The 57,671-nt window shown below is 66.6% G+C and carries 50 protein-coding genes (2 of these 50 only partly in view); 12 read left to right on the top strand and 38 right to left on the bottom strand.

Annotated elements, in window-relative coordinates; all coding sequences use genetic code 11:
- Positions 1-430, top strand: partial view of a sigma-70 family RNA polymerase sigma factor gene (locus AADV74_RS12825; RefSeq protein WP_342114656.1) — the 3' portion only. 473 nt of this gene lie to the left of the window's left edge; the window shows 430 of its 903 coding nt (coding positions 474-903); its start codon lies off the left edge, out of view; the stop codon is at positions 428-430.
- 6 nt (positions 431-436) lie between these two features.
- On the opposite strand, the gene AADV74_RS12820 is transcribed toward AADV74_RS12825, so the two are convergent.
- Positions 437-1,711, bottom strand: a complete 1,275-nt coding sequence (locus tag AADV74_RS12820) for a GAF domain-containing protein (protein WP_342114654.1) — start codon at positions 1,709-1,711, stop codon at positions 437-439.
- A 262-nt stretch (positions 1,712-1,973) separates the two neighbouring features.
- Between AADV74_RS12820 and AADV74_RS12815 the strand changes: the two genes are divergently transcribed.
- The gene (locus tag AADV74_RS12815; RefSeq protein WP_342114652.1) at positions 1,974-2,534 is read left to right on the top strand and encodes a dihydrofolate reductase family protein; all 561 of its coding nucleotides are present in this window, start codon (positions 1,974-1,976) and stop codon (positions 2,532-2,534) included.
- Positions 2,535-2,579: 45 nt separating this feature from the next.
- Here AADV74_RS12815 and AADV74_RS12810 read toward each other — a convergent pair whose 3' ends face one another.
- Both AADV74_RS12810 and AADV74_RS12805 read right to left on the bottom strand, forming a co-directional pair.
- The gene (locus tag AADV74_RS12810; RefSeq protein ID WP_342114650.1) at positions 2,580-2,876 is read right to left on the bottom strand and encodes a DUF2277 domain-containing protein; all 297 of its coding nucleotides are present in this window, start codon (positions 2,874-2,876) and stop codon (positions 2,580-2,582) included.
- A gap of 91 nt (positions 2,877-2,967) precedes the next feature.
- The gene (locus tag AADV74_RS12805; RefSeq protein ID WP_342114649.1) at positions 2,968-3,570 is read right to left on the bottom strand and encodes a TetR/AcrR family transcriptional regulator; all 603 of its coding nucleotides are present in this window, start codon (positions 3,568-3,570) and stop codon (positions 2,968-2,970) included.
- 116 nt (positions 3,571-3,686) lie between these two features.
- On the opposite strand from AADV74_RS12805, the gene AADV74_RS12800 reads away from it, so the two are divergent.
- Together AADV74_RS12800 and AADV74_RS12795 are read left to right on the top strand one after the other, a co-directional pair.
- The gene (locus AADV74_RS12800; RefSeq protein ID WP_342114646.1) at positions 3,687-5,225 is read left to right on the top strand and encodes an APC family permease; all 1,539 of its coding nucleotides are present in this window, start codon (positions 3,687-3,689) and stop codon (positions 5,223-5,225) included.
- Positions 5,222-6,898: an amidohydrolase gene (locus tag AADV74_RS12795; RefSeq protein ID WP_342114644.1), complete on the top strand. Its 1,677-nt coding sequence runs from the start codon at positions 5,222-5,224 to the stop codon at positions 6,896-6,898. Before AADV74_RS12800 ends, AADV74_RS12795 begins: the two co-directional genes overlap by 4 nt.
- 13 nt (positions 6,899-6,911) lie before the next feature.
- On the opposite strand, the gene AADV74_RS12790 is transcribed toward AADV74_RS12795, so the two are convergent.
- Both AADV74_RS12790 and AADV74_RS12785 read right to left on the bottom strand, forming a co-directional pair.
- Entirely contained in the window at positions 6,912-7,358 is a 447-nt protein-coding gene (locus AADV74_RS12790; RefSeq protein ID WP_342114642.1) for a zinc-binding dehydrogenase, read from the bottom strand.
- Entirely contained in the window at positions 7,355-7,870 is a 516-nt protein-coding gene (locus tag AADV74_RS12785; protein WP_342114640.1) for an alcohol dehydrogenase catalytic domain-containing protein, read from the bottom strand. The genes AADV74_RS12790 and AADV74_RS12785 overlap by 4 nt, the downstream gene beginning before the upstream one ends.
- Before the next feature lie 365 nt (positions 7,871-8,235).
- Between AADV74_RS12785 and AADV74_RS12780 the strand changes: the two genes are divergently transcribed.
- The 4 genes from AADV74_RS12780 to AADV74_RS12765 are packed head-to-tail and all read left to right on the top strand — an operon-like array spanning position 8,236 to position 10,203.
- Complete coding sequence (locus tag AADV74_RS12780; protein ID WP_342114638.1) at positions 8,236-8,922, top strand: amidohydrolase family protein; 687 nt, start codon at positions 8,236-8,238, stop codon at positions 8,920-8,922.
- Positions 8,856-9,467 (top strand): hypothetical protein, encoded by a 612-nt coding sequence (locus AADV74_RS12775; RefSeq protein WP_342114635.1) that lies wholly within the window; start codon positions 8,856-8,858, stop codon positions 9,465-9,467. The genes AADV74_RS12780 and AADV74_RS12775 overlap by 67 nt, the downstream gene beginning before the upstream one ends.
- A 54-nt stretch (positions 9,468-9,521) precedes the next feature.
- A complete protein-coding gene (locus AADV74_RS12770; protein ID WP_342114633.1) occupies positions 9,522-9,872 on the top strand; it encodes an amidohydrolase family protein in 351 nt (116 codons plus the stop codon).
- Between the two features lie 25 nt (positions 9,873-9,897).
- Positions 9,898-10,203 carry a hypothetical protein gene (locus AADV74_RS12765; RefSeq protein WP_342114632.1) on the top strand — a complete coding sequence of 102 codons (306 nt, stop codon included), beginning with the start codon at positions 9,898-9,900 and terminating at the stop codon, positions 10,201-10,203.
- 247 nt (positions 10,204-10,450) lie between these two features.
- Here AADV74_RS12765 and AADV74_RS12760 read toward each other — a convergent pair whose 3' ends face one another.
- From AADV74_RS12760 to nrdH, 9 genes are all read right to left on the bottom strand, one after another.
- Positions 10,451-14,752, bottom strand: coding sequence for an NACHT domain-containing protein (locus AADV74_RS12760; protein WP_342114630.1), 4,302 nt, complete (start codon positions 14,750-14,752; stop codon positions 10,451-10,453).
- Positions 14,753-14,803: 51 nt separating this feature from the next.
- A complete protein-coding gene (locus AADV74_RS12755) occupies positions 14,804-15,178 on the bottom strand; it encodes a DUF6375 family protein (RefSeq protein ID WP_342114628.1) in 375 nt (124 codons plus the stop codon).
- Positions 15,179-15,210: 32 nt separating this feature from the next.
- Positions 15,211-15,993, bottom strand: a complete 783-nt coding sequence (locus AADV74_RS12750) for a radical SAM protein (RefSeq protein ID WP_342114626.1) — start codon at positions 15,991-15,993, stop codon at positions 15,211-15,213.
- Between the two features lie 404 nt (positions 15,994-16,397).
- Complete coding sequence (locus AADV74_RS12745) at positions 16,398-16,946, bottom strand: hypothetical protein (RefSeq protein ID WP_342114624.1); 549 nt, start codon at positions 16,944-16,946, stop codon at positions 16,398-16,400.
- A 5-nt stretch (positions 16,947-16,951) separates the two neighbouring features.
- A complete protein-coding gene (locus AADV74_RS12740) occupies positions 16,952-18,088 on the bottom strand; it encodes a helix-turn-helix domain-containing protein (RefSeq protein WP_342114622.1) in 1,137 nt (378 codons plus the stop codon).
- 379 nt (positions 18,089-18,467) lie between these two features.
- On the bottom strand, positions 18,468-19,445 hold the full coding sequence (gene nrdF, locus AADV74_RS12735; protein WP_055824765.1) for a class 1b ribonucleoside-diphosphate reductase subunit beta: 978 nt from the start codon (positions 19,443-19,445) through the stop codon (positions 18,468-18,470).
- A 106-nt stretch (positions 19,446-19,551) separates the two neighbouring features.
- Positions 19,552-21,657 (bottom strand): class 1b ribonucleoside-diphosphate reductase subunit alpha, encoded by a 2,106-nt coding sequence (gene nrdE / locus AADV74_RS12730; RefSeq protein WP_342115187.1) that lies wholly within the window; start codon positions 21,655-21,657, stop codon positions 19,552-19,554.
- A gap of 26 nt (positions 21,658-21,683) precedes the next feature.
- A complete protein-coding gene (gene nrdI / locus AADV74_RS12725) occupies positions 21,684-22,196 on the bottom strand; it encodes a class Ib ribonucleoside-diphosphate reductase assembly flavoprotein NrdI (protein ID WP_342115185.1) in 513 nt (170 codons plus the stop codon).
- 111 nt (positions 22,197-22,307) lie between these two features.
- Positions 22,308-22,541 (bottom strand): glutaredoxin-like protein NrdH, encoded by a 234-nt coding sequence (gene nrdH / locus AADV74_RS12720; protein WP_055824762.1) that lies wholly within the window; start codon positions 22,539-22,541, stop codon positions 22,308-22,310.
- A gap of 663 nt (positions 22,542-23,204) precedes the next feature.
- On the opposite strand from nrdH, the gene AADV74_RS12715 reads away from it, so the two are divergent.
- The 3 genes from AADV74_RS12715 (at position 23,205) to AADV74_RS12705 (ending at position 24,759) form a co-directional block, all read left to right on the top strand.
- Complete coding sequence (locus tag AADV74_RS12715) at positions 23,205-23,744, top strand: ArsR/SmtB family transcription factor (RefSeq protein WP_342114618.1); 540 nt, start codon at positions 23,205-23,207, stop codon at positions 23,742-23,744.
- 12 nt (positions 23,745-23,756) lie between these two features.
- Complete coding sequence (locus tag AADV74_RS12710; protein WP_342114617.1) at positions 23,757-24,251, top strand: SRPBCC family protein; 495 nt, start codon at positions 23,757-23,759, stop codon at positions 24,249-24,251.
- A 133-nt stretch (positions 24,252-24,384) separates the two neighbouring features.
- Positions 24,385-24,759 carry a VOC family protein gene (locus tag AADV74_RS12705; protein WP_342114616.1) on the top strand — a complete coding sequence of 125 codons (375 nt, stop codon included), beginning with the start codon at positions 24,385-24,387 and terminating at the stop codon, positions 24,757-24,759.
- 168 nt (positions 24,760-24,927) lie between these two features.
- Here the strand turns inward: AADV74_RS12705 and AADV74_RS12700 are convergent, their stop codons facing one another.
- From AADV74_RS12700 to AADV74_RS12585, 24 genes are all read right to left on the bottom strand, one after another.
- The gene (locus AADV74_RS12700) at positions 24,928-25,971 is read right to left on the bottom strand and encodes a hypothetical protein (protein WP_342114615.1); all 1,044 of its coding nucleotides are present in this window, start codon (positions 25,969-25,971) and stop codon (positions 24,928-24,930) included.
- Positions 25,972-26,250: 279 nt separating this feature from the next.
- Complete coding sequence (locus tag AADV74_RS12695; protein WP_342114613.1) at positions 26,251-27,345, bottom strand: LacI family DNA-binding transcriptional regulator; 1,095 nt, start codon at positions 27,343-27,345, stop codon at positions 26,251-26,253.
- A gap of 297 nt (positions 27,346-27,642) precedes the next feature.
- On the bottom strand, positions 27,643-28,695 hold the full coding sequence (gene yjfF, locus AADV74_RS12690) for a galactofuranose ABC transporter, permease protein YjfF (RefSeq protein ID WP_342114611.1): 1,053 nt from the start codon (positions 28,693-28,695) through the stop codon (positions 27,643-27,645).
- Positions 28,692-29,738: an ABC transporter permease gene (locus tag AADV74_RS12685; RefSeq protein ID WP_342114609.1), complete on the bottom strand. Its 1,047-nt coding sequence runs from the start codon at positions 29,736-29,738 to the stop codon at positions 28,692-28,694. Before AADV74_RS12685 ends, yjfF begins: the two co-directional genes overlap by 4 nt.
- Complete coding sequence (locus AADV74_RS12680; protein WP_342114607.1) at positions 29,735-31,480, bottom strand: sugar ABC transporter ATP-binding protein; 1,746 nt, start codon at positions 31,478-31,480, stop codon at positions 29,735-29,737. Before AADV74_RS12680 ends, AADV74_RS12685 begins: the two co-directional genes overlap by 4 nt.
- 305 nt (positions 31,481-31,785) lie before the next feature.
- Complete coding sequence (locus tag AADV74_RS12675) at positions 31,786-32,769, bottom strand: ABC transporter substrate-binding protein (protein WP_342114605.1); 984 nt, start codon at positions 32,767-32,769, stop codon at positions 31,786-31,788.
- Positions 32,770-33,318: 549 nt separating this feature from the next.
- On the bottom strand, positions 33,319-34,698 hold the full coding sequence (locus AADV74_RS12670; protein WP_342114603.1) for a LacI family DNA-binding transcriptional regulator: 1,380 nt from the start codon (positions 34,696-34,698) through the stop codon (positions 33,319-33,321).
- A 123-nt stretch (positions 34,699-34,821) separates the two neighbouring features.
- On the bottom strand, positions 34,822-36,066 hold the full coding sequence (mmsB, locus tag AADV74_RS12665) for a multiple monosaccharide ABC transporter permease (RefSeq protein ID WP_342114601.1): 1,245 nt from the start codon (positions 36,064-36,066) through the stop codon (positions 34,822-34,824).
- A gap of 53 nt (positions 36,067-36,119) precedes the next feature.
- Complete coding sequence (gene mmsA, locus AADV74_RS12660) at positions 36,120-37,646, bottom strand: multiple monosaccharide ABC transporter ATP-binding protein (RefSeq protein WP_342114598.1); 1,527 nt, start codon at positions 37,644-37,646, stop codon at positions 36,120-36,122.
- Positions 37,647-37,793: 147 nt separating this feature from the next.
- Positions 37,794-38,879 (bottom strand): multiple monosaccharide ABC transporter substrate-binding protein, encoded by a 1,086-nt coding sequence (chvE, locus tag AADV74_RS12655; RefSeq protein ID WP_342115183.1) that lies wholly within the window; start codon positions 38,877-38,879, stop codon positions 37,794-37,796.
- A gap of 202 nt (positions 38,880-39,081) precedes the next feature.
- The gene (gene araA / locus AADV74_RS12650) at positions 39,082-40,596 is read right to left on the bottom strand and encodes an L-arabinose isomerase (RefSeq protein ID WP_342114596.1); all 1,515 of its coding nucleotides are present in this window, start codon (positions 40,594-40,596) and stop codon (positions 39,082-39,084) included.
- Between the two features lie 56 nt (positions 40,597-40,652).
- Positions 40,653-42,311, bottom strand: coding sequence for a xylulokinase (locus tag AADV74_RS12645; protein WP_342114594.1), 1,659 nt, complete (start codon positions 42,309-42,311; stop codon positions 40,653-40,655).
- Complete coding sequence (locus AADV74_RS12640) at positions 42,308-43,021, bottom strand: L-ribulose-5-phosphate 4-epimerase (RefSeq protein ID WP_342115182.1); 714 nt, start codon at positions 43,019-43,021, stop codon at positions 42,308-42,310. Before AADV74_RS12640 ends, AADV74_RS12645 begins: the two co-directional genes overlap by 4 nt.
- Positions 43,022-43,384: 363 nt before the next feature.
- Positions 43,385-44,503, bottom strand: coding sequence for a substrate-binding domain-containing protein (locus AADV74_RS12635; RefSeq protein ID WP_342114592.1), 1,119 nt, complete (start codon positions 44,501-44,503; stop codon positions 43,385-43,387).
- Positions 44,504-44,562: 59 nt separating this feature from the next.
- Complete coding sequence (gene mmsB / locus AADV74_RS12630; RefSeq protein ID WP_342114590.1) at positions 44,563-45,912, bottom strand: multiple monosaccharide ABC transporter permease; 1,350 nt, start codon at positions 45,910-45,912, stop codon at positions 44,563-44,565.
- Positions 45,912-47,462, bottom strand: coding sequence for a multiple monosaccharide ABC transporter ATP-binding protein (gene mmsA, locus AADV74_RS12625; protein ID WP_342114588.1), 1,551 nt, complete (start codon positions 47,460-47,462; stop codon positions 45,912-45,914). Before mmsA (AADV74_RS12625) ends, mmsB (AADV74_RS12630) begins: the two co-directional genes overlap by 1 nt.
- A gap of 255 nt (positions 47,463-47,717) precedes the next feature.
- Positions 47,718-48,752, bottom strand: coding sequence for a LacI family DNA-binding transcriptional regulator (locus AADV74_RS12620; protein WP_342114586.1), 1,035 nt, complete (start codon positions 48,750-48,752; stop codon positions 47,718-47,720).
- Between the two features lie 168 nt (positions 48,753-48,920).
- Positions 48,921-50,375 (bottom strand): MFS transporter, encoded by a 1,455-nt coding sequence (locus tag AADV74_RS12615; RefSeq protein WP_342114584.1) that lies wholly within the window; start codon positions 50,373-50,375, stop codon positions 48,921-48,923.
- Positions 50,376-50,425: 50 nt separating this feature from the next.
- Positions 50,426-51,259, bottom strand: a complete 834-nt coding sequence (locus tag AADV74_RS12610; protein ID WP_342114582.1) for an aldo/keto reductase — start codon at positions 51,257-51,259, stop codon at positions 50,426-50,428.
- A 149-nt stretch (positions 51,260-51,408) separates the two neighbouring features.
- Positions 51,409-52,332, bottom strand: a complete 924-nt coding sequence (locus tag AADV74_RS12605; protein WP_342114580.1) for a cyclase family protein — start codon at positions 52,330-52,332, stop codon at positions 51,409-51,411.
- 8 nt (positions 52,333-52,340) lie between these two features.
- Complete coding sequence (locus AADV74_RS12600; protein WP_342114576.1) at positions 52,341-53,645, bottom strand: APC family permease; 1,305 nt, start codon at positions 53,643-53,645, stop codon at positions 52,341-52,343.
- 111 nt (positions 53,646-53,756) lie between these two features.
- A complete protein-coding gene (locus AADV74_RS12595) occupies positions 53,757-54,155 on the bottom strand; it encodes a nuclear transport factor 2 family protein (protein ID WP_342114574.1) in 399 nt (132 codons plus the stop codon).
- A gap of 133 nt (positions 54,156-54,288) precedes the next feature.
- Positions 54,289-55,443, bottom strand: a complete 1,155-nt coding sequence (locus AADV74_RS12590; protein WP_342114572.1) for a cystathionine gamma-synthase — start codon at positions 55,441-55,443, stop codon at positions 54,289-54,291.
- Positions 55,444-55,452: 9 nt separating this feature from the next.
- A complete protein-coding gene (locus AADV74_RS12585; protein ID WP_342114570.1) occupies positions 55,453-56,814 on the bottom strand; it encodes a cystathionine beta-synthase in 1,362 nt (453 codons plus the stop codon).
- A gap of 336 nt (positions 56,815-57,150) precedes the next feature.
- On the opposite strand from AADV74_RS12585, the gene AADV74_RS12580 reads away from it, so the two are divergent.
- A protein-coding gene (locus AADV74_RS12580; RefSeq protein ID WP_342114568.1) for a thioredoxin-like domain-containing protein crosses the window boundary here: on the top strand, positions 57,151-57,671 show its 5' portion. It continues 199 nt past the right edge of the window; only the first 521 of its 720 coding nucleotides appear in the window; its start codon is at positions 57,151-57,153; its stop codon lies beyond the right edge, outside the window.

The following is a 57,671-nucleotide window of genomic DNA, read 5'->3' as shown; positions in this document are numbered from 1 at the left end:
CAGGTCGCCCGACGCGGCCAAGATGCTCGCGAGCCGAGCCCGGCGCAAGGTTCGAGGGGAGCATCCGGCAGCCGACCGACGCAGGGAGCGCGACGTGGTCGATGCGTTCATGTCTGCAGCCAGGAACGGCGACTTCGAAGCCCTGCTGCGCATTCTCGATCCGGATGTGGTCTGGCGCGGTCACACGGCGCGGGGCGTCGTCGTGCAACTCGGGGCGACCGCCGTCGCGGGCAAGATCCAGAACGCCGGGCGGGCGAAGTCCACGGTGCGCCGGGTGCTGGTCAACGATCGTCCCGGCGTCATGGCGTGGAGCGCGAAGGGAGCGCCTCAGGCGGTGATGGCGTGCACTGTCGTCGACGGCCGCATCGCGCAGATCGTCTCGGTGATCAATCCGGAGCTGCTCGCGGAGATGGAGCTCCCGGAGGCCTGACGGGCGTCAGATCGGAGAGATGATGCTGGTGCTGGTGCTGGGAATGTGCACTGGGACATGGCCGGCCGCCGGCACCGCCGGCGAGGCGGGAGGCGGAACGTCGCTTTCTGCGTTCTGGTCGCTGAGCGTCCAGAGTCGCTCCTGAACCCGCTGCGCGATCTGGCGGAGCAGGGCCGAGTCGTGATCGGAGAACGCTCGCGGGTGCACGCCCATCACGCAGAGAGCGCCGATGCGATGCCCATCCGGACTCTCGATCGGATAGCCCGCATAGAAACGGATGCGCGGATCACCCTCGACCACGTCATAGGCCGAGTACCGGGGATCGCGCTGGGCATCCACGACGGTCAGGGACTGCGGTCGACGGATGGTGACGTCGCAGAACGACTCCGAACGGGGAAGGTCGCGCTTGTCCATGCCGACCACCGCGACCATCGCCTGTCGGCCATTGTCGATGAGCGTGACCGCGGCGTAGGGCACGCCGAACAGGTCTCTGGCCGAGGCCGCGAGCAGGTCGATCTCGGCATCCGCCTCCATGTTCAGGATGCCGAGCTCGTCCAACGCACGCTGGCGCGAGGCCTCCTCCACCGGCGCGTCTCGTGTGCTCGAGCTCCCGCGCGGTTGAAGCTGTTCGCTCACGGCGGGCGCGAGGTGCCTCGCCCACTGGGCGTAGGAGTGCGCGCCGTCCGCCTCGTTTCCCTCTCCGGGGGTGAACGCGAGGAAGGTCACGTTCGGGCGACCGGCGACGATCTCCTCGGTGATCGCGTTGAGCCTCGCCGCGTACCGATCCGTGGGTCCGGCGAGGAGACGCGGAAAGCGGGTGACGGCGCCGAAGTAAGGGATCGAGAGGACGATCCTCTTGGTTGCTGCCGGCGCCGACTCCTCGAGGTAGTCGAGGAGTCGTGTCGTGTCTGCGGCCCACTGGCGTGGGTTCGCGAACGAGAGCGCTTCATTGCCGCCCAGCGAGAGCAGGATCACGTCGAACCGCGACAGCTGGAGGCCCGAGATGGCGTCGAGGCATCCGGACGTCGTCATAGTTGTCGTGACGACGATGTCGGCATCCGTCGCCCGGCCCGTCAGGCTGGTCACGCTGCGAGCGAGATACCCCGGCAGACCGAGATCATGAGTGAGCACGCCGACACCGGCCGATGCCCCATCGCCTGCGACGAGGATGCGGTCGGGATCCGTTCCGGGGGCGTGCACGTGCGGGGAATCATGGGCGACGACCATCTGCCGCCAGGAGTTCTGCGACCAGTTGAGCCAGAGCGAAACGGCCGAGCGCATGACGAGACGGTGGAACGAACTGAACATGTGGAGCCCCCCCTCGCGGGCCCACGGCCCGCAGAGACCACTCGAGATGTCCCACCCCGGACGGTATCCCACTTGTCCCGGGGGCGGGCGGAAATGGGCGAGACTGCCAGCCTTCGGTGGGGCTCGCGTTTGGCGCCCCGGATCGCGTCTGTGGGCCGAATCGGACTTGGTCCCGTCGGGCTCGATGGGCTCACCGGCCTCGCCCCGACATCCGCCCGTTCGCTACCCTTGCCCCATGCGACCGCTTCGCTACTCAATCAACGTCACTCTCGACGGATGCGTCGACCACCGCGTGGGACTCACCGACGAGGAACTGCACCGACATTCCGCCGAGATCCTCGCCCGGGCCGACGCGCTCATCTTCGGCCGGGTGACGTACCAGATGATGGAGTCGGCCTGGCGTCTGCCGCTGTCAGACGAGATGCCCGAGTGGACGCATCCATTCGCCGAGAACATCGACGCTGCGAAGAAGTACGTCGTGTCGAGCACCCTGACCGACCTCGACTGGAACTCGGAGCTCGTGCGCGGCGATCTGGGCGAGGCCGTCACGCGGCTGAAGCAGGAGCCGGGCAAGGGACTCTACGTCGGCGGCGTGACCCTGCCGCTGGCGCTGGCCAACCTGGGGCTGATCGACGAGTACGAGTTCGTGGTGCATCCGCGCTTGGTCGGCCACGGCCCGACCCTCTTCGCCGGACTCTCGAAGGTCGTCGACCTCGAGCTCGTGAGCAGGCAGGACTTCAGCTCGGGTGCGATGGCGTTGCGCTACGAGCCCCGGCCCTCATCGTTGGTCGAGTAGCGAGCGAGCGCAGCGGACCCGCGTATCGAGACCACCCTCGCCGCGTCACACCGCAGCCGTGCGAATCCGAACCTCGCGCTCCATGCGCTTCTCGTGACGCTGGCGGCCCTTGACCGCCTCCGCCTCCCGAGTCTTCGGCGGGGCACTCGTGACCAGCTCGTCGAGCATGCGCCGAGTGGCGGCTGCGATCTCATCGATCGCGCGGTCGAACGCCTCCGAATTTGCGCGCGACGGATGCGTCGACCCACTGGTCTTCCGGACGAATTGCAGAGCAGCCTCTCGCACCTCGTCGTCGGTAGTCGCCGGCGCGAAGTTGTGGAGGCAGCGGATGTTCCTACACATGTCTCCGACGATACGCCGACCCTCCCCCGGTGTCACACGCTCGCTGAGGGCCGAGCGAAGCGACCGCCCGAAGCGCATTCAGACCACCCGGTCACACAGCCGTCGGACACCCCAGATTGTCCGCCACCGCACGCATCGCAGCCTCCGCCGACGCCACGGTCACGAGTGAGTTCCCCGCCACGATGTGCAACCCGTAAGCATCCTCGAGCGCCACCAGGTTCATCGCGAGCTGCTCCACCGACAACGGGGGCGCGAACACGCCCGCCTCAACGCCCCGCGAGATCACGCCGGAGTAGGTCGCCAATTGGCGGAGGTACATCCGCTCCACCAGCTCGTCGTGCAATTCCGACGTGCCGGCGAGCACGTCGAACTCGTAGAGCAACTGCATGAGTGCGTCATCCGGCCCGCTCGGCAGGCCCTCGCGGATGGCGGCGGCCAGCTGCTCCTGAGGTGCGACGATGCCGGCGACGACAGCGTCCCGCGCGTCGCAGAACCGCTCGAGCCCGGCGCGATGAGCCTCGCGCAGCAGCTCGTCGAGGTCGTCGTAGTAGTAGAGGATCGCCCCGCGCGTGAGCCCGGCCTGAGTGGCGACATCCGCGAGCGAGAGCGATCGCAGACCGTGCTCGGAGACTGCGGCGAGCGCAGCCTCAACGAGATCCGCTCGCCTGGCTTCTTGCTTCTTCGGTCGCGCCATTCCTTGACACTAGCGCAAAAGAATGACACCATCCTCAGATTCCTTGACGCAGGCGTCAAAGAACTCGCGCCACGAGCAGCACCCCCAGCACAGCCCGAGCAGAGAACGGATGACCGATGGACTCCAGCGCAGCAGCCACCGAGCACGCGAAGCAGCAACCGAACCTCCCCACGCCCGCCGAGGTCGAGCACGCCGAACAGCCCCGGCTCGCCCGTAGACTGGGCGTCGGCGGCAACGTGCTCATCACGCTCTCGTCCATCTCGCCGGCGTCGAGCGTCTTCATCCTCGGCGGCGCCGCCCTCGCCAGCTACGGCACCGGAGTGTTCTGGGCGTTCATCATCGCCGGCGTCGTGAGCATCATGATCGCCTTCTGCTACGGCGAGCTCGCCAGCGCCTACCCGGTCTCGGGCGGCGACTACTCGCTCGTCACCCGTGCGCTCGGCCCGGCCTTCGGCGTCGCCACGTTTTTCGTCAGCCTGGTCTCGCTGCCGCTCATCCTCGCGGTCTTCGGCCTGGGCGTCGCCGACTACCTCGGCGTCGCCATCGCCGGCCTCTCGCCACTCGGCACCGCCCTCGTGGTTGTGGCGCTGGCCACAGTCACGGCGTGCTTCAACATCCGTACCAACGCCTGGCTCACCGGCGTGTTCCTGTTCATCGAGTTCGCCGCGCTCGGCCTGCTCGCGGTGCTCGGCTTCATCCACATCGAGCGCTCGCCCGCAGCCCTGCTCAGCCCCGAGTTCCTCGACCCGTCGACGAATGCAGTGGCCCCGCTCGCCATCGGCGGCCTGCTGCTCGCCGTCACGCAGGGCATCTTCGCCTACAACGGATACGGCGGAGCCGTCTACTTCTCAGAGGAGACCAAGAACGCCACCCGCTCCATCGCCAAGGCCGTCATCCTGAGCTGCGTCATCACCGTCGTGGCAGAGGTCGTGCCGCTCACGGCCATCCTGCTCGGCGCATCGAGCCTGCCCGCGCTCTTCGGCGATGCCCTCCCTGTCGAGTCGTTCCTGGCCGAGAACGCCGGCGACACCGTGAGCCTCATCGTGCTCATCGCCATCGCGCTGGCCATCATCAACGCCATCATCGCCATCGCGCTCCAGGCGGGGCGCCTCCTCTACACGGCCGCCCGCGACAACGCGCTCCCCCGTGCCCTGTCGCGTCCGCTCAGTCGGGTCACCTCCGGGTCGCGCGTGCCGGTCGTCGCCACGGCCACCATGGGCGTCATCGCCCTGCTCGCCTGCTTCATCCCGCTCGACGTGCTGCTCACCGCCACCGGATCAACCGTCGCCTTCAGCTACCTCTTCATCGCGTTGGCCGCCCTGGTGAACCACCGTCGCAAGGCTACAGAGGGTGCCTACCGGATGCCGCTCTTCCCGCTGCCGCCGATCGCGGCGATCGTCGTCATCGCCGGCATCATCCTGAGCGCCGTGCTCGATCCCGCGCAGTGGCTCAGCCTCACCATCTCGGTCAGCATCGTCGCCGCCGGCTTCCTCTACTACTACGCCTACCTCCGGCCGCGCTCGGGCACACACCTCGTGCTGCTGGATGCTGAGGCCGAGGAGACGACGGATGCCGCAGCATCCGCCACCGACGACACCACCGCATCCTCCGCCAACGCCACCGCGGCTGCCGCACCGAAGGACCCCAGCGCATGATCGACCTCCTGCTCACCGGCGGACTCGTGCGCACCTTCGACGACGCCCAGCCCACCGCCGAGGCCGTCGGCACCACCGGCGGACGCATCACGTACGTCGGCCCCGGCGAAGACGCGCCATCCGCCCGCCGCACTATCGATCTCGAAGGCCGCCTGGTCACCCCCGGCATCATCGACAGCCACAACCACCTGCTGCTCGGTTTCGACGCGGATGCCGTCTCCCTCGAGGGCGCCGAGACGCTCGCGGAGGTGCGCCGCCGCATCCGCACCCTCGTCGACGCCCGCCCCGACCTCGACTGGATCTGCGCCGAGAACGCCGTCTACTCCGTCGTGGCGGGCCGTCGCCCACGCGCGTCCGACCTCGCCGGCCTCACCGACCGCCCCGTCTTCGTCACCACCTACGACCAGCACTCCGTGTGGCTCAATGACGTGGCGGTGCGAGCCCTCGGCATCCGTCGCGCCGACAGCATCGCGTGGGGCAACCCCGAGATCGACGCGGTCACGGGAGAACCCACCGGCTGGGTCACCGACTTCTACACGAGCGCCATGACCACCGCCGGCCTCGCCGCCCTGCAGCGCGACATCCCCATGTACTCGCCAGAGCGCCGCTACCGCAAGCTGCTCACCAGCCTGCGCATGGCCCGCGCCACCGGCATCACCACTGTGGTCGAGCCGCAGGTGCCGCTCGCCGAGATGGACCTGCTGTTCCGCGCCCGCGATGAGGGCGAACTCTCGAGCCGCGTCATCGCCGCCCTCTTCCACCCGATGGATGCGGATGCCTCCTTCCGTGCGGATCTGCGCGAGGCCGTCGACTCGGCCCCCGTCGACGCGCGCCTGCGTTTCGGCCCGGTCAAGCTCTACGCGGACGACGTGATCGAGCCGCACACGGCGTGGATGCTCGACGACTACGCCAACCGCCCGGGTCACCGCGGCCACCCGAGCGCACCCCTCGGCGAGCTCACCCGCATCGTCACCGAGCTCGACCGCCTGGGCTTCCAGACCCACACGCACGCCACGGGAGACGGCGGCATCCGCATCGCCCTCGACGCCATCGAGCACGCCGCCCGCACCAACGGCACCAGCGACCGCCGCCACGGCATCGTGCACGTCGAGTGCCTGCACCCCGACGACCTGCCCCGCTTCGCCGCTCTCGGCGTGACGGCCGCCATGCAGCCCCGCCACTGCTCCCCCGACCTCGTCGGCGGTACCTGGATGGACAACGTCGGCGAGCAGCGCTGGAGCCGCGCCTGGCGCTTCCGCTCCTTGACCGAGTCGGGCGCCCACGTCGCGTTGTCGAGCGACTGGCAGGTCGGTGAGATGGACCCGCTGGTCGGCCTCTACTCAGCGCTGACGCGGGCGGGCCTCGATGGTCGCTCGTCGTGGACTGGCGCCGAGCGTCTGGGCTTGGACGCCGCGTTGCGCGGCTACACGACCGAGGGCGCCTGGGCCTGGCACGCCGAGGACTCGCTCGGCGTCGTGCGGGTGGGCGCTCGAGCCGACCTCGTCACCTGGTCGTCGAACCTCTACGAGCTCGAGCCCGACCCTTCGCGCCTACTCGGTGAGCGCGCCGACCTCACGATCGTCGCCGGCGAGATCGTGTACGACGCGACGGATGCAGCCGCGCTGCCGGAAGCACCTCCTGCCGGCACGCACCACTGCTCGGCAGTGGCGTAGGGGCCAGGGCGCCTCAGCTGTCGCGCACGATGACGACGACCTTGCCGAGCGCCCTCCCCTCACCGTGGAAGGCGAGAGCCGCAGGCACCTCCGCGAGAGGGAACGTGCGGTCGGTGTGGATGTCGATCGTACCCGCGGCGCACTGGGCGGCGAGCTGGTCGAAGTTGCCTGCTCCCTCACGGACGAAGAGCACTCCGAGGCGTGTGCGGGTGAGGGCTCCGAGGATCGTGCCGACCGTGAGCATCCGGAGCATCGTTCGCAGGGTGCCGCCGACCATCAGACACCGTCCGTGCGGGCCGAGCGCTCGCCTGTACGCGAACACCGATCGCCGTGCGACGAGGTCGATGATGAGGTCGTAGGGGCCCGTGCGTGTGAAGTCGGTGCGCCGGTAGTCGATCGTCTCGTGCGCCCCCAGTCCTTTCATGAATTCAAGCTTCTCCGCGTTGTCGACCGCGGTCACGTGCATGCCCTTCGCCACAGCGAGCTGATCATGAAACTGCCCGAGCCGCCACCGGCGCCGTTGATCAACAGCCGCCGCCCCGGTCGCCCTGACGCTATGGCCTGCTGGGCGATTGCCCCCGCCTGCGGGATGGTGGATGCCTCGGCGAACGTCAAGGCAGGTTGCTTGGGCGAGAGCGCCGTCACCGGCATCACCGCGTACTCGGCGAATCCGCCGCGCTTTCGGATGTTGTCGCCGTACACCTCGTCGCCGACCCGGAACCCGGTGACGCCGTCGCCGACCGCGACGATGCGTCCGGCGATGTCGGATCCGAGGATCTTGGTTCGGGGGCGTCGCAGCCCGTCGAAGCGGGCGTAGCCGGGGCTGCCCTGCAACGCCTCCCAGTCCGACAGGTTGACCGAGGTCGCGACGACCTCCACGAGAACCTCGCCACCGCCGGGCACCGGCGTCGGTACCTCGAGGAGCTGCAGTTCATCGACGGAACCGTATCGTTCATAGACCCAGGCGCGCACACGACAACCGTAGGGGTTCGCCGCTCGCGCGGGAGGGAGCACTCCGGTGCGACCGGAGGAGGTTGTGCGTACTCGTGCTCGGGCACCATCGGACTCGACTACCCCGGATAGAGACCGATTTGCGCCGCCTGAGCGACCGATGCCGCGCCGAAGCGCTCGCGCACGGCGTCCAGTCGCGTGTCGCGTCGGAGCAAGAGTCCTGTCCTGTCGCGGAGCTTCTCGGCGTGAGTCCGGGCACGTTGCGGGTTGGCAGCGCCGTTACGAGGTTGATACCGGCCGCCGTCCCGTGATCACGAGCGACACCGTCCGGGCCACCGAGCGCGCCGCTCGGCGAGCTCACCCGCATCGTCACCGAGCTCGACCGCTTGGGCTTCCAGTCCCACACCCACGCGACGGGAGACGGCGGCATCCGAATCGCCCTCGACGCCATCGAGCACGCTGCACGCACCAACGGCACCCGCGACCGCCGCCACGGCATCGTGCACGTCGAGTGCCTGGACCCCGACGACCTGCCGCGCTTCGCTACTTTGGGCGTGACCGCCGCGATGCAGCCCCGCCACTGCTCCCCCGACCTCGTCGGCGGCGCCTGGATGGACAACGTCGGCGAGCAACGCTGGAGCCTTGCCTGGCGCTTCCGCTCCCTCGCCGACTCGGGCGCTCACGTGGCCCTCTCGAGTGGCTGGCACGTCGGAGAGATGGACCCGCTGGTCGGCCTGTACTCAGCGCTGACGCGGGCCGGGCTCGACGGGCGCTCGTCGCCCCCTCACCGAGCGCGCCGACCTCACGATCGTCGCCGGCGAGATCGTCCACGACGCGACAGATACTGCGTCCCTGCCCGAGGTGCCCCCGCAGGAACGCACCATTGTTCGGCCGCGGTGAAGCGGTCGCTTTGTGAGGTCAACCACGCCTACGCAATGCGAAGAGGGGGTGGGTCAGATTTGGCTCATATGTGCTATAATTGGCTCACTACAGAAAGGGAGTCAAAATGGATCTCGTGCATCCGGGGGCTGACCTCATCGGTCGGGCGGCCGCAAGGGTTCTCTGGCAGTTGAATGAAACAGATCGCGCACACACGGGGCGAGGAATTCAAGTTGAGGTGGATGTGCCGCAGCGCTCGGTCCAGAGAGCGCTCGACGATCTGGCATCGATCGGCCTGGTCCACTCGACGCGCATTGGGTCAGCGAAGTTGCACACTCTGAACAAGGATCACATCCTCTGGCCAGCCGTACTTGAGATTCTGGAATCTGGCCTCCGAGCGAGGGACCTGCTCGCTCGCTCAATTACCCGAGTCTCTGAGGGCCAGGCAGCCCTTGCTGGCTACGCTGAAGAGGGAGCAAACACCCCGTTGGCCCTCCTTGTGATTTGGCGAAATGACCCCGGCGATCGAGATCGACGACTCGAGGAATTCTCTAATGAAGTGAGTGTCGCCCTCGGAAACCCGGTTGAGATCTCAAGTTTCACAATCGAAGAACTGGCTAGCGAGATTCGCGACGGAAACCCGAACATCGATCGATGGGAGCGAGACTTCGAATCGCTCACCAGCGGCACCCCCATCTCGATCCACATCGCTTCCGCTCGAAAGCACCTGGGTCTGTGATTCCCCGATCTCGAGCCAGCACGGCCGACATAGCTTTCACTTCCAGATCCCCATATGGTGACCGTGTTAGATGAGTACGGCGGCATCCGAATCGCCCTCGACGCCATCGACGCCATCGAGCACGCCGCCCGCACCAACGGCACCCGCGACCGCCGCCACGGCATCGTGCACGTCGAGTGCCTGCACCCTGACGACCTGCCGCGCTTCGCGCAACTGGGCGTGACGGCGGCGATGCAGCCCCGCCAGTGCTCCCCCGATCTCGTCGGCGGCACCTGGATGGACAACGTCGGCGAGCAGCGCTGGAGCCGAGCCTGGCGCTTCCGTTCCCTGGCCGAGTCGGGCGCGCACGTGGCGATGTCGAGCGACTGGCAGGTCGGCGAGATGGACCCGCTAGTCGGTCTGTAGTCGGCCCTGAACCGAGCCGGCCTCGATGGCCGCTCGTCGTGGACTGGTGCCGAGCGCTTGGGCTTGGATGCCGCGTTGCGCGGCTACACGGCCGAGGGCGCCTGGGCCTGGCACGCCGTGGACTCCCTCGGCGTCGTGCGCGTCGGAGCCCGCGCCGATCGTCACCTGGTCGTCGAACCTCTACGACCTCGAGACTGAGCCGTCGCGTCTCCTCGGCGAGCGCGCCGACCTCACGATCGGCGCCGGCGAGATCGTGCACGACGCGACGGATGCGGCTCCCTTGCCGGAGGCGCCGCCCGCCGGTCCGCGTCACTGCTCGGCCGTCGCCTGAATCGGCTCACAGGCCAGTCGCGGCACTCATGAGCGCTGGGATAGGCAGCTCAATAGTGCCTCCGGCGTGTCGGCGGGTCGCATCGTGAGCAATCTCCGCGGCTGCGTCAGGATGATGCCTCGTGTCTGGGCGGTTGTCCCCCCTGCGCGGGCAATAGCCGCGATGCCGTGCCCGGACTCTCGTCGCAGGGGTGCCAGTCGCGTCAGCAACGGATGCGGCAGAGGCACGTTCGGGCCACTGATCAGGTTCACGCCTGCGGCTCACCATGGGCTATCACTCGATGGGTGCGCCAGACGTTCGCGTGGTTCTGGTAAGCCTCCCGGAACGATTCCGGGACCTGCTCGGGCCACTCGGCACGGATCTCCCGCTCTCCCCAACCGAAGGTGACAAGTGCTCTGTCGCCCCCGTACGTCTTTACGACGTCCTCGCGAACGTACAGCAGATGACCGTCCAACCCGTCTGGCGCAGTGAAGCTCATCGCTGCGAGGTGGCCGTCCTCGTCCACTTGGTTGAACCCAGCGGCGACCGAATGGAGACTTAGTAGTTGCGAGAGCCTTTGGCTCGGTACGTAGGCGAACGCCCGATTCTGGGAACTGTTGTGCCCTTCCCAGGCATAAGTGTGCGCTATCGCCTCAACTTCCAGTTCCCTGTGCGGCGGGGTGCTGGCGAGATGGGTGGCAATCCTCGCCTTGACGAACGCCAAGTAGTCGGCCCCCGGCAGATCGCCACCTTCTTCCAACCCGTGGAAGGGAACGTCCGGCGGATCGCCCGCCGGTGGTCCTGCCTGCCCCTCGGCATCGGCCTCTGGCCCCTCAATGATTTTGGTTCCTATCGGTGCCTCTGCGTCGACGACAGGTACCCGAATGTACTCGATATAAGGATCCTCGTTGCCATGAGGGTCCTGCGATTCGTCGTTTTCATCTCGCTCGACTCGAGCAGCGCCTGTGCCCGCAAGGTCATCGCCAGAGGTCACCATCCGGGTGTGCCACGGGATCTCCCCGGCAAAAAGGTAGTAGGCGGAAGGGAGATCAATGAGATCGCGGCCCGGATGTTCCTTATCGGACCACCACCGCAATAGCGCGTCGAGATCGTGCGGTGCGAGCGCGACGGTGTTGAACAGGCCGAACCCGCCGCGCTTCGCACTCTCGTCTTTCACGCTGAGCTCGGCGTGAACGAGTATCCAAGGCCCATGCTCGCCAGCAAGGTCCTCGGTGTAGAGGAGTTCATCGGGAATGACGACCTCCCCGTTGATGAGCCAATCGCCGTCGTCCGCCGGCGTCGGACCTACCCAACTAGGAATTGTGAGCGGCAAGGGTGGTGAGATTTGCGGAAAAGATGGGTCGATATCGACCTCCAGCCAATTGACGCGCTCCCCCCGCGCGCGCAGCATGCCAGCCACAAGATAGAACCCGATCCACCCGTATTTCTTGCCGTACCGCTCGACGGAGCCCGGATTTCGATCCTGATCCCGGTTGGCGAGCATCTGGTCGATCGACGCAAACTCGTTCTGGCGCCAGCCGAGGCTGTATACGATACCGAGTACCTGGTCGGTCGCGTTGCGATGACCTATGTGCTCGAAGTCGTAATTGGCGCGATCGGCGAATAGCCGCCCTAGGGTGTAATTGCCGAAGTCCGTGTGGATAGTACGTTCGACTTCGTCGTGCCGTGCGTCACCATCCGATAGAGGTTCGGGCATAGGGCCGTCCGCGAATGCGATGCCGTCCGCGGCCGCCGGGGGCACCGACTCGGGATAGTGCATCCGTCCAAACTCAATAGTCCCGGCAATGTAGTACCGAATCAGCCGGTGAAACGTGGGAGTGCATGCTGTGGCGCCGGATGTCGAAGCCACCAGCTTGTGAAGATAGAGCCTGAGCGCTTCCGCGAAATCGGCGTTCGACTGCTGGTACGCGGTGGCCACACCGTATGCGGCCGCCGTTGCACGCTCGCCCACATATGCGTCGTTGATCTCCAAAGCACCAACTGCGAGTTCGAACAGTGTTGCGGGGTCCTCGCGGCCGAACCAATATAAGGCCGCGGTTGCCGCATCGCGAAGATCTCGCACAGTGCTGGTGAGCATCCACATGAACCATCGGGCCCGCAGCGCATCCGCTTCACCCCGCTCCGCCGTATTCCGCCAACGCGCTGTCCACAAGCGGAGATCTTCCATCGCTCCGGCAGACGTTCTTGCAGCCTGGCCCCGGCGGGAAATGGTCGATGTGCGAAGCCATTCTGTCCAGCCAAGGTCGCGGTCAGCGACGGTCAGCGATCGAAGCACGGCGTCGGCAAAGATAGCGTTGAATGGGTGGTTCGGTACCGCCCGAACTGCTCTCAGCCGAGGCCAGAAGCCGGGCCGCCCAGATAGACCCTCAATGTTCTGCGTCCAGGCGTCGAGAGTACCGGAGTCGATGTCTCCGATCTCTAGGTCGGTCGCCCGCAGCAGCGCGGCATCCAATAGGTCGTCCCGGACATGCGTCCACAGCTGTCCGAGCCCGAGTCGGGGCAGCACGAAGACCAGCGCATCAAAGATGTCAATAGCGAGCGGGTGAAGTTCGTTCTGTGGGCCGGTGAATCTGGCAGCGATCTCCGGTGAGCTGAGCGACTTAGCGAACGCCTCGCCCCCGGCACCAGCCATCGCCGAAGCGACAATGTAGCCGGCTAGGAGGTCGTACACAACCGCCACCACCAGCTCACCGTGACCATCCGTCGGGTTCGTACTGCCACGGCTGGCTCCGTCGGATGTCTGTCGAATCAGAACGCCCTCTTCCTGAAGCGCGTTGAGGATGCTGTCGTCCCAGAGCCGGTTGGTGTCGCCGAAGATATCCTTCACTCGACTTTCGCTGACCTCGCGGGAGTTGGTCTCCCACATCTCAACTCCGAGCGCCGCTAGAGCGTTGTTGATATCAGCAGCTCGGATACGCGACTGACTGAGGGTCTCGATCCTTGCTGCGACGTCGTTGAGGTACCCGCCGAACATTGTATTGAGCGAAGGTGCGCGCCCCACGAGCCGAACTCGATCCTCTCTGGTCGGGTTCGTGACGGAACAAAAGATTCTCAACGTGATTGGGTGATCGAAGCGCTCGAGGGGTAGATCGACCCCCGCAGCATCGATCTTGAAGTGGTCAAAGTACGTCTCAATCGCTTCGGCGATTCCCTCGCTGAACCCGTTGAGAGTTACTGAATTAGCAACCGAAGTAGGAATTGCCCGCTCGACGAACGACGACCTGAGCGTGCAGACGAGGAGGACTGACGGGTAATCCTCCAGTAGCACTAGCGCCCGCTCTAACAGTGGCTTCCATTCGCTCGGATTCTCGGCCTCATTGAGCCCGTCGATAACGATGGGCAGCCGGCACTGGGCACGTGCCGCGGCCGCATCAACGGCCGCGAGCAGGGCCTCAAATGTCTCGATCTTCTTCCCATTAAGGGCCACTCGTCGCGAAAGATCGTCTAGGTCGTCACGGCTTCGAAGCTGGCGCCCAAAAAGCAAGACGCCAGCAGGCCGCGAATCGGTGGAACAAGTAAGGCTGGCGGCGAGTTGCGTCTTACCGTACCCGGCTTCACCGGTCACCGTAACGCACCGAACAGCGAGCTGGCCGAAGACATCCCTTGCCATCGCAGCGGCATGACGAAAGTGGATCACCAAGTTGCTACAGGCCAGAGCCGCCGGGTGATTGGCGGCACGAAGCCTGCGTAGCACTCGAGGTATCAATTTGGGTGGATCAGGAATCACGGCTTCACCGAGCTCTCGCCATGTGTGGTCCCCACCAGGCATCAGGTGCTCGTGAGCGTCCTCAAGGAGCTTCCGGAGAATCTCAGCGCTCTCGAGCAGCTGATCGAGATCCGCTTGAACGGAGGCCCCGAGCGGGCGCTCCTCAACGGTGCCCGCGATAATCGCTGAGAGGCGGGTGATCTCGGACCCGACCGCTTGAAGATGGCCCCACGCGTCAGGCTCGGCAAGCATTCGCCGGAGCGCCGACTCAGCCGTAGTCGTCTGATGAACCTCCGGGAACCAGCGCTCGCGCACATCAGCCAATGCGAGATTGCTCAACTTCTCTAGGCGTTCCGGCGTGAGGATCAAATCGCCGAAGTACGTCTGGCGCAGCAACTCCGCGTCACCGGTGAGGAGGTTGGCGAGATCCTCGGCGGTCTGGAGGTCAAGCGTCAGACTCGCTTTCAAGCCGTCCCACCACGGCTCGTCAACCGGTGCGAGCGGCCGTCGAGTACACAAGATCCAATCGGTGAGCCCTGGAATGTGGATCTTCGACTTGGCCAGCGAATCCTCGACGTCATCCTTGCGACCGTTGCCAATCGCACGACCCGCAACCAGGCTCTTCCACCACTTGGTCTGCCAGCCAAACCATTGGCCAGCATCTCCAAGGGCGCAGTCGGTGTTGAGCTTCAGATGAAACTCGACACCAGGCTGTTGGGAACGTGCCTGGAACGTCCCATACTTGCCGTACGTGCGTCGGATGGCGCCGCGCCACAGGAGTTCGAAGTTCGCAGTCTGGTCGCCCGGCAGTTCCTCGAACCGGCTCCAGTTAATCTCAGTCACTGGGTAGCCCCGGCTGAATTCCTGAAAAACGCTTCACGAGCCGGCGAACTTTCACTCATCGCTCATCAGCACGGCACTGTCGTGGTCGTGCATCGAGTAGATCTCGACTCTGGCGCCCTTCGCTATGAGCACCTTGACATACGCTAGAACGTCGATCTCTTCCGTTCGGACGACTACGTCAGCGTCCTGCGCCTCGACATGGGCATCGTAGAGAAACTGCTCGACGTCCGCGTGACCAAGGCTGTGCACGCCCGTGTCGCTCATCGCTTCAAGTAGTCGGTCGCTGAACATCTGAGGAGGCTCTCCGTATTCCAGGCGACCCTCGTCGCGCTCCAATTCGGCCGCTTCGGTGAGGATAGCGATTGCATCCCTCGCTACGCGCGCATCGTCAGTGCTCGCAAAATGTCCGATCAGCTTCAGATCCATTGAATGTTCCGTACCGTATCCACGCCAAACCTTCATCGCGCCTCCAGGCGTGCCAACCGTTGCAGTGCAGCCATGACGCCATCTTGCTCGATGGAGATACCGCTTCGCGAGTAGGAAGACGTTCGCACCGTTCCAGTCGCATCGATGTGGGCATAGGACCGGAGACCTACTTCGCGGGGCAGAACCTCTGCGATAGGCACTCCTAGATCGGCGTCACCCGATGTAGTGAGCGTCACCGGTCCCGAGTAGCCGAGGATCCAGTTCTCAAGTTCGCGCAGTGTGGTCTGATCAACTCCGCCTGCAGTCTTGGTTGGCTGCTGCGGAAGCAGTAGGAGTTCGGTCGCGCCGTACTCTTCGCCGAGCGACGCGATGGCGTCCAAGTCCCCGACGGTATCTTCATTGACTACGGTGTTGATGCCCCAACGGAAGTCGCCTGCGATCTCTTGAAGCGCCTTGCGCAGTCGCTCGAAGCTCCGGCCGCGCAACCGCTCGTATGTGCTTCCGGTCCCGTCGACGCTGACACGAACGAAGTTCACGGCTCCACGAAGGCGTGACACGAGAGCGGCATTCCAACGAAGTCCGTGGGTCGTCATAGTGATCGCGAGACCAGTGTGCTCCGCCACGTACGTACACACTTCAGGAAGGTGCTTGTACAACGTCGGCTCACCCCCGCCAAAACCCACCCCCAGTGCTCCCGCTCGGTCGAGGTCATCGACCCATCCGAGCAGACTATCCAGGTTAAGAACTGCGCGATGCTTGGGTGCATAACAGTAGGAGCACGCTAGGTCACACGCGTTCGTCAATGCGATGGACACCTGCCGGGGCGCAGTCGACCAAGCGTGCTCAGGAACTGCGACCTCGTCGAGAAGAAGATTGACACCGGACCGACGGTCGAAAAAATGTGCACCATCCGGTCCTAGACGGACTTTCACTCGCTTCTCCGATCGTTTGGCTCCGCTTGAGCAATCTAGTCAAAGCGGTGAGTGGAGCGGTCAACCGTGAGCGGCGTTGCGCTGGGCACGGGGGCGGTCGACTCGCTCCGACTGGGGGCCCGATCGCTCGCCCTCTTGTAGGAACGTTCAGCATCCTTGCGACGATTCGACCAAATTCGGGTCGTTGGAGCTGAATGCGCATGCGGGGTCCGCCCTGTCCTCGCGTTGCACGCGCGCCGGTCAACCAACGGACGCGGGCAGTCGGATGGCTCCCGTGGCGGTCGACTTTACCTGACGAGTTCAGCAGATGTCCGCGGAATCTCGAGCAAACCGCCCCTGTCGTCCGCATCCAAGAACGCCACCCAAGCCAGCGCCATGTTCGGGTCTAAGCCGTCGAAGGCAACCATCTCTCGCATCACATCGACGGAATGCCGGACCACCATGCCGCGTCCTTTGGCGTACTCGAAGGCGGAGCGGTCGTCCGTTATCACGATCGACTCGGAGTACTCCGACATCGTCCGAACCGCGTGAATGGTCTGACACTCGCCTAAGTGCTGCCGCGGGAGCAAAGCGGAACCTCCGAATACCGCCGTACGAAGAAGGTTAACCGCGGCAATGTTGTCGACACCCTCGATGCGGATTGGCGATCCGAACCAATCGATGCAATCCACTTCCTGCAGTTTTGGCACTCGACCGGCTGAGAGATCCTGCACCTCGTCGATTACGGCTTCACACGCGCGCCCCCGTGCCCCGAGATATGCCCGCAACGCCGGGAGCTGGTTCAGAAGAGCGAAGTTGACCAGGACTGTCGTGTCCGGCAGCAGGAAGGTACTCACAGCGGTCAGATGGTTTCTGGATTGTCCACCGACATGGCTGCGTCTGGAGCGGAGGGCCTGAGCATCTTCCGCGCGTCGTCTTCGCTTCGCTCGAGGAGGATCGCCACGGGCCCGATGGTGATCTCACCGTCAAGGTACGCCTGCACGGCAGCCATCGCCAGCCGCATCGGCGGCCGCAGCTGGGACGATGCCTGCATCCGTGCCAGGTGGCCCTCTATCTCGCCGATTGCGCTTGCCGATCGCGCGGAGCTGCCTCCGGCAAGAACCCGCCGTTGGTCCGCGTCGATTAGTTCTAGATTCAGCATTCGCCAAGAAAGAGCGACGGGTGAAATACCGAACCGCCAGACAGCGTCATCGAAAGCGTCAGCGGCATCACGGGAGTCGATGAGCTCCATCAACTGTTCCTCCGGCACCAGGAAGGCGGCGGCGAAAGCATCTGCGCGCTTCTCCTCGATCGACTTAGCGCCAGGGGTGAGGACCTCCTCCTCAATGAGCCCTTGCTCGGCGTCTCCGAACAGGAGGTGCCCTAGCTCATGAGCAAGGGTGTACCGCTGTCGTGCAGCCATGTCAGTAGCGCCAAGGACGATTGCCCGGAAGGCGCCGTCCTGATACGACAGCCCATCGCAGGCTCCGGGCAGACGTGTGACAATCACATCGATACCGAACCGGTCTTCGACCGCATCGACGAGATCGGCAATGGGCAGGTCGAGCACGCTTCGACCGAGTTGCTGTGTAGCGGCATCCGCCATCTCTGAAGCAGCCGCGACAAATGACCATCCTCCCGGCACTGCCGGCCACTCAACTGCTGCCGGGGCGAGATCGAGCACTTCAAGCCCTTGGTAACGCTCCGCGACTGTCCCAAGCACGTCGCGACCTGCGGTGGTTGCAACCGCCCGGGCATCGAGCGCAGACCGGTGGGCGAACACCATCGAGCGGGGTTCGACACCGGAAAGCAGCCACTCCACAGTCCGGCCACCGACTTCAGCGATTCGCGCAAGCTCGGAGGAGGAGAGTCGACGACGCCCTCGGAGCGACTTCGTCAACTTCGATTCGTCGAGTTGAATCTGCTCGGCAAACGCTCGCTGCGTTGAACCGATTTGGTCGATGATCTGACGGACTCGGGCGATCATTTCATCGTCCATGGCACGAACTATATCACCGCTTGCGATTATCGCAAGCACCCTGACCAAATCCGACTTACATCGGTGTAGCTTCTAGTACATAATCGCAATCTGGGCTCGGCCCTAGCGAGCAAGGCCTCATCAGATGGCATTGCAGCCCAGATCGCAGTCTCCTGGAACAGCCCTGTATGCCGGGCCCCCACCGAACGAGGGCGCAGCTGGGCATTCGTGGCGAAGACTGCGGACCAGCGAGTCCCATAGCACCCGCCCGCGGTAAAGCCCGATGAGCGTGCGCCAATCGCTACAAGTCCCCGCTGTGCCAGATACAGGCCCAACTACTTGGGCACAGTCAACTTCCGTGGGTCGAGCAACATGCGCCCTTCACGAACTGCACTGGGAACTAGAAGTCCCAGTCCTCGTCCTCGGTCGACACGGCCTTGCCGATCACGTACGACGAGCCTGAGCCCGAGAAGAAGTCGTGGTTCTCGTCGGCGTTCGGGGAGAGCGCCGAGAGGATGGCGGGGTTCACATCCGTCACAGTCTTCGGGAACATCGGCTCGTAGCCCAGGTTCATCAGGGCCTTGTTGGCGTTGTAGTGCAGGAACTTCTTCACGTCTTCGGTGAGACCGACGCCGTCGTAGAGGTCCTGCGTGTACTGCACCTCGTTGTCGTAGAGCTCGTACATGAGGCTGAAGGTGTAGTCCTTCAGCTCGTCGCGCTCGGCCTGGCTGACCTTCTCGAGGCCCTTCTGGAACTTGTAGCCGATGTAGTACCCGTGCACGGCCTCGTCACGGATGATCAGACGGATGAGGTCTGCCGTGTTGGTGAGCTTGGCGCGCGACGACCAGTACATCGGCAGGTAGAAGCCCGAGTAGAACAGGAACGACTCGAGCAGCGTCGAGGCGATCTTGCGCTTCAGCGGGGAGTCGCCCTGGTAGTACTCCATGACGATGGCGGCCTTCTTCTGAAGGTTCTCGTTCTCAACGCTCCAGCGGAACGCCTCGTCGATCTCCTTCGTCGAGCACAGCGTCGAGAAGATCGACGAGTAGCTCTTCGCGTGCACCGACTCCATGAACGCGATGTTCGTGTAGACGGCCTCCTCGTGCGGGGTGATCGCATCCGGAATCAGCGAGACGGCGCCCACGGTGCCCTGGATCGTGTCGAGCAGGGTGAGGCCCGTGAACACGCGCATCGTGAGGGTCTGCTCCTCCTGGGTGAGCGTGTTCCACGACTGGATGTCGTTCGACAGCGGCACCTTCTCGGGCAGCCAGAAGTTGTTCACGAGGCGGTTCCACACGTCGACGTCTTTGTCGTCCTGGATCTTGTTCCAGTTGATCGCTTCGACGTGCGAGACCAGCTTGAGCTTGTCGGGGGTCATGATCTTCTCTTCTTCGTGAACGGATGCTGCCGGGTGATGCGGGTGGTGCGTTGTCGTGCGGGTGACGGATGCGGCTCCTCGAGGAACCGCCTCCGTCACCGGAGTACTACAGAGCGCAGGAGACGCACATCTCGAGCTCGGTGCCCTCGAGGGCCATCTGACGCAGGCGGATGTAGTAGATCGTCTTGATCCCCTTCTTCCATGCGTAGATCTGCGCCTTGTTGATGTCGCGCGTGGTGGCGGTGTCCTTGAAGAACAGCGTGAGCGAGAGGCCCTGGTCGACGTGCTGCGTTGCCGCAGCGTAGGTGTCGATGACCTTCTCGGCTCCGATCTCGTAGGCGTCCTGGTAGTAGTCCAGGTTGTCGTTCGTCATGAACGGCGCCGGGAAGTACACGCGGCCCAGCTTGCCTTCCTTGCGGATCTCGATCTTCGCGGCGATCGGGTGGATCGACGCGGTCGAGTTGTTGATGTACGAGATCGACCCGGTCGGAGGCACGGCCTGCAGGTTCTGGTTGTAGATGCCGTACTGCTGAACGGATGCCTTCAGCTCGCGCCAGTCGTCCTGCGTGGGGATGTGCACGCCCGACTGCTCGAACAGCTCAGCACCGCGGGCGGTCGACGGAAGCCACTCGGCGTCCGTGTACTTATCGAAGAACTCTCCCGACGCGTACTTGGAGTCCTCGAAGCCCACGAAGGCCTCACCGCGCTCCTTGGCAATGTTGTTCGACGCGCGGAGGGCGTGGAACAACACCGTGTAGAAGTAGATGTTCGTGAAGTCGATGCCCTCTTCGGATCCGTAGAAGATGCGCTCACGAGCGAGGTAGCCGTGCAGGTTCATCTGGCCGAGGCCGATGGCGTGGCTCTTGTCGTTGCCGTCTTCGATCGAGCGAACGGATGCGATGTGGCTCATGTTCGAGACGGCGGTGAGGCCGCGGATGGCGGTCTCGACGGTGCTGCCGAAGTCGGGCGAGTCCATGGTGAGGGCGATGTTCAGCGAACCGAGGTTGCAGCTGATGTCCTTGCCGATGACGTTGTAGCTGAGGTCCTCGTTGTAGGTCGTGGGGGTGTTGACCTGGAGAATCTCGCTGCAGAGGTTCGACATGTTGATGCGGCCCTTGATGGGGTTCGCCTTATTCACCGTGTCTTCGAACACGATGTAGGGGTAGCCGCTCTCGAACTGGATCTCGGCGAGGGTCTGGAAGAACTCACGCGCGTTGATCTTGGTCTTCTTGATGCGCGGGTCGTCGACCATCTCGCGGTACTTCTCGCTGATCGAGATGTCGCCGAAGGGGAGGCCGTAGACCTTCTCGACGTCGTACGGGGAGAACAGGTACATGTCCTCGCCGTTCTTGGCGAGCTCGAAGGTGATGTCGGGAACGACGACACCGAGCGACAGGGTCTTGATGCGGATCTTCTCGTCGGCGTTCTCACGCTTGGTGTCGAGGAACTTCATGATGTCGGGGTGGTGCGCGCTGAGGTACACAGCGCCGGCACCCTGACGGGCACCGAGCTGGTTGGCGTAGCTGAAGGAGTCTTCGAGGAGCTTCATCACGGGGATGATGCCGCTGGACTGGTTCTCGATCTGCTTGATCGGGGCGCCGGCCTCGCGGATGTTCGAGAGCGAGAGGGCCACGCCGCCACCGCGCTTGGAGAGCTGCAGGGCGGAGTTGATGCCGCGCGAGATCGACTCCATGTTGTCTTCGATGCGCAGCAGGAAGCAGGAGACGAGCTCACCGCGCTGCGCCTTGCCCGTGTTGAGGAACGTGGGGGTGGCCGGCTGGAAGCGGCCGCCGATGATCTCCTCGACGAGGTTCACGGCGAGCTTCTCGTCGCCCTGGGCGAGGCCGAGCGCGGTCATGACGACGCGGTCCTCGAAGCGCTCGAGGTAGCGCTTGCCGTCGAAGGTCTTGAGCGTGTAGCTCGTGTAGTACTTGAACGCACCGAGGAAGGTGTCGAAGCGGAACTTCTTCGAGTAGGCCAGGTCGTTGAGGCTGGTGATGAACTCGAACGAGTACTGGTCGAGCACTGCAGCCTCGTAGTACTCCTTCTCGACGAGGTAGTCGAGGCGCTCCTTGAGCGAGTGGAAGAACACGGTGTTCTGGTTCACGTGCTGCAGGAAGTACTCCCGCGCTGCCTCGCGATCCTTGTCGAACTGGATCTGCCCGTCGTCGCCGTAGAGGTTGAGCATCGCGTTGAGCGAGTGGTAGTCCATGCCCACGCGCGGTGCGTCGATCACGGCTACGCCGCTGTCAGTTGCGTTGACCAAAATGCTTCCAATCCTTCGTTGACGGCGGTGACGTCGTCGGGTGTTCCGAATACTTCGAATCGATAGAGGTGCGGCACGTGGCACTTGGCCGCGATGATGTCCCCAGCAAGGCAGTAGCCCTCGCCGAAGTTGGTGTTGCCTGCGCCGATCACGCCGCGGATCAGCATCCGGTTGCCCGGATCATTGAGAAAACGGATGACCTGCTTGGGTACTGCGCCGTCCCCGTCTCCCCCGCCATAGGTGGGGAGGACGAGCACGTAGGGTTCGTGCACGGTCAGCGGAGCTTCCCGCGGGTAGAGCGGGATGCGTGCTGCCGGTCGGCCGAGCTTCTGGATGAATCGGTGCGTGTTGCCCGAGACGCTCGAGAAGTAGACCAGGTTGACGTGGTCGTCGCCGGCTGCGGTCGCGTTGGTGACGGTGCTGGCTGCGTTGGTGTTTCCGTTGCCGGCGACGTCAGCGCCGGCGGCGTTCGTGGGGGTGTTCATGGTGCGGCCCGATGAGAGGGCGGCGTTGATGGTGACCACCGGCATCCTCCTTGTTCTCCGGTGACGCGGATATTCGATTGCTGCGTCGATACCGAGAACGGATGCGGCGGATCAGGCCAGGCGCGAAGCCAGCTCGCTGATCTTGTCGGGGCGGAAGCCCGACCAGTGGTCCTCGTCGGTGATGACGACCGGGGCCTGCAGGTAGCCGAGTTCCTTGACGGCGGCCAGAGCGTTCTCATCGACCGAGAGGTCGAGAACCTCGTACTCAACGCCCTTGGCGTCGAGAGCGCGGTACGTGGCCGTGCACTGAACACACGAAGGCTTCGTGTAGACCGTTACCGTCATTTCTCTGACCCCTTTTGGCTCGTTCTGAGTTGTTGTCTTGCTGTACTCCAATACTACATCTAGTGCTTCCCGAAAGGAACGCCCACAAGATGCAGTAGTTACATTCGTGTAGTTCTCCACAAGCAATTCACCTGTTTTCAACAGGCCCGCGGATGCCGATCGGCTTGTTTCCGGCCTTCGTTAGGGAGTTATTCACAGCCCCCACTTTGGGAATTCCACGTGTTGTGGAATTGCACCGGGCGTGTCGCGCCGTGTTGCCGCATAGTGCTGCTTCGGCGCCCGACCCCTACATGTTGTGTTGTGCTGCACACTCTTCCACCACCCACCGACACTCGGCGGGCGCGACGCGCGGGGGTGTTTGGGGCTCGGGTTCTGGGCGCAGCGCCCACCTCTCCGCTCCCCTCAGCCGGCGCCCCACGGTCGTCGCGGCCCACCTTTGGTGCAGCGGCCCACGTTGCACCCTGGGCCGGCGCAGCGAAGGTGGGCCGCACCGGGTGGGCGACCGGCGGCATCCGCTCGGCACGCTCGTTCATGGCCCCGACCGCCAGCCATCGCGCCCCGTTCGCCACCCCGTCGTCAACCGCGGGGTTGACGATCGCAACGCATGCGCGTACCGTGTCGTAAACCAAGTGGTTGACGAACAACGAAGGCGGCAGTGAAGGCATGAGCACCACGAACGCAGCGCACGCACTGGACGACCAGCGGCTCACCCAGGTGTTCAGCGCGCTCGCCGATCCGACGCGGCGCGACATCGTCGTGCGGCTCTCGGTCGCCGATGCCACGGTGGGCGAGCTCGCCGAGCCGTACGCCGTGTCGGTGCAGGCCGTCTCGAAGCACCTGCGCGTGCTCGAGGACGCCGGCCTGGTGAGCCGCGACGGCGACGGATTCCGCTCCCGCCGCCACCTGGAGGCCGAGGTGTTCGACATGATGACCGCCTGGATCGAGAAGTACCGCCGCACCGCCGAGGGCCGGTTCCGCCGACTCGACGCTGTGCTCGCCGAGATGGGCGAGGCCGAGGAGGCGGCGGGCACAGCGCCGGCCGCTGGCCGCGCGCCGACCGCCAGCACCACCACGGGCCCGTCGTCGACGGATGCGGCCCGCCGGCCCGCGGCATCCGTCACCCGAGACTCCGGGGGAACCTCTCCCACCACCCGCACTGCAAGGACGACCACCACCACCAACCGCACCACCACCGATAAGTAGAGGAGCAGCATCATGGCCACGACGACCACCCCCGACACGACGATCGAGGTCGACCCGAACCTGCCGACCATCCGCATCGTGCGCGAGTTCGATGCCCCGCGCGAGCGCGTGTTCCGCGCGTGGACCGACCCCGAGCTCTACGCCCGCTGGCTCGGACCCGACGACATCACTACCGAGATCGCCGAGTGGGACGCCCGCACCGGCGGCGCCTGGCGCTGGTCGAACTCGCGCGACGGACGCGAGCTCGCCGTCTTCTGGGGCTCGTTCCACGAGGTGCGTCTCAACGACCGCATCGTGCAGACAGTCACCTTCGACGAGTACCCCGACGGCGTCTGCCTCGAGACCATCCTCTTCGAGGACCTCGGCAACGGCCGCACCCGCGTCACCGACATCTCGCTGGTCGACTCGCTCGAGGCCCGCGACGGCATGGTCGCGTCGGGCATGGAGTACGGCGTGAAGGCCGGTTACGCCAAGCTCGACGCGCTGCTGGCCGGGGGCGAGGCCTGAGCGCGCAGACCTCTCGCTCTGCCACTCGAACGCCCGCGCATCCGTCTCACTCGAACGGATGCGCGGGCGTTCCGCATGTCGGTGGTGCGGGCTAGCGTGAAGGTATCCCATCCAGATACAGAGGAGTAGCGCCATGGACTGGAAGATCGAGCTCATCTTCGTGCCGGTGACCGATGTCGATCGGGCCAAGGAGTTCTACGTCGACAAGGTCGGCTTCACGCTCGACCACGACCAGACGGTGTTCGAGGGCCTGCGGTTCGTGCAGCTCACTCCCCCGGGGTCCGCGTGCTCGATCGCCTTCGGCACGGGACTCGGCGTCGATCTCCAGCCGGGCAAGCAGAACACGATCCAGGTCGTGGTTCCGGATGCCGCCGAGGCTCGCGCGCACCTCATCGCGAACGGGGTCGAGGCCTCCGAGGTCGACCCGCAGGGCTGGGGGAACTTCGTCACCTTCGCCGACCCCGACGGCAACACCTGGACGCTGCAGGAGCTGCCGAAGCGCGACTGACGCGCCGGCCTCGCTCGCGCCTGGCCGCTCGGCGGGGTGTAGATGGTCCGGCGGGTGCAGGAGCCTCCGCCAGACCATCGAAACCCCGCCAGGTCAGACAAGCCGCCAACCGCCTGCCAGGCAGGCGGGCCGGTTGCCTGGTTGGGCCGCCCGATCGCCAGACGGTATCTAGCAGGCCCGGCGACCGAATTGCGCCCCCGCGCGTAGCTCGGGCATGCCCCGCTCCAACAGGAATCGGCGGAACTTCTTCAGCGGCAGCACCGTGTCCCACGTCCATCGGTCGAAGCTGTCCACTCTCTCCTGCTGGCGCAGGGCATCCTCGCGCTGCTTCTCCTGCCAGACGACCTCGCCGGGATCGTCGCCTTCCTTCACGAAGGCACCGCGGGTGTACTTGAATTTCCCGTCGAACTCCTGCACCTTGCGGACGCCCTCCAGATAGAAGTCCACATCGGCGTAGCTGCCGAGAATGTTCGGGAAGCGCACCTGCAGCTCCGGGATGACGAACTGCCCCTGACGCATGCGCACCCGGCTCAGCGACTCACCCGGACTGCCGGCCCGGGCATCCGCGAATCGGATGACCGACTCGGCCCTCGCACGATGAAACGCTGGAGCTACGGCATCGAGTTCGGTCAGAAGCGCTTCCTTCGACAGGGGCGGTCGCACGAGGTGGGCCTCGCCATTCCGCCGCCGCATGTCGGTGGCGTAGCGTTCCGCATCGCGCCGAAGCGCCGCATCGATGGCCGTGACCGCACGCTCGGGCGATTCATTGAGGGCTAAGTCCACCAGGGTGCGCTCGAGCGCCACAACAATGACCCCATCGATGACCACTGTCTCTGCAGACGGACCAGAGCGGTGGGTGGTGATGAGGCGAGATGTACTGCCGCCTGACGCCCCGGGCTCGAACGTATGGAGCTCCGCCGGCCAGTCGCCGATCGTGGGCAAGCGGTGCATGGCGGCGGCCGAGAGGTGCGCGGCGACCAACGGCTTCGGAGATGATGCGTTCGTTGCCCGCACCAAGAGGCGGTATCGACCACCGCGCCCAGCCGCCTTCCACTCTGCAGCCGCGACGTACCAGCCCCGCCGCACCCGAACGAGCTCGCTCAGCCCGACCAGCCGCTCGATTCCTCGCGGGTCGACGCCAGACCGTCGGAGAAGATCCGTGCTGATCAGGCCGCCGTCGAGTGACGACAGGAACTCGAGGTCAACACCCATCCGCTCATCGTGCACGTTCCTCAAGCCGGCTCTACTGCGCCGATTCACGTCGGTGAGTTTCCCACCGCTGCTCGCTGCTGTGCAGGACTGGCCCGGCGTGGGGGCCTGAGGTCATCGACTCGGCGGGGTGTCGATGGTTCGGCGGGTGAAGGTACCCCCGCCAAGACATCTAACCCGCGCCAAGTGGGTGGCACGGGTGTGTGGCGTGGGGGCGGCCGGCGGGCGGCGGGCGGTGGGCGGGCGGTGGGCGCGGCAGCGGGGCACCGCCGCCAGTCGCGGCTAGCGGGCGGAGCGAGGCGGCGCCGTCGACGCGCGCAGCACGAGCTCGGGGGCTCGGCGGGTGGGGTCGGGCGCCTGCTCGTCGCGGAGCACGTCGAGCACCGTGGCCATGATGTCGCGGCCGAGGCCGTCGAAGTCCTGCCGCATGGTCGATAGCGGCGGCGCGAAGAAGGCGGCCTCGGGGATGTCGTCGAATCCGATGACGCTCATGTCTGCCGGCACGCGGCGCCCGGCCCGCTCGAGGGCGTGAATGAGGCCGAGCGCCATCTGGTCGTTCGCGGCGAAGACGGCCGTGGCCTCGGCATCCGTCGCCAGCGAGGCTCCGAGGGCGTTGCCGCTCGACGGCTGCCAGTCGCCCACGAGCGGCTCGCGCGCGACGAGGTTGTTCTCCGAGAGCACGTCGCGCCAGCCGCGCAGGCGCTCGGCCGCGTCCATGGAGTCGATGGGCCCGCCGAGGTGCCGGATCTCGCGGTGCCCCAGCGCGATGAGGTGCTCCACGGCAGTCCGCGCTCCGCCGTACTGATCGATCGCGACGCGATGCGAGGTGCTTGCGGCTCCGGATGCCGCTCCAGCGACGAACGACGCGGCGGGGACGGATCCCGCGGACCCCGCCGCTCCCCCGCCCTCCGAGGCGACAGCCACCAGGGGCACCCCGAGTTCGAGCGCCTCGACGGCCTCGATGGCCCGGCGCTCGGCCGCGATGAGCACGATCGCCTCGACGTTCTGGCGCAGCAGCATCTCGACGGCTGCGCGGAGGAGCACGGCATCCGACTCGATCATGCTCGCCATGCTCACGGCGTAGCGGGCCTCGCGCGCGGCCTCGTTGAAGTTGAGCGCCGCCGAAGACGGGCCGTAGTCAGGTCGCCCGGCGGTGATGAGGCCGAGGGTGCGCGAGCGGCGCGTGACGAGTGCGCGGGCGGCCGGCGACGGCACGTAGCGCAGCTGCTTGATGGCCTGCTCGACCCGCAGCCGCGTCGCGGGACGCACGTTCGGCAGGTCGTTGAGCACCCGCGAGACGGTCTGGTGCGACACACCGGCGAGGCGCGCGACATCGAAGATGTTCGCGACGCGCGCTTTGTCGTCGTCCGTACTCACCGGCTCCGTCGGCTCCTACCTGGCGCTCGTCGCGCGTTGCTTGGTGTGCTCATTATCTGTCCTGCAACGGATGCGGCCGTGCAGCGGCGCGGACGCGAAGCGAGCACGCGCGTTCGCGCACGAACACGAGCACCCGCGGGTCCGTGGATCCGGCGCGGTCCACCTTCGGCGCACTGGCCCGCGCTCCACCATGGGCCACTCCATGAAAGGTGGGCCGGAGCGGGGGACGCGTCCGATGCCGCGCGACGCCGCGCAACGGCCGCGCACCGACTCCGGCATCCGTCGACGACGCCCGCATCACCGTCGCCTCGCTGTGAGCACCTTCTGCAGGATGATGAACACGAGCAGCAGGGCGCCGATGAAGATGCGCGTCCACCATGACGACAGCGTGCCCTCGAAGGTGATGATCGTCTGGATGACGCCCAGCACCAGCACGCCGAGCACCGAGCCGAGCACGAATCCGTAGCCGCCGGTGAGCAGGGTGCCGCCGATCACGACGGCCGCGATCGCATCGAGCTCGGTGCCGATGGCCGTGAGCGAGTAGCCCGAGAGCGTATAGAAGGTGTACAGGATGCCGCTGAGTCCGGCGCAGAATCCGCTGATCACGTAGACCAGCACCTTGGTGCGGGCGACGGGCAGACCCATGAGCACGCCCGACTGCTCGCTGCCGCCGATGGCGTAGACCGTGCGGCCGAGGCGCGAGTACTGCAGCACGATGACGGCGACGATCACGACGACGATCGCGATCACCACGCTCCACGTCATCGACACGCGGCCACCGAGCGGGATGCGCGCCTGCGCGAGCGCCACGAACACGGGGTCGGTGATCGAGATCGAGTCCTTGCTGATCACGTAGCAGAGGCCGCGCGCCAGGAACATGGCCGCGAGCGTCGCGATGAACGGCTGCACCTTGAAGACGTGCACCATGAGGCCGACGAGGAGTCCGAGAACGGATGTGAGCACCAGGATGAGCGGGATCACGACGCCGGGTGCCCATCCGGCCTGCAGCAGAGACGCCGTGATGATGCCCGAGAGGGCCAGCACCGCGCCCACCGACAGGTCGATGCCGCCGGTGAGGATCACGAAGGTCATGCCGACGGCGAGCACCAGCAGGTAGGCGTTGTCGACGAACAGGTTGACGATCACCTGGGCGGAGAAGAAGCCGCGGTAGCGGGTGCCGCCGACGATGAAGACGAGGATGAGCAGGGATGCCGTGACCAGAACCGGCCCGTACTTGGGGCTGCGCAGAGTGTCGCGGATCCTGCCGGCTGCACGCACGGCGGCGTTCGGAGTTCCGGCGGCGGATGCGCTGCCGGGGGTGGGAGGCGTGTGCGTCTGAACGGAGCTCATGATGCGGCCGCCCCCTTTCCGGCACGGATGCTGAGTGATCGACGCCAGCGCGCGAAGGCGGCGTTCGTGGCCGGAGACTGCAGCAGGCAGACGGCCGTGACGACGGCGGCCTTGAACACCATCGTGGCGATCGGCGGGATGCCGACCGTGTAGACCGTGGTCACCAGCGTCTGGATGACGAGGGCTCCCACGAGGGTTCCGGCCAGCGAATAGCGGCCACCCGCGAGGGAGGTGCCGCCGATGACGACGGCGAGGATCGCGTCGAGCTCGATGAACAGGCCGGTGTTGTTCGCATCCGCCGCCGTCTGGTTCGACGTGAGGATGAGGCCCGCGATGCCGGCCGACAGGGCGCAGAAGGCGTAGACCGTGAACAGGAGGCCGCGCGAGCGCACACCCGCCTGGCGGCTGGCCTCGGGGTTGATGCCGACAGACTCGATGAGCAGCCCGAGCGCTGAGCGCCGGGTGATGAGCGCGGCGAACGCGAAGATGACGGCCGCGATGATGACGGATACCGGGAGCCCGAACAGCGAGCCAGAGCCGAGGGTCTTGAACGGGGCGCTGTTGACCGTGATGATCTGGCCCTCGGTGATGAGCATGGCGATGCCGCGGCCCGCCGTCATCAGGATGAGGGTCGCGATGATCGGTTGGATGCCGAGCACTGCCACGAGGAAGCCGTTCCAGACGCCGAGCACCAGGCTGATGCCGAGGCTCACCGCGACGGCCACAGCCACGACGCCGGGGTTGCCCGGGTCGGGCGAGCCGAGGATGATCGCCGCGGCGACGGCACCCGAGATGGCGCAGACGGCTCCGACCGAGAGGTCGATGCCGCGGGTGGCGATGACCAGGGTCATGCCGACCGCGATGATGAGCGTCGGGGCGCCGTTCCGCAGGATGTCGATGAGGCTGCCGAACAGGTGCCCGTTCTTGATGGTGATGGTGAAGAAGCCGGGGAATGCGATCAGGTTGATCACGAGCAGCACGACGAGCAGCACGATCGGCCAGAAGATGCGGGTGCCGGCGAAGCGGGCGAGGGCCGCGGTCATGAGGACGCTCCAGGGGTGGTCGGGTCGGTCGGGTCGGTCGGGTCGTTCGGGTCGTTCGGGGTGTCGGTTGAGGAAGACACAGGGGTGTCGGATGCGGCGGACGGAACGGATGCCGCCGGCCCGGCACCAGCACCAGCACCAGCACCAGCCGCGCCACCAAGCCCGCCGGCCACGGGAGGACCGGCATCCGCCACCGTCTCGACGAGAGGATCAGGGCTCGACCCCTCCGCGATCAGCGACAGCAGCGAGTCGACGGTGAGGTCATCGTTCTCGAGGTCGGCGACCATGCGGCGGTCGCGCATCACGGCGATGCGGTGCGAAAGTCGCAGCACCTCTTCGAGCTCCGCCGAGATGAAGACGACGGAGAGTCCGTTCTCGGCGAGGTTCACGACGAGCTTCTGGATCTCGGCCTTCGCCCCCACGTCGATGCCGCGGGTGGGCTCGTCGAGGATGAGCAGGCGCGGCGCCACCGCGAGCCAGCGCGCGAGCAGCACCTTCTGCTGGTTGCCGCCCGAGAGGTTGCGCACGAGAGCGTCGGGGTTGGCGGGGCGGATGTTGAAGGCGTCGATGTAGCTCTGCGTCAGTTCGTCCTGTCGGCGCTTCGGGATGGGCCGGGCCCAGCCGCGGTCGGCCTGCAGCGCCAGGATGATGTTGTCGCGCACGGTGAGCTCGTCGACGATGCCCTCTGAGCGGCGGTTCTCCGACGAGTAGGCCACCCGCTTCGAGAGCGCCTGGCGCGGTGTGCGGAAGCGCGTCGGGGCTCCGGCGATGCGCAGCTCCCCGGCATCCGATCGGTCGATGCCCGAGAGGATGCGGGCGAGCTCGGTACGTCCGGAGCCGAGGAGACCGGCGAGGCCCACCACCTCGCCCTCGTGCACCTTGAGGTCGATCGGCTCGATGGCGCCCTTGCGTCCGAGGCCGATCGCCTGGATGAACGGCACCTCGTCGCTCTCGCCTGCCGTGGCCTCACGAGCCTTCTTCTCGAGGTCGTCGAGGGCTGTGAGCTCCTTGCCGATCATCTTCTGCACGAGTTCGATGCGCAGGATCTCCTCGGTGAGGTACTCCCCCACGAGCGCGCCGTTGCGCAGCACCGTGAGGCGATCCGAGATCTCGTAGACCTGGTCGAGGAAGTGCGAGACGAAGAGGATGGCCGTGCCGGCCGCCTTGAGCGAGCGGATGACGCGGAACAGCTCGGCGACCTCGTCGGCGTCGAGGCTCGAGGTGGGCTCGTCGAGGATGAGCACCTTGGCGTCGATGTTGATGGCCCGCGCGATGGCGACGAGCTGCTGCACGGCGAGGGAGTGATCGCCCAGCAGCGAGCCGGGGTCGATGTCGAGGTGCAGTCCGGCGAGGTGCTTCGCGGCCTGCTGGCGCATCAGCTTCCAGTTGATGCCGCCGAAGCGGCGGGGCTCGCGGCCGAGCATGATGTTCTCGGCCACGGTGAGGTTGGCGAGGAGGTTGACCTCCTGGTAAACGGTGCTGATGCCGGCATCCTGAGCCTGGGCGGGGCTGGCGAAGGCGACATCCGCTCCCCCGAGCGTGATGGTGCCGGAGTCCACCGTGTAGACACCGGTGAGCGCCTTGATGAGCGTGGATTTTCCGGCGCCGTTCTCGCCCATGAGCGAGTGCACCTCGCCCGGGAACATGCGGAAGCTGACGCCGTCGAGGGCCTTCACGCCCGGGAAGGAGATGGAGATGTCGGTCATCTCCACGACCGGAGTGGTCGCGGTGGGGTCTGGCATGCTCGTCTCTCTCCGTCGAGGGGCTGTGGTTCTGGTGGTGCTGCGGTGCGTTTCGTGCGTTCCAGCTGATCGTGCTGATCGTGCGTTCAGTGCGTGCGGCACCGGATGCCGCGGGTCTCACGTGTCGTTCGAGTGTGGCGGGTGCGCGGCATGGACACCGCGCACCCACCGAGGGCGTGTCGCCCCAGGCGGCAGCACTCGCCGCCGTTCGTGGGAGGAACGGATGCCGGCCGCTCACGCAGCCGGCCGGCATCCGTCACCGTCAGATGGTGCCGCTCAGCCGAGGCCGACCGGACCGTTCGTGCTCAGTACTGGCGGTCGGGCAGGGCCTCGATGGCCTGCTCCTGGGTGAAGGTCGTCTCCTCCGTGATGATGCGCTTCTCGGGGGTCTCGCCGTTGTTGATCTGCTCGACGATCTCGATGAGCTGCTTGCCGAGAAGCGGCGAGCACTCCACGATGAAGTTGATCTTGCCGTCGGCGAGGGCCTGCATGCCGTCCTTCACAGCGTCGACCGTGACGATCTTGATGTCCTTGCCGGGAACGAGACCGGCGGCCTCGATGGCCTCGATCGCGCCCAGGCCCATGTCGTCGTTGTGCGCGTAGATCAGGTCGACGCCCGGGTTGGACTTGAGCAGAGCCTCAGTGACCTGCTTTCCGCCCGCACGGGTGAAGTCGCCGGTCTGCGAGGCAACGACCTCGAGGTTGGGGTCCGCCGCGATTGCGGCGGCGAAGCCCTCGCCACGGTCGATGGCCGGAGCGGAGCCCGTGGTGCCCTCGAGCTGGATGATCTCGACCGGCTCAGTGGCCTCGGCGAACTCGGCGAGGGCCCAGTCGCCTGCCTTCTTCCCCTCCTCCACGAAGTCGGAGCCGAGGAACGAGACGTAGAGCGACTCGTCCTTGGAATCGACCGCGCGGTCGGTGAGCACGACGGGGATGCCCGCGTCCTTCGCCTCGTTGAGCACGGCGTCCCATCCGGTCTCGACGACCGGCGAGAAGGCGATCACGTCGACCTGCTGCTGGATGTACGAGCGGATCGCCTTGATCTGGTTCTCCTGCTTCTGCTGCGCGTCGGAGAACTTGAGCGGGATGCCGGCCTCCTCGAAGGAGTCCTGGATGTCCTTGGTGTTCGCGGTGCGCCATCCGCTCTCGGCACCGACCTGGGCGAAGCCGACGGTGAGGTCGCTGAGCTCCTTGGGTCCTTCTGACTCGGCGCTGCCGCCGCCATCTGCACAGCCGGCGAGGGCGAGGAGCAATGCTCCGGCCGCGGCCAATCCGATGATCTTCTTCATCTCTACCAAACCTCCTTGTTCAGTGTCCCGGCGGGGAACGTGCTGCGATTCTCGGTGCCGGGCGACCAGGCCATTCTGGTCGTGCTCGAAATGTTAGCGATAACATGTGAGGGTTCACAATAGGCATCCGCCGAGATGTGCCCCCAGTTTCCGGGTCGTTATGCATCCGTTGCAATTCGCAATGTGAGCGCTCATATTGGCGGCCCGCTTCGGGCGCATACTGGCCGCGGATGCCGTCGACCGGCGCGCTCGAGGCCCTCGGCCGCGCTCGGGCCCACCTTGCGCAGCGGCCCGCGTCGCCCCATGGGCCCCCGCGCCAAAGGCGGGCCGAACACGCCGGCGCTTGGACTCGGCGGGGTATCGGTGGCTCGGCGGGTGCAGGAACCCCCGCCAGACCATCGAAACACCGCCGAGAGCGGCGGTCGGCCGACTCGCGGCATCCGGAGTGGGCGCGAGGGCACGCAAGCGCAGGCGCGCAGTTGCGCAGGGGCGCAGTGGCGCAGGGGCGCAGGGGCGCAAGTGCGCCGCGACCACCGGGCGAACCGAACCTCAGGCGCCGGCGCGTGGCGGGGCGGTGCTCTCGCGCACGATGAGCTCCGAGACGCGACTCGCGCGGTCGTCGGCGTGCTGCTCGTCGTCGAGTACGTCGAGCACCGTGGCCATGATGTCGCGTCCGAGCGCCGAGAAGTCCTGCCGCATGGTGGTGAGCGGAGGCGCGAAGTGCGCCGCCTCGGGGATGTCGTCGAATCCCATGACGCTCACGTCCTCCGGCACACGGATGCCGGCATCGCGGAGGGCGTGCAGCACACCGAGCGCCATCTGGTCGTTGCCGACGAAGATGGCACTGGGGAGCGCGGCCGCCGCTGCGTCAGCGCCGCCACCGGCAGCTCCAGCACCAGCACCAGCAACACCGACGCCAGCACCGCCGGCGCCCGCGGCACCAGCACCAGCCTCGGCGCCAGCTCCACCACCAGCGCCAGCACCAACACCAGCACCAGCGCCAGCACCAACACCAGCACCAGCACCAGCACCGGTACCGGTACCGGTACCGGCCGCATCGACCAGCGCCTGCCCGGCCGCATAGCCGCTCGTCGACTGCCAGTCGCCGATGATCGCCGGACGCTGCGACAGGCCGTGCTCGGCGAGGGTGTCGCCCCACGCCCGCACGCGCTCGGTGGCGTCCATCGAGTCGGCTGGACCGGCGATGTGCACGATGTCGGTATGCCCGAGCGAGATGAGGTGCTCCACCGCGAGGCGTGCGCCCTCGTACTGGTTCATGGCCACGCGGTGGAAGCCCCCGACGTCCTCGGAGGAGACGGCGACCAACGGCACCGACCGCTCGATGCCGCGGATGATGTCGAGCGCCTGCCGCTCGCCCGAGATGAGCACGATGGCCTCGACGTTGTGGCGCACCATCATCTGCACGGCGGCCCGCAGCGAGGCGGCGTCGAACTCGCGCATACCGGCCTGCGTCACCGTGTAGTTGGCGGCGTGGGCGGCCTCGTTGAAGGCGAGCGCGGCATTCGACGGTCCGTAGTCCGGCCGGCCGGCCTGGATCAGGCCGATGGTCTGCGAGCGGCGCGACGCCAGCGTGCGGGCTGCCGGCGACGGCACGTAGGAGAGTTCCGCCATCGCGTGCTCCACCCGCACCCGGGTCGAGGCGCGCACGCCCGGCAGGTTGTTGAGCACCCTCGAGACGGTCTGGTGCGAGACGCCGGCCACCCGCGCGACGTCGAACATCGTCGCTGCACGCGCACTCCCTGATGCGCTGCCGGATGCCGTGACCGACACTGCGACGGATGCCGCGACACCGGCACCGGCCACACCGGCGCCCGCACCATCGGCCGCGTCAGCAGCGCCAGCAGCGGCAGCAGCGCCGCCATCCGCGACACCAGCACCCGCAGGCTCAGCGGCATCCGTTGCGCTCATCACGCGTCTCCCCCTCGAGATCAGAAAAGTTCAGGCCACCGCTGCGTGCAGCAGAGCGGCCAACGGCGGCCGGACTTCCTCAGCCCGGCCGCCGCCGTCCCACCACCACCACAGAGGAGGGACCTACTGGCCGCCGGAGCGACGCTTGTTGTAGACATCGAAGGCCACGGCGAGAAGGAGCACGAGGCCCTTCACCGCCTGCTGCCACTCGATGCCGATGCCCATGATCGACATGCCGTTGTTCAGCACACCGATGATCAGACCACCGATGATGGCGCCGCCGATGGTGCCGACACCGCCCTGCACAGCCGCTCCACCGATGAAGGCGGCGGAGATGGCCTCGAGCTCGAAGCCGTCACCGGCCTTCGGTCCGGCGAGGTTGAGGCGGGCGGTGAAGATGAGGCCGGCGAGGGCCGCGAGGAAGCCCATGTTGACGAACAGCCAGAAGTCGACCCGTCGGGTCTTGATGCCCGACAGCTCGGCCGCGTGACGGTTGCCGCCGATCGCGTAGATGTGGCGCCCGAACACCGAGCGGTTCATGACCACGCCGTAGACCATGACCAGCACCGCCAGGATGATGAGCGTGACCGGGATGCCCTTGTACGACGCGAGCGCGTAGGTGAAGAAGCCGATGGCGATCGAGACGAGAACCAGCTTGGTGAAGAACCAGACGATCGGCTCCACCTCCTGGCCGTACTTCTGGCGTCCGCGGCGGGTGCGCAGCTGCTGCACGATCAGGGCGACGATAGCCAGCGCACCGATGCCGAGCGTGAAGATGTCAGGGTCGGATTCTCCGAAGATGCCGTTCACGAAGCCGTTGCCGAGGGCGCGGTACTCCGTGGGGAACGAGCCGATGTTGGCGTTGCCGAGCACGACGAGCGCCAGGCCACGGAAGATGAGCATGCCGGCCAGCGTCACGATGAACGCTGGAATGCCGACGTAGGCGATCCAGAAGCCCTGCCAGACACCGACGGCGGCACCGATCGCGAGCGACAGGATGACGGCCAGCCACCAGGGCATGCCCCAGGTGACCGCGAACAGGCCGGAGCAGGCGCCGACGAAGGCGGCCACCGATCCGACGGACAGGTCGATGTGGCCGGCGATGATCACCATCACCATGCCGATCGCGAGAACGAGGATGTAGCCGTTCTGCACGATCAGGTTGGAGATGTTCTGCGGGCGCAGCAGGATGCCATCGGTCAGGAACGAGAACAGCACCACCACGATGATGAGGGCGATGAAGATGCCGTTCTTGCCGAGGTCGCTCAGGATGTGGCTGAGGCGGTCGGTGAACTTGTTCTGGATGGGGTTGACGTTGCCGCCCTCGACCCGGGTCTCGGTCTGAAGTGGAGCGTTGGGATCTGACATGTGATGTCTCCTCTATGGAAGGTGCGTGGAGCGAAGGCGGGCCAGCGACGCCGCTAGCGGGGCTTCTCCATGGTCATGAGCTTGAGTACGGCTTCGGGGGTCGCCTCATCGATCGGCAGTTCCCCGGTGATGCGCCCCTCCGAGAGGGCGTAGATGCGATCGCAGATGCCGAGCAGCTCGGGCAGCTCGGAGGAGATGACGATGACGCCCTTGCCCTCGGATGCCAGCCTGTTGATGATCGTGTAGATCTCGTACTTCGCGCCGACGTCGATGCCGCGGGTGGGCTCGTCCAGGATGAGGACATCCGGGTCGGAGTAGATCCACTTCGACAGCACGACCTTCTGCTGGTTGCCGCCCGAGAGCTTGCCGGTCTTCACGAGCACGTTCGGCGCCTTGATGTTCATCGACGTGCGGTACTCGTTGGCGACCTTGAACTCCTCGTTGTCGTGCACGAGGCCGAACTTCTCGAGCTTCCCGAGGGATGCCATCGAGATGTTCCGCTTGATGTCCTCGATGAGGTTGAGACCGTAGGTCTTGCGATCCTCGGTGGCGTACGCGATGCCGTTGTCGATCGCCTCGGACACCGTGCGGGTCTTGATCTCCTGGCCGCGCTTGAACACCTTGCCGGAGATGCGCGATCCGTAGGTTTGACCGAACAGGCTCATCGCGAACTCGGTGCGACCGGCGCCCATGAGGCCGGCGATGCCGACGATCTCGCCGGCGCGCACGGTGATGTTCACGTTGTCGACCATCACGCGCGAGGTGTCCTGCGGGTGGTGCGCGGTCCAGTCCTCGACCCGCAGCAGCTCCTCGCCGATGTTCGGCGTGTGCTCCGGGTAGCGGTGCTCGAGGTCGCGGCCGACCATGTCCTTGATGATGCGCTCTTCGGAGACGTCGGCCTTGGCGATCGTCTCGATCGACTTGCCGTCACGGATGACCGTCACGGTGTCGGCGATCTTCTTGATCTCGTTGAGCTTGTGGCTGATGATGATCGACGTGATGCCCTGCTCCTTGAGGTGCAGGATCAGGTCGAGCAGGTGATCGGAGTCCTCGTCGTTCAGGGCCGCAGTGGGCTCGTCGAGGATGAGCAGCTTCACGCGCTTCGAGAGTGCCTTGGCGATCTCCACGAGCTGCTGCTTGCCGACGCCGATGTTCATGATCTTCGTCGTCGGGTTGTCACGGAGGCCGACGCGGTGCAGCAGCGTCTGGGCCTCGTGGTTGGTCTTGTTCCAGTCGATGAGGCCGCCGCGGCCCTTGACCTCGTTGTTGAGGAAGATGTTCTCGGCGATCGAGAGGTAGGGGCTGAGCGCCAGCTCCTGGTGGATGATGACGATGCCCTTGGCCTCGCTGTCGGTGATGTCCTTGAACTCCACCACCTCGTCCTCGAAGACGATGTCGCCCTCGTAGGTTCCGTGCCCGTAGACGCCCGAGAGCACCTTCATGAGCGTGGACTTTCCGGCGCCGTTCTCGCCGCAGATGGCGTGGACCTCACCGCGGCCGACCTCGAGGGTCACCTCCGAGAGCGCCTTCACGCCGGGGAACGTCTTCGTGATGCCGCGCATCTCGAGAATGTTCGTCATTCGTATTCCTGCTTCCTCGCCGGGTGCTCCGGGACGGACGGGAGTGGTGATGCGACGTCGGCGTGCCGGGGCCTGCTGCGAGATTACTCGCACCCAGGCCCCGACACGCGTCAGTCGATCATCGGGACGATCGGGTGATCGAGGGTATTAGCCCTTGATCTCCTCTTCGGTCCAGTAGCCGCTGTCGACCAGGATCTCGTTGACGTTGTCCTTGACGACGATCTGCGACTCGAGCAGGTACGACGGAACGACCTTCTTGCCGTTGTCGTAGTCCTCGGTGTTGTTGACCTCGGGCTCCTCACCGTTCAGCAGGGCGGTCGCCATGTCCACGGCCACGACCGCGAGCTTGCGGGTGTCCTTGAAGATGGTGGCGTACTGCTCACCGGAGTTGATGGCCTTGACCGAGTCGAGCTCGGCGTCCTGGCCGGAGATGAAGGGCCACTCGGCGCCAACGGTGTAGCCGGCGTCGGTCAGAGCCGAGATGATGCCTCGCGACAGACCGTCGTAGGGCGAGAGCACGGCGTTGACCTTCGAGCCGTCGGAGTAGCTCTTGGTGAGGATGTCCTCCATGCGGCTCTGTGCGACCTCGCCGTCCCAGCGCAGCGTTGCGGCCTGCTGGAAGTCGGTCTGGCCGCTCTTGACGACGAGGGTTCCGTCATCGATCAGGGGCTGCAGGGTGTCGATCGCACCGTTCCAGAAGAACGTGGCGTTGTTGTCGTCGGGCGAACCGGCGAACAGCTCGATGTTGAACGGTCCCTTGGGTGCGTCAGCGACGGGAGCGCCCTCGAGGTCCACGAGGCCGAGGCCACTGAGGATCGAGTTGGCCTGCTGCACGCCGACCTTGTAGTTGTCGAACGAGGCGTAGTAGTCCACGTTCTCGCTGTCGCGGATGAGGCGGTCGTAGGCGATGATCGGGATGTCCGCGTCAGCGGCATCCTGCAGCACCTGCGTCAGCGTGGTGCCGTCAATCGAAGCGATGATCAGGGCCTCTGCACCCTTGGTGATCATGTTCTCGATCTGCGAGACCTGCGTGGGGATGTCGTCCTCTGCGTACTGCAGGTCAACCTTGAAGCCCTCGGCCTCGAGCTGCTCCTTGACGGCGTTGCCGTCCTGGATCCAGCGCTCGGAGCTCTTGGTGGGCATCGCGACGCCGATGAGGCCGCCGTCTCCCTGGGCACCCTCGGTGGCGCCGCCGCCTGCGCCGCCGCCGGAGCAGGCCGCGAGAGCGAGCATGGAGCCCGCTGCCAGCGTGGCGAGAAGGACCTTCTTGGTGGTCTTCACTGTGTTTCCTTTCACTGATGGACACCGTTGTTCACTTGGTGAGGTGCGGATCCGGTGTCGTCCATGAATCACCGGATCCCGTGAGCCGCGCGGCCGGGTGACCGTGCGACGGGTTTGTTGAGTTGTGTGGTGCTGTTGGTGCTGGGTGTTGCGTTTACAGGCCTTGCGCCAGGCGGTAGTACGCCTGGTTCCAGCGCACCTCCCGCGCGAAGTCGCGCTGGGTGGTGGTCTCATCGATCACGAGAAGCTCGGTGCGAGCGATCTCGGCGAAATCTCGGAACACGTCGACGCTCACGGCTGTCGACATGACTGTGTGGTGCGCCGCGCCGGCGGTGAGCCAGCAGGCGGCGCTCGTGGCGAAGTCGGGAGCCGGCTTCCAGACGGCACGGCCGACGGGAAGCTTCGGCAGCTCGGGAGCCGACACATTCTCGACCACGTTCGCCGTGAGGCGGAAGCGGTCGCGCATGTCGGAGAGCGCGACGACCACGGCGGGACCGGGGTCTGCCGTGAAGACCAGGCGCACGGGGTCGTCCTTGCCGCCGATGCCGAGCGGGTGGATCTCCAACGTGGGCTTCGACGTCGTGAGCGACGGCGATACCTCGAGCATGTGGGCGCCGAGGATGCGCTCGTTGCCGGGGACGAGGTCGTAGGTGTAGTCCTCCATGAGGCTCGCGCCTCCGGGGAGGCCGGAGCCCATCACGTTGGCGACGCGCACCAGGATGGCGGTCTTCCAGTCGCCCTCGGCGCCGAAACCGTAGCCCTCGGCCATCAGGCGCTGCACGGCGAGGCCGGGCAGCTGCTTGAGGGCGCCCAGGTCCTCGAAGCTCGTGGTGAAGGCGCCGAAGCCGCCCTCCTCGAGGAACGAGCGCAGCCCGATCTCGATCGCGGCGCCGTCGCGCAGGCTCTGGTGGCGGTCGCCGCCGGCACGCAGCTCGGGAACGACCTCGTAGAGCTCCTCGTACTCGGCGACGAGGGCGTCGATGTCTGCCTCGGATGCAGCGGCCACCGCATCCGCCAGCTCGTTGACCCCCCAGGTGTTGACCTGCACGCCGAAGCGCAGTTCGGCCTCGGTCTTGTCGCCCTCGGTCACCGCGACGTAGCGCATGTTGTCGCCGAAACGGGCGAGTTTCAGGGTGCGGGATGCCGACCAGCCGGCCGCGGCGCGCTGCCAGGTCTCCACCTGCTGCTGCACGGCCGGGTTCGACACGTGGCCGACGACGGTCTTGCGGGCGATGCCGAGGCGGGTCTGGATGTAGCCGAACTCGCGGTCGCCGTGGGCGGCCTGGTTGAGGTTCATGAAGTCGAAGTCGATCTCGCCCCACGGCAGCTCGACGTTGGCCTGCGTGTGCAGGTGCAGCAGCGGCTTCTGCAGGGCGTCGAGGCCGGCGATCCACATCTTGGCAGGGCTGAACGTGTGCATCCAGGCGATGACGCCGATCACGTTGTCAGCCGCATTCACCTCGAGGGCGGTGCGACGGATGCTGTCGGAGTCTGTGAGCACCGGCTTCCAGACGACCTTGACCGGAACGCCGCCACCGAGCTCGTCGGAGATGGCGCGCGACTGCTCGGCCACCTGACGCAGGGTCTCCTCGCCGTAGAGGCCCTGGCTTCCGGTGAGGAACCAGACCTCGTACTGCTCGAGCGAGGTGGTGAGGGCGGTGCGGGTCATGTGCTGGTCTCCTGGTGCTGTGGTCGGTGTCGGTTATGGGTGCGTCGGTCGCTCGGTCAGAGCGCCTGCACGGCGGCTGCCTCGGCGGCGAGGCCGGCCCGATAGCGGTCGAGGAAGGTGGCGAAGCCCGCGACGTCCTCTGCGACGGGCGCGACGGTGTCGAACCCGGCGTCGGCGAAGACGCTCTCGTTCAGGTAAGTTCCGAGGTCGGTTCCGGATGCCGCCGTGCCGGATGCCGCCGTGCCGGAGGCCGCAGCCGAGCTGGACTGCGCCCTCAGGTACGACGCCAGCACCGCGATGCCCCACGCGCCGCCCTCGCTGGCCGTCTCGCCGACGGCGACGGGGGCGTCGAGGGCGCCGGCGAGCAGGCGCTGGGCGACGCCGGCGGTGCGGAAGATGCCACCGTGGGCGAACATGCGGTCGAGCGAGACGCCCTCGTCGGCGAGCACGCGCATGCCGAGGCTGAGGGTGCCGTACACGCCGTAGACCTGGGCCCGCATGAAGTTCGCGAGCGTGAGCCTGCTGTCCGGTGTGCGCACGACCAGCGGGCGGCCCTCGGTGAGTCCGGCGATCGGCTCGCCGGCGAGGTGGTTGTAGGCGATGATGCCACCGGCATCCGCCTCGCCCTCGAGTGCTTCTCGCAGCAGCACGCCGAACGCGGCATCGGTGTCGACAGGGGTTCCGGATGCGGCGGCGAAGCGCGAGAACACGCTCACCCACGCCGCCAGTTCGCTGGCGCCGTTGTTGCAGTGCACCATGGCTACGGGGTCGCCGGCCGGTGTCGTGACGAGGTCGAGCTCGTGGTGCACCTGCGCGAGCGGAGCCTCGAGCACCACCATGGCGAAGATGCTGGTGCCGGCGCTCACGTTGCCCGTGCGCGGTGCGACCGAGTTCGTTGCCACCATGCCGGTGCCGGCGTCGCCCTCGGGCGGGCAGAGCAGGGCGCCGGGCTTCAAGGCGCCCGTCGGGTCGAGGAGTGCGGCGCCCTCGACGGTCAGGGTGCCGGCAGCCTCACCGGCGACGAGCACCTCGGGAAGCAGGTCGGCGACCCGGAGCTGGGGAGCGCGGTCGGCGACGAGATCGTCGTAGATCGCGATGAGGCCGGCGTCGTAGTCGTACGTGGCTGAATCGATCGGGAACATGCCTGACGCGTCGCCTACGCCGATGACCTTGCGTCCCGTGAGCTTCCAGTGCACGTAGCCGGCGAGGGTCGTGAGGAACGCGACGTCGGGGACGTGGGCCTCGTCATCGAGCACGGCCTGGTGCAGGTGGGCGATCGACCAGCGCAGCGGGATGTTCACGCCGAAGCTCTCGCTGAGTTCGGCAGCGGCCGGACCCGTCGAGGTGTTGCGCCAGGTGCGGAACGGCACCAGCAGCTCGTCGGCCGCGTCGAAGGCCAGGTAGCCGTGCATCATCGCCGAGACGCCGATGGCACCGAAGGTGGTGGGCTCCACGCCGTGGTCGCGGCTCACCTGGGCGACGAGGTCGGCGTAGGCCGCCTGCACGCCGGCCCAGACGGAGTCGAGCGAGTAGGTCCAGACGCGGTCGACGAACTGGTTCTCCCACTCGTGGCTGCCCACGGCGAGCACGTCGCCGGGGTTCTCGCCGATGAGGCAGGCCTTGATGCGCGTCGAGCCGAACTCGATGCCGAGCGACGTGCGCCCCTCGAGGATGGCCGTGCGAGCGGCATCCGTGGTGCTGGTGGAATCGCTCATCGGCGTGCGTCCCCAGACTGCCCGTAGACGTTCTGGTAGCGGTCGAAGAGGCTGTCGATGGCCTGCTGCGGGATGGGGACGAGCGGTCCGGCCTCGCGGGCGTAGTGCACCGTGCGGGCGACGTCCTCGACCATGACGGCGGCCTTGACCGCATCCTTGGCGTCCTTGCCGATGGTGAACGGGCCGTGATTGGCCATGAGTACGGCGCGCGAGCGGTGACCGGAGAGGGTCTCGACGATGCCGCGACCGATCGAGTCATCGCCGATGATCGCGAACGGGCCGACGGGGATGGGCCCACCGAACTCGTCGGCCATCGCCGTGATCACGCAGGGGATCTCTTCATTGCGTGCGGCCCAGGCCACGGCGAACGTGGAGTGGGTGTGCACGACGCCACCGACGTCGGGCATGTTGCGGTAGACGTAGGCGTGGGCTGCCGTGTCGCTCGACGGGCTGCGGTCGGAGCCGGGGGTGCCTGCGATGACGGCGCCGTCGAGGTCGCACAGGATCATGTTGTCTGGGGCGAGGTCGTCGTAGGAGACGCCCGACGGCTTGATGACGAAGAGGTCGGCTCCGGGAACGCGACCGGACACGTTTCCGCCGGTCCAGACGATCAGGCCGTAGCGGGTGAGCTCGGAGTGAAGTGCGGCGACGTCTGCGCGCACCTGCTGGATGGCGGCTTCGATCTCGGCGGTGAAGACGGAGCGCTTGATGCTCTCCTGGCCGGATGCTGATGCCACCGTCGCAACTCCTTCGTCGTGATGCACACCGACGCACCACGAGACGGCGGCGTCGGAGGCTGCCACGTCGTTAGCGCTAACAGCCTCCGTCTATGTTAGCGCTAACGAACGGTCGGAATGCAAGCCGTACAGGTATCGATTCATGCGCCGTGACCAAGCTGTGACCTGCCCACGCATTAAGAGGGGTACGCGGAATGCGCCGAGGCGCCCACTTCCGCGGGTGTCGCGGTGGTCGCACTGGCGGAAGTGGGCAACTCGCGGCATCCGTCAGGGAGAACGGCAGACGGCCCCCGCTCCCGAGGGAGCGAGGGCCATCCGTGACGAAGTGAATGCTGCCTAGGAAGCGGCGTTCACGATGTCGAGGAGGTTCGGGTTGTTCTTGTACGCCTCAGCTGCGTTGTCCTTGGTCACGATGACCGGAGCGAGCAGGTAAGCCGGAACGACCTTCACGCCGTTGTCGTACTGCTCGGTGTCGTTGACCTCGACCTCTTCGCCCTTCTGGAGCTGGCCGATCATCTTGATGGTCTGCTCGACCAGCAGCGAGGTGTCCTTGTTGATCGTGGAGTACTGCTCTCCAGCCATGATCGACTTGACCGACTCGACCTCGGAGTCCTGACCGGTGACGGTTATCTTCGAGATGTCCTTGCCGGCCTGCTTCACCGAGGTGATGATGGCGCGAGCGAGGGTGTCGTTCGGGGAGAGAACACCGTCGAGCGTGGTGCTGGTGTAGTTACCCGTGAGCAGCGTGTCCATGCGGCTCTGGGCGTTCTCAGCTTCCCAGCCCTGGGTGGCCGTCTGGGCGACCTCGGTCTGACCCGAGACGACCTTGAGGGTGCCGTCGTCGATCTTCGGCTGAAGAACGTCCATCGCACCGTTGAAGAACACGGCGGCGTTGGCGTCGTCGGGCGAGCCCGAGAACAGCTCGATGTTCCACGGTGCAGCGTGACCCGAGCGCTTCTCGAGACCCTCGAGGAGAGCCTGGCCCTGGAGCTGGCCGACCTTGAAGTTGTCGAACGCGACGTAGTAGTCGACGTTCGGCGTGTTCTCGATGAGGCGGTCGTAGGCGATGATCTTGACGCCGGCGTCGGCAGCCTGCTGCAGCTGCGTGCCGAGCTGCTTGCCGTCCTTCGCGCCGATGACGATGACCTTCGCGCCGTTGGTGACCATCGATGAGATCTGGTTCTGCTGCTCAGCGACGGTGTTGCTGGCGGGGGCGTACTGCACGTCAGCCTTGAATCCGGCTTCCTTCAGTCCGTCCTCGAACAGGCCGCCGGCGAGAACCCAGTTCTCCGAGGTCTTGTCGGGCAGGGCCACGCCGATGGCGGAGTCCGCAGCGAAGCCGGAAGCGGCCTCCGTGGATCCGCCGGTGCTGCTGCCGCGGTCGGACGAGCAGCCCGACAGCGCGAGGGCAGCTGCGGCTGCAACCGCGACTGTTGCCAAAGCGATCTTCTTCATTGATTTCACTTTCTCTTGGTGGTGGTGGTGAGGGGGATGGTGCAGGTTCTTGAGGTGGGTCAGCTGCGCAGCGACTCGGCCGAGGCGTTGTCGTTCGTCGGGAGCACTGTGCCTGCGGACTCGAGCGTGGGCTCGTCGGCGGCGGCACGGGCCTTGCGGCGCTGCGACCAGATGCCGAGGATCGACGGGCGACCCTGGCTCTTGCTGTAGACGTCGACACCCACGGCGATCAGAAGCACGAGGCCCTTGATGATCTGCACGATGTCGGCGCTGGCGCCCATCAGCTGCAGGCCGTTGTTGAGGAAGGCCATGACCAGACCACCGACGATGGAGCCGATGACGGTTCCGATACCGCCCGAGACGGCCGCTCCACCGATGAAGACGGCGGCGATGGCGTCGAGCTCCCAGCCGTTGCCGTCCTGCGGGCCGGAGGCCGTGGCGCGTGCTACGTAGATCATGCCTGCGACTGAGGCGAGCACCGACATGTTCATCATGACGAAGAAGTCGACCCGGCGGTCCTTCACACCCGAGAGGGTGGCGGCCAGACGGTTGCCACCCACGGCGTAGATGTGACGGCCGCCGATGGTGCTTCGGGTGATGAACGAGTAGAGGATCACGAGGGCGACCAGGATGATGCCCGAGATCGGGAAGCTGGTGCCCACGCGGCCGGTGGCGAAGAGCCAGGCTGCGACGAGGATGACGCCGGCGAGCAGCACGACCTTGACGGTTGCCGCCCAGACCGGCGAGGTCTCGGAGCCCATCTTCTTCTGGATGCGGCGCGCGTTCCACTCGTGGTAGACGATCCAGGCGGCACCGAGCACGCCGAGGATCATCGTTCCGGTGCTGAACGGGAACGGTCCGAAGTCAGGGATGTAGCCGGCGCCGATGTAGGTGAACTCGCTCGGAACCGGGACAGAAGTCGACTGCCCGATGAACTGGTTGCCACCACGGAAGATGAGCATGCCGGCCAATGTCACGATGAAGGCCGGCACCCCGATATAGGCCACCCAGAAGCCATGCCAGGCGCCGATCGCGGCTCCCACGACGAGGCCGAGGACGATGGCGAGCGGCCAAGGGAGGTTCCAGTCGGCCATGGCCTTCGCCACCACGATGCCCGTGAACGCCGCGACCGAACCGACCGAGAGGTCGATGTGGCCGGCGATGATCACCATCACCATTCCGATCGCGAGGATCAGGATGTAGGAGTACTGGTTGATGACGTTGATGAGGTTGTTGGGGTCGAGAGTGAGACCGCGACCGCTCTTCAGGTACGTCAACAGCTGGAACAGCAGGATGATGATGACCAGGCTGCCCAGGATGCCGAACTGGCGGAGGTTGGCCCCGCCGAACATCTTGCGCTTCTGCGTCGCGGTGGTGTTCGAGCTGGTCGAACTCGTGTCGGTGCTCATCAGTTCTGAACTCTCTTCCGTGCGGAGGTCATGCTCTTCATCAGGGTTTCGGGGTTGGCATCCGTCACGGGGATGTCACCGGTGATCTGGCCTTCGAAGACGGTGTAGATGCGGTCGGCGATGCCGAGGAGTTCGGGGAGCTCACTCGAGATGAGGATCACGCCCTTCCCCTGCGCGGCCAGCGCCTGGATGATCGTGTAGATCTCGTACTTGGCACCCACGTCGATGCCGCGGGTGGGCTCGTCGAGGATGAGCAGGTCGGGGTCGGTGAACATCCACTTGGCGAGGACGACCTTCTGCTGGTTTCCACCGGAGAGCTTGCCCACTCCCATGTCGACACTCGGCGCCTTGATGCGCAGCGCCTTGCGGTACTCCTCGGCGACCTGGTATTCGCGGGTGTCGTCGACGACCTGGCCGCGTGAGATCTTCTTGAGCTTGGCCGAGACGATCGAGGCCTTGATGTCGTCGAGCAGGTTGAGGCCGAGCACCTTGCGGTCCTCGCTCACGTAGGCGAGGCCGGCGTCGATGGCCTGCGACACGTCGCGAAGCTCGATCTGCTCGCCGTCCTTGACGATCGTGCCCGAGACGAAGCTGCCGTAGGAGCGCCCGAAGAGGCTCATGGCCAGCTCGGTGCGGCCGGCGCCCATGAGGCCGGCGAGCCCGACGATCTCGCCACGGCGCACGTAGAGGTCGGATCCCTTGACGACCAGACGCTCGGGAACCTGGGGGTGCTGGATCGTCCAGCCCTTGACCTCGAAGAACACCTCGCCGATGTTCGGCGTGCGGTCGGGGAAGCGGCTCTCGAGGCTGCGGCCGACCATGCCGCGGATGATGCGGTCCTCGTTGATCTCGCCTGCGGCGATGTCGAGGGTCTCGATCGTCTTGCCGTCGCGGATGATCGTGATGGAGTCGGCGACCTGCTCGATCTCGTTGAGCTTGTGCGAGATCATGATCGACGCGATGCCCTTGCCCTTGAGGCCCCGGATGAGGTCGAGCAGGTGCTGCGAGTCGTTCTCGTTCAGTGCGGCCGTCGGCTCGTCGAGGATGAGGAGCTTGACGTCCTTGTTGAGCGCCTTGGCGATCTCGACCAGCTGCTGCTTGCCGACGCCGATGTTCTTGATCTGGCGGTCTGGGTCTTCATCGAGGCCGACGCGGGCGAGCAGCTCGGTGGCCTTCGCCTTCGCCGCCACCCAGTCGATGACGCCGCGGTGGGCCAGCTCGTTGCCGAGGAAGATGTTCTCCGTGATGGAGAGCTCGGGGATGAGCGCCAGCTCCTGGTGGATGATGACGATGCCCGCGTTCTCGCTCGAGCGGATGTCCTTGAACTCCACCTTCTCGCCTCGGAAGACGATCTCGCCGGTGTAGGTACCCGCGGGGTAGACGCCCGAGAGGACCTTCATGAGCGTGGACTTGCCCGCGCCGTTCTCACCGCAGATGGCGTGGACCTCGGCGGCGTTCACCGTGAGGGAGACCTCCGAGAGCGCCTTGACGCCGGGGAACTCCTTGGTGATCGATCGCATCTCGAGGATGGGGTGCTGCTCAGACGGCATCGCTTGACTGTCCCTTCGAACCGTGGCTGAACGTGGAATCGGCCGCACCCGCATCGCGAGTGTCCGTCACTGTCATGGACGGCACAACCGCTGGGCGGCTGGGCTGCGGCATGAAGCTCACGGGCTGACTCCGATGTCAAAGGGATGGGTCGGAATTTCGGATGCGGCGGTCGTGTGACCGTTCACATCGCGTCTCATAGTGCCTCCACCGCGAACCGGTGTCAAGTTGAGTTCGCGTCACACTTTCGTAACGGCTCAGTAATGAACGAGGGCGGCGTGCACCGGGCCGCTGGAGCCTCGCACGACGAGAGCGGGCACGATCTCCTCGCTCTGAGAGACGGGTTCGCCGCGCAGTTCGCTGAGCAGCAGGGCCACCGCGCGACGCCCCACCTCACGGAACTCCTGGTGCACCGTGGTGAGCGGCGGTGACACGTGCTGGGCCACGGGGATGTCGTCGAAGCCGACGACGCTCACATCGCGCGGAACGTCGAGTCCAGCATCCCGGAAGGCATGCATGAGTCCGATGGCCATGAGGTCGTTGGCCGCGAATACGGCGCTGAAGTCCCTGTAGCGGCTCAGCTCCCGCCCGGCGTAGTAGCCGAAGTCCGCTGTCCAGTCGCCGAGGATCGGCGGATGCGTGCGGAGATCGGCCTCGATGATGGCGTCGAGGAAGCCGCGCATGCGCGCCTCGGCCTCGATCCAGTCCTGCGGACCGGCGAGGTGCACGATCTCGTGGTGACCCAGATCGATGAGGTGCTGGGTGGCTGCACGCGCTCCGGCGATCTGGTCGACGGCGAGAGCGCGGTGGTCGCTCTGGCCTGTGGACTGCAGGCTCACGTAGGGGATGTCGATGGCCATCCCGGCCAACACGTCGAAGACGCGTACCTGCGGCGCCATCACGATCAGGCCCTCGACGTCCTGCAGCACGAGGTGCTTGAGGGCGTCGACGATGGCCGCCGGAGTCGACGCCGCCAGGTTCGCGGTGTTCACGAAGTACCCGGCCTCGCGGGCGGCATCCTCGATGGCGGCGATGCTCGAAGACGGACCGTACTCCCCCGTCGTCGCCGACAGGACGCCGATGGTGCGCGACCGGCTGGTGACGAGCGCCCGCGCAGCGCGGTTGGGTCGGTACTTCAGGGCCTCCATGGCATCGAGTACCCGCTGACGCGTCTCGTCACGGATGCTCGGGTGCCCGTTCAGCACCCTGGAGACGGTCTGGTGCGAAACGTCCGCGAGGCGCGCGACATCGCGGATCGAGGGCGCTCGCCCCTTCTGCGGCTCTGGCGACATTGACGGACCGTTCGGATGTTCACGTTCACATGGAAAAGCTCAGATCAATTATGCACATGAGCGACGGATGCGAAAGTTCACGATGTGACAGTCACATCGCGCGGATCGTGTGACAGCACGACAATCGACGCCGAACTTCAGCCGCGCCACGCACATATGCCGCGCGGGCTATCGACGGCGAACCCGAGCTCCCAGTGCCAGCGCCGCGAAGCCGCAGGCGGCCGCGACGGCGAACGCCGCCGTGAATCCGGCACCGGACTGAGCGGCCGACGCCTCCTCTGCCGACGTTCCGGCGGCCGTCACGACGGCGAGTGCCGTCGCCGCCAGCGCTGCAGCTGCCCCGAGGGCGTCGGCGATGGCGAGGGACGAGCTGTTGGCGCCCTGGTTTCCGAGGTCGGAGTATTCGAGGGTCAGGACGGAGAGCCGCGGGTAACCGAACCCCATGCCGACACCGGCGAGGACCCAGCCGCCGATCGCCAGGAACGGCGAGAGGTGCAGTGCGCTTGTCAGCCCGACGATGACGATGCCGGCGAACAGTCCGGTCGCGCCCCAGCGCACGACGTCGGCGCTGGGGATGCGGTGCCCCGCTCGTCCCTGCAGGTGCGAGCCGAGCGCCCACGCCACGCCGGCGCCGGTGAGGGCGAGTCCGGCGAACGCCGCGGTGTAGTCGTACTGCTTCACGAGCAGGTAGGGCACATAGGCCTCGGCGCCGAAGAATGCCGCCGCCATGAGCAGCCGCACGAGCACGACCGACGGCAGCCCCCACGCCGAGCGCAGGGTTCCCGGCGGCACGAGTGGGATCAGGGCGACGGCTGCCACGACCACGGCGATGACGGCGACGATCCAGCGCAGCGCTCCGTCGAGTTCGGCGGTGAGGGTGAGGGCGAGCACCGCCGCCGCCGCGAGCACAGACCAGCCGAGACGCACGGGTGTCCACCGGGGCGCCATGCCGGCGACATCCGTCAGCCTGCCGCGGAGGGCGATGCCGACCATGGCGAGGGCGGCGACGACCAGGGCGACGACGCCGAGGAAGACCCAGCGCCAGCCGACCGATTCGGCCACAGAGCCCGCAATCACGGGACCGATGAGGGAGGGCAGCACCCAGGCCGCTGCGAACGACGCGAAGATGCGCGGATGCCGCAGCTCGGGGTAGACGCGCGCCACGATCACGTAGATGGGAACGGTGATGGCACCGCCGCCGATGCCCTGGATGATGCGCCCGCCGATGAAGACGGGCATCGTCGGGGCGAGCCCGGCGATCAGCAGGCCGACGGTGAGGGCGATGACGGCGGCGTAGAGCGGAGCGCGCGGCCCTCGCCTGTCGGCCCAGTCGCCGGCGAGGATCATGCCGATCACTCCGGCGGCGATGGGTGCCGAGAAGGCGAGGGCGTAGGCGTTGGCGCCGTCGAGGTCGGCCGTGACCAGCGGCATGGCCGTCATGATCGCCAGCGACTCGAACGCGCTCAGCACGATGAGGGAGATGAGGCCGACGAGCACCCACGGGGAGGGCTGGGTGGGAGCGACGTCCGCTCGCCCGGCATCCGCTCGCTGAGGCCCGGACGGAGTCTCCGGCCGAAGCGCGTCTTTCTGCGGCTCGACGTCGGCGTTCGATTCGGTGCTCACTCGTTCGATCCTAGGACGACCGTCGGCGGCGCCGGCAACGAGATCGCGGGCTAGAACTCCTCGTGCGTGACCGGGTCGCCGCCCCAGAGGCGTCCGCGCTCGAGCGAGGAGATCGTGGCGACCTCGTCGTCGCTGAGTTCGAAGCCGAACACGTCGAGGTTCTCGCGCTGGCGGGCGGCATCCGCCGACTTCGGGATGGGGATGGACCCGAGCTGCAGATGCCAGCGCAGCACCGCCTGCGTCGGAGTGACGCTGTGGCTGTCGGCGATGGCGACGAGCAGGGGTTCACGGGTGAGTTCGGTGCGCTTCGCGAGGGGGCTCCACGACTCCGTGCGAATCGCATGCCGCTCGTGGAATGCACGCAGCGTTGCCTGCGGGAAGTAGGGGTGCAGCTCGACCTGGTTGACGGCCGGGGCCACGCCGGTCTCGCCGATGATGCGCTCGAGGTGCTCCTCGGTGAAGTTGCTGACGCCGATGGAGCGCACCTTGCCCTCGTCGCGCAGCGCGATCATGGCCTTCCAGGTGTCGACGTACTTGTCCACCCCGGGCAACGGCCAGTGAATGAGGTAGAGGTCGATGACGTCGAGTCCGAGGTTCGTCGAGGACTCGGCGAAACTGCCGAGGGTCTCGTCGTAGCCGTGGTGGCGCCCGGGGATCTTCGAGGTCACGACGATCTCGCTGCGATCGATTCCCGAGGTGCGGATGCCGTCGCCGACCTCGCGCTCGTTCTCGTAGTTGAGCGCAGTGTCGAGCAGCCGGTAGCCGCTGCCGATCGCCAAGGCGACAGCCTCGGTGCCCGCTGCACCGCGGAGTCCATAGGTGCCGAGCCCGATCGCGGGGATCGAGGTCGAATCGTTCAAGGTGTACGTCGGAATCTCAGCCATACGTCCATCCTGCGCCGCCCGGCCGACGGAGGCGAGGGGTTGACGACATCCCCGGTCGGTGAGGCCCGGACGAAGTCCGCGGCCGAAGCGCTCCCCCGAATGCGCTTTGACCGCGGGCTGAGCCCGGGCCTCAGCGAACGAGGGAACCCTCAGCGACCGGGAAGCTCGGCGAAGGCCCGCACCGGGAAGGTGCCGAAGTCGGCGACCTTCGGCGGCACAGCCGTGAAGCGCGCGCCGCGGGCCGGAACCGCACCCAGGTTGGTGAGGTGCTCGACGACGTGGATACCGGCGTCGAGCAGCAGGCTGTGCGCCGGGCGCGTTCCCCCGCTCTCGGTGTCGTCGATGTTGAGCGAGTCGATGCCGACGAGCGTGACGCCGGCATCGACGAGGTGCCGCACCCCGGACTCCGTCAGGAAGGGCGAGCCCTTCGCGTACGCAGGCTGGCCGAAGTGCACGTCCCATCCGGTGTGCAGGAGCACAGCGGAGTCGGCCAGGTCGCGGTCGAAGAACACTGAGGCCGGGATGCCTCGAGTGGCGGCATCCGTACCCCAGGCGACGTCGTCGAGGTGGAACACCTCGGCGCGGAGCCCCACGAGCGTCTCGAGTTCGAGGCCGGAGAGGTCTGTCCCGCCCTCGTAGCGGTGGAACGGGCTGTCGATGTAGGTGCCCGTGTTGCCGATCATGGTGATGACGTCCAGGGCGAACTCGGTGCCCGGGGCGTACTTGGCGCGCGAGTCCTCGCGGGTGAGGTGCGGCGTGATCACCGGAGCCGGCAGGCCCGGGTAGGTCACGAGGCCCGCGGAGACGGTGTGGCTGAGATCGACGACGTGAGCGGTGGTGGAGGCCACGGCATCCGTTCCCCGTGATCCCTTGTGCCGTTCCTCGATGATGCTGAACCCGGTGATGTCGACGCTCTCGACGAGGGCGAGCCCGAGGTGGCGCACGAAGAGCTCGGCGAGCTCGGCCTCGGTCACCGTCGCCGAGGGCAGGTCGAGCCTGAAGTCGCTGACGCGCAGGTCGCCTCCGTTGATGAAGGCGACCTCGGCGTTGAATCGGGCACGGTAGTCGGACATGGCAGGTCTCACTCTCGTTTCGTTCTGCGTTTGAAGAGGCCGACGATGACGGCTGCGACAGCGAGCACCGCCGGGATGATGAGGTTCGGGCCGGCGAGCACCAGAAGTCCGGCCGTCAACACCGTCGAGACCACGGCCATCCACCAGCCGAGGCTCCAGGTGGCGAGCAGGCGTACGGCGGCGACCATGCCGATGGCGTAGATGGCGGCCATGCTGCTGGTGTGCACGAGGATGAAGGGCGTGAGCTCGAAGCCGCTCGCCGCCATGAGCGCGTAGTAGACGCTGATGAGGAGTGCGACGACAGAGAGACTGCGCCGCGGGATGCCGCCGTCCTCGACGCCTCGCGCCAGCCAGCGCGGCAGGTCGCCGTCGCGGCCGAGCGATGCGCCCAGCTTTCCGAAAGCGCCGAGATAGGCGTTCACGACACCGGCCACGACGACGGCCGCGATGACGGCGACGAGGAACGGTCCGTAGCCCGGCGCACCGTCGGCGACGAGGTCGAGGAGGGGCGTCGCGCTGGTGCCCGCGGCGTCGCCGAGCACGGCCACGGTGACGAGCTGCAGCGCGAGGTAGGCGGCTCCCACCACGACGACCGCTATCGCCGTGGCGATCGGGATGACGCGGCGGGGGTTCCGGAACTCGCCAGCGATGTGGGTGCCCACCTCCCAGCCGGCGAAGGCCCAGAGGAACAGGCTGATCGCCGTGCCGACGCCGGCGATGCCGTGCGGGAGGAACGGCTGGAAGTTCGCGGCATCCGACTGCGGAAAGCTCACGGCCACCACGCCGACCACGACGACCAGGAGCAGGGCGGTGAGCACCAACTGCAGTGCGCCCGAGACGCGCACTCCGAAGAAGTTGATGACGAAGGGAGGCACGAAGATGGCGATGCCCACCCAGGCGACGGCGGCATGGTCGACCCCGAGCACGGCGACGACGTACTCGGCCCCCAGCACGCCGACGACGGGGGCCCCGACGCAGACGCCGAAGTAGAACCAGTACCCGGCCATGCGGGCCCAGACGTCACCGAGGGCTCGGCGCGCGTAGCTGGCGACGCCGCCGGGGTCCGGGTAGCGCGAGGCGAGGGCCGCGAAGGTGCCTGCCAGCGGGATCGACAGCAGGAACACTACGGCCACAGCGATGATCGAGGCCGGTCCGGCGACGGATGCCGCGAGCCCGGGCAGCACCAGGATCCCGGTGCCGAGCACCGCGGCGATGTAGAGCGCAGTGCCTCGAGCCAGCCCGAGGGAGCCCTGGTGCACGGCCGGCTCGACGCTCTGCCCGGTCTCGACTGTGCTGCTCACGGTGCTGGTCACCCGTCCACTATGCCCGACGGATGCTCGTCGTCACGCTGGCAGGAAAGACGATGTTCGTCGAAATCCTGCCATCAGGGGGGCGGCTGTCACTAGACGGGCCATCGCCCGCCCTCAGCCCTCGGACGGCGGTAGGGTCGCGCCCTTCGGCCCTGAACCGTCAGCCGGAACCTCGACCCACCACTCGGTGAAGCGGCTGGCCCGACCATCGGGCGCGAAGTCGATGATCCAGAGGTTGTGGTACCCCTCGCGCTCGCGGTAGTCGGTGTAGCCCTGGATGACGGCGCGATTCGGCGTGACGGAGACGGGCTCCCAGCGGAAGGTGTAGTCGCCCGGTTCGTCGCGCGCGTCTTCCCACCAGGCCAGGATCGCATCGATGCCGGCCTTGGCCGGACGGCCGGGCAGCGTGTAGTACTCGGCGTCGTCGGTGAAGAGGGCACGGATGTCGTCGGACTCGTTCGAGTCCCACGCGCGCAGGTAGGCGTCCATCCAGTCGTTGATCGGTTCGCTCATGCGTACTGTTCTACACCCCGCCGCTCGCTGAGGCCCGGGCGAAGCCCGCGGCCGAAGCGTGGATGTCGATGCGCTTCGAACGCCGACTTCGTCGGGCCCTCAGCGAGCGGGGCGCGAGCGGGAGAAGCGAGCCTCAGCTGGCGTCGAGCGCCTGCAGCACGTCGGCGACCAGGTCGTCGACGTCCTCGATGCCGACCGAGAGGCGCACCACGTTCTCGGGCACCTCGAGCTCGGTGCCCTTCACCGACGCGTGCGTCATGGCCGAGGGGTAGTTCACCAGCGACTCGACGCCCCCCAGCGACTCGGCCAGCTGGAACACCTCGAGCGACTCGGCGAAGCGGCGAGCGGCATCCGCGCCCCCCACGACGGCGATGGAGAGCATGCCGCCGAAGCCCGACATCTGACGCGCGGCCAATTCGTGGCCGGGGTGCGACGGAAGTCCGGGGTAGTAGACGGCCTCGAGCGCCGGGTGACCGACGAGCGCCTCGGCGATGGCCTGGGCGTTGGCGGAGTGGCGCTCCATGCGCACGTCGAGGGTCTTGATGCCGCGGATGGTGAGGAACGCGTCCATCGGCGCCGACACAGCACCTGCTGCGAACTGCAGGAACTTGACCTTGTCGTGCAGCTCGTCGTCGTTGATGACGAGGCCGCCGCCGATCACGTCGGAGTGACCGCCGAGGTACTTGGTGGTGGAGTGCACGATCACGTCGGCGCCGAGGCTCATCGGCTGCTGCAGCGCGGGCGACGCGAAGGTGTTGTCCACCACGACGAGGGCGCCGGCCGCGTGGCCGATCTCGACGAGGGCGGCCACGTCACTGATCTTCATAAGCGGGTTGGACGGGGTCTCGATCCAGAGGATGCGGGTGGCTTCGGTCGACACCGCCGCCCGAACGGCATCGAGGTCCGCTAGGTCGACCGGGGTGTTCCGGATGCCCCAGGCCCCATGCACGCGGTTGATCAGGCGGTAGGTTCCGCCGTAGACGTCGTTGCCCAGCACCACGTGGTCGCCGGGCTGGAGCACAGCGCGCAGCAGGGCGTCTTCAGCGGCGAGGCCCGAGGCGAACGAGAGGCCGTGCTTTCCGCCCTCGAGCGCGGCGAGCAGGGTCTCGAGAGCCGTGCGCGTCGGGTTGCCGGATCGGGCGTACTCGTAGCCGCCGCGGAGGCTGCCGATGCTCTCCTGCACGAAGGTGGAGGTCTGGTAGATCGGCGGGATGACGGCCCCGGTAGTGGGGTCGAACTCCTGGCCGGCGTGGATGGCGCGGGTGGCGAAGCGGTCTGAGGTGGTCATGCTGTTCTCCTAGGCGCCGAGGTAGCTGAGCAGGTCGGAGCGGGTGACGACGCCGAGCACCTTGCCGCCGTCGGTCACGAGCAGCGCGGGCTGGGTGGCGAACGCCGCACGCGCCGCGGCGACGGGCTCGTTCACGCCGATGAGCTGCAGCGGCGCGCCGATCACCGAGGAGACCTTGTCGGTGAGCTTCACCTTGCCGGCGAAGACCAGCTCCATGAGCTCCTCGTCGTGGATGGCGCCCGAGACCTCGCCGAGCACGACGGGCGGCTCGGCGTTCAGCACGAGCAACTGCGAGACGCCGGTCTCGGTCATGCGGTCGATGGCGTCGCGGATGGTGTCATCCGGATGCGTGAACACGAGGGGCTCGGTGCGCCCGGCCTTCGTGGCCAGCAGGTTGGCGATCGTGTGACCGGTCGGCGCGTTGCTGAAGCCGTAGGAGCGCAGCCACTTGTCGTTGAAGATCTTGGCGAGGTAGCCGCGGCCTCCATCGGGAAGCAGCACGACGACGACGGCATCCGCCGGCAGGTCCTTCGCGACCTGAAGCGCCGCGACCACGGCCATGCCGCTCGACCCGCCCACGAGGATTCCCTCCTCGAGCGCGAGCCGACGCGTCATGGCGAAGGCCTCGGCATCCGTCACCGCGATGATCTCGTGGGGAACGCTCGGGTCGTAGGCAGTCGGCCAGAAGTCCTCGCCGACGCCCTCGACGAGGTACGGGCGTCCGGTGCCACCGGAGTACACGGACCCCTCGGGGTCGGCGCCGATGATGCGCACGGTGTCGGACTGCTCGCGCAGGAATCGACCGGTTCCGGTGATGGTGCCGCCGGTGCCCACGCCGGCGACGAAATGCGTGACCAGCCCGTCGGTGTCGCGCCAGATCTCGGGCCCCGTGGTCTCGTAGTGGCTGAGCGGACCGTTGGGGTTCGAGTACTGGTCGGGCTTGAAGGCACCGGGGATCTCGCTGACCAGCCGGTCGGAGACGCTGTAGTACGACTCGGGGTGGTCGGGCGGCACGGACGTCGGCGTCACGACGACCTCGGCTCCATAGGCGGTGAGCACGTTGCGCTTGTCCTCGCCGACCTTGTCCGGCAGTACGAAGACGCAGCGGTAGCCGCGCTGCTGGGCGACGAGCGCGAGGCCGACGCCGGTGTTGCCGGAGGTCGGCTCCACGATGGTGCCGCCGGGCTTCAGCTTGCCCTCGCGCTCGGCCGCGTCGATGATGCGGGTCGCGATGCGGTCCTTGGCTGAGCCGCCGGGGTTCAGGTACTCGAGCTTCACGAGCACCGTGGCGGCGATGCCGTCGGTGACCCTGTTGAGCTTGACGAGCGGGGTGTTGCCGACGAGGTCGACGATGGTCTCTGCGTAATGCATCCGTGTTGTCCTAACGGTCGTGCTGCGCTTCAGTGCGCAGGCACAGGGAAATGGTCGCTGGGGTGGTGATCAGCGACGACAACACGAGCGGGAGATGTTCACGGCTCCACTCTATCCGGTGACGGATGCCGCGGGACGGGCGAATCCGTCGCCCGCGCGGCCGTTTCTTCACGACGCGGCCGAAAAGACGGGCGCGCGTCGCAGGAACTGCAGCGCGACGGCGTGTGGGCCGTTCGCCCGCGCTTCGACGTGGACACGGGTCACGCCGGCTGGGAATGGACTGTGAGAGGCGGCTGATCGCAGCGGCGGCAGCGGTTGATGCGTTCGTATTGTTCCGTGACCCCCAGCACTCCGCCTGTCCCGCCCGTTCCGCCTGTACCACCGGTTCCGCCCGCCGCCAAGGCCGCTGCGAAGCAGAGGTCGATCAAGCAGAAGCGCGCCGACGACCGCGCCGCCAAGCTCGAGGAGTTCCGCCGCAAGGAGGCCAGGTCCAAGCGCAACCGCCGCATCGGCATCGCCTCGGCCATCGTGGCCGCCGTCGCCGTCGTGGCAGTCGTCGTGGTCTCGATCGTGCTCACGCCGCAGCCCAAGGAGTACACCGCCGGTGGAACCGGCGCCGAGATCGATGGCGTCGAGACCTTCGACAACGAGTCGCAGCACGTGGAGGGCGTCGTCGACTACCCGCAGACACCCCCGGCCGGCGGATCGCACAACCCCGCTTGGCTCAACTGCGGCGTCTACACCGAGCCCGTCCCGAGTGAGAATGCCGTGCATTCCCTTGAGCACGGAGCGATCTGGGTCACCTACGACCCTTCGTTGCCGGATGCCGACCTGAGTGAGCTGAAGTCCGAGCTGCC

The organism is Leifsonia stereocauli (assembly GCF_038432415.1).
GTDB classification, from domain to species: Bacteria; Actinomycetota; Actinomycetes; order Actinomycetales; family Microbacteriaceae; genus Orlajensenia; species Orlajensenia stereocauli.
Note: the sequence above shows the minus strand (reverse complement) of the source record. Positions and strands in the feature narration are given on the sequence as shown.

What these genes read in the sequence shown, in the direction of transcription:
- AADV74_RS12820 (WP_342114654.1), bottom strand. Translation starts at nt 1,711, where the DNA reads ATGCGCTCGGCCGTTTCGCTCTGGCTCAACTGGTCGCAGAACTCCTGG.
- AADV74_RS12815 (WP_342114652.1), top strand. Translation starts at nt 1,974, where the DNA reads ATGCGACCGCTTCGCTACTCAATCAACGTCACTCTCGACGGATGCGTC.
- AADV74_RS12810 (WP_342114650.1), bottom strand. Translation starts at nt 2,876, where the DNA reads ATGTGTAGGAACATCCGCTGCCTCCACAACTTCGCGCCGGCGACTACC.
- AADV74_RS12805 (WP_342114649.1), bottom strand. Translation starts at nt 3,570, where the DNA reads ATGGCGCGACCGAAGAAGCAAGAAGCCAGGCGAGCGGATCTCGTTGAG.
- AADV74_RS12800 (WP_342114646.1), top strand. Translation starts at nt 3,687, where the DNA reads ATGGACTCCAGCGCAGCAGCCACCGAGCACGCGAAGCAGCAACCGAAC.
- AADV74_RS12795 (WP_342114644.1), top strand. Translation starts at nt 5,222, where the DNA reads ATGATCGACCTCCTGCTCACCGGCGGACTCGTGCGCACCTTCGACGAC.
- AADV74_RS12775 (WP_342114635.1), top strand. Translation starts at nt 8,856, where the DNA reads ATGGATCTCGTGCATCCGGGGGCTGACCTCATCGGTCGGGCGGCCGCA.
- AADV74_RS12770 (WP_342114633.1), top strand. Translation starts at nt 9,522, where the DNA reads ATGGTGACCGTGTTAGATGAGTACGGCGGCATCCGAATCGCCCTCGAC.
- AADV74_RS12765 (WP_342114632.1), top strand. Translation starts at nt 9,898, where the DNA reads ATGGCCGCTCGTCGTGGACTGGTGCCGAGCGCTTGGGCTTGGATGCCG.
- AADV74_RS12755 (WP_342114628.1), bottom strand. Translation starts at nt 15,178, where the DNA reads ATGGATCTGAAGCTGATCGGACATTTTGCGAGCACTGACGATGCGCGC.
- AADV74_RS12740 (WP_342114622.1), bottom strand. Translation starts at nt 18,088, where the DNA reads ATGGACGATGAAATGATCGCCCGAGTCCGTCAGATCATCGACCAAATC.
- nrdF (WP_055824765.1), bottom strand. Translation starts at nt 19,445, where the DNA reads ATGACCCCCGACAAGCTCAAGCTGGTCTCGCACGTCGAAGCGATCAAC.
- nrdE (WP_342115187.1), bottom strand. Translation starts at nt 21,657, where the DNA reads ATGGACTACCACTCGCTCAACGCGATGCTCAACCTCTACGGCGACGAC.
- nrdI (WP_342115185.1), bottom strand. Translation starts at nt 22,196, where the DNA reads ATGAACACCCCCACGAACGCCGCCGGCGCTGACGTCGCCGGCAACGGA.
- nrdH (WP_055824762.1), bottom strand. Translation starts at nt 22,541, where the DNA reads ATGACGGTAACGGTCTACACGAAGCCTTCGTGTGTTCAGTGCACGGCC.
- AADV74_RS12715 (WP_342114618.1), top strand. Translation starts at nt 23,205, where the DNA reads ATGAGCACCACGAACGCAGCGCACGCACTGGACGACCAGCGGCTCACC.
- AADV74_RS12710 (WP_342114617.1), top strand. Translation starts at nt 23,757, where the DNA reads ATGGCCACGACGACCACCCCCGACACGACGATCGAGGTCGACCCGAAC.
- AADV74_RS12705 (WP_342114616.1), top strand. Translation starts at nt 24,385, where the DNA reads ATGGACTGGAAGATCGAGCTCATCTTCGTGCCGGTGACCGATGTCGAT.
- AADV74_RS12700 (WP_342114615.1), bottom strand. Translation starts at nt 25,971, where the DNA reads ATGGGTGTTGACCTCGAGTTCCTGTCGTCACTCGACGGCGGCCTGATC.
- yjfF (WP_342114611.1), bottom strand. Translation starts at nt 28,695, where the DNA reads ATGAGCTCCGTTCAGACGCACACGCCTCCCACCCCCGGCAGCGCATCC.
- AADV74_RS12685 (WP_342114609.1), bottom strand. Translation starts at nt 29,738, where the DNA reads ATGACCGCGGCCCTCGCCCGCTTCGCCGGCACCCGCATCTTCTGGCCG.
- AADV74_RS12680 (WP_342114607.1), bottom strand. Translation starts at nt 31,480, where the DNA reads ATGCCAGACCCCACCGCGACCACTCCGGTCGTGGAGATGACCGACATC.
- AADV74_RS12675 (WP_342114605.1), bottom strand. Translation starts at nt 32,769, where the DNA reads ATGAAGAAGATCATCGGATTGGCCGCGGCCGGAGCATTGCTCCTCGCC.
- AADV74_RS12670 (WP_342114603.1), bottom strand. Translation starts at nt 34,698, where the DNA reads ATGAGCGCAACGGATGCCGCTGAGCCTGCGGGTGCTGGTGTCGCGGAT.
- mmsB (WP_342114601.1), bottom strand. Translation starts at nt 36,066, where the DNA reads ATGTCAGATCCCAACGCTCCACTTCAGACCGAGACCCGGGTCGAGGGC.
- mmsA (WP_342114598.1), bottom strand. Translation starts at nt 37,646, where the DNA reads ATGACGAACATTCTCGAGATGCGCGGCATCACGAAGACGTTCCCCGGC.
- chvE (WP_342115183.1), bottom strand. Translation starts at nt 38,879, where the DNA reads ATGCTCGCTCTCGCGGCCTGCTCCGGCGGCGGCGCAGGCGGCGGCGCC.
- araA (WP_342114596.1), bottom strand. Translation starts at nt 40,596, where the DNA reads ATGACCCGCACCGCCCTCACCACCTCGCTCGAGCAGTACGAGGTCTGG.
- AADV74_RS12645 (WP_342114594.1), bottom strand. Translation starts at nt 42,311, where the DNA reads ATGAGCGATTCCACCAGCACCACGGATGCCGCTCGCACGGCCATCCTC.
- AADV74_RS12635 (WP_342114592.1), bottom strand. Translation starts at nt 44,503, where the DNA reads ATGAAGAAGATCGCTTTGGCAACAGTCGCGGTTGCAGCCGCAGCTGCC.
- mmsB (WP_342114590.1), bottom strand. Translation starts at nt 45,912, where the DNA reads ATGAGCACCGACACGAGTTCGACCAGCTCGAACACCACCGCGACGCAG.
- mmsA (WP_342114588.1), bottom strand. Translation starts at nt 47,462, where the DNA reads ATGCCGTCTGAGCAGCACCCCATCCTCGAGATGCGATCGATCACCAAG.
- AADV74_RS12620 (WP_342114586.1), bottom strand. Translation starts at nt 48,752, where the DNA reads ATGTCGCCAGAGCCGCAGAAGGGGCGAGCGCCCTCGATCCGCGATGTC.
- AADV74_RS12610 (WP_342114582.1), bottom strand. Translation starts at nt 51,259, where the DNA reads ATGGCTGAGATTCCGACGTACACCTTGAACGATTCGACCTCGATCCCC.
- AADV74_RS12605 (WP_342114580.1), bottom strand. Translation starts at nt 52,332, where the DNA reads ATGTCCGACTACCGTGCCCGATTCAACGCCGAGGTCGCCTTCATCAAC.
- AADV74_RS12595 (WP_342114574.1), bottom strand. Translation starts at nt 54,155, where the DNA reads ATGAGCGAACCGATCAACGACTGGATGGACGCCTACCTGCGCGCGTGG.
- AADV74_RS12590 (WP_342114572.1), bottom strand. Translation starts at nt 55,443, where the DNA reads ATGACCACCTCAGACCGCTTCGCCACCCGCGCCATCCACGCCGGCCAG.
- AADV74_RS12585 (WP_342114570.1), bottom strand. Translation starts at nt 56,814, where the DNA reads ATGCATTACGCAGAGACCATCGTCGACCTCGTCGGCAACACCCCGCTC.